The following is a 56477-nucleotide window of genomic DNA, read 5'->3' on the forward strand; positions in this document are numbered from 1 at the left end:
CTACCTGCTGATCGCCTACCTGCTGATCGCCTACCTGCTGATCGCCTACCTGCTGATCGCCTACCTGCTGATCGCCTACCTGCTGATCGCCTACCTGCTGATCGCCTACCTGCTGATCGCCTACCTGTTGATCGCCTACCTGCTGATCGCCCACCTGTTGACCGACTACTTGTTGATCAGCTACTTGTTGATTGGTCTTGATCTTCGCTTCGTTTTTTGAGCTGTCCTCGTGGCTGGAGGTCGCAAGTGTATTGTCTGCTTTCTGTGGTTTTGCCTGCTGTTTTTCCTGCTTCCCGGTCGCGGCCTGGAGATGAGAAGAAAACGATTCGGTCGTTTTACCCGATGGAGTAATCCTTGCGCCGCCTTGAGAAGGCGATGTCTGCATCAGGTTTGCTGTTACAGCAGGAGATGTGGGCATACACGTTACCGAAAGTCTAAAGTTGAAAAGGCTGTTGTTAATTTCGCCGCCTTCTGGCGGTCCATACTGGCAAGAACTTTTGCCGCGGATTTGGTTTTCATCTTGCTAAGAATTGAGATTGCCAGATCCACTTGCAGGTTGCCGATGACGACGGCCCCTTTTTCTGCTGGCATTTTCTCGTACATTTTAGCCAGTTCAATTATGCGTTTTTGCTCCGCAGCCTCTTTTTGCTTCAACAGCTTTTCGAGCTTTATGCGAAGCTCATTGAGCTGTACGATTTTCTTATCGACTTCGCTCTCCAATCTCTTTAGTTCCTTTTTCCTGCGTTCAAGCTCCTCCTGTTCGCTTTCGAGTTGGTTGGTGCCGCTTGCTTTGATAGCCTCCATGATTCGGCGCTCCTCCACAGAATCATAACTGGACTCCGAACCATTTTTTGTGGGGGCTTTTTCAGGCGTGTCAGCAGCATGGGGCGTCGTTGGTTGTGTTATAAAAAGGCAAAACAACAGGTGGAAGGCAAGGAGGAATGCCTTTGTTTTAGAGGCAGAGGGGACCGGTGCGTGGGGCCTTCGACGGCGGCGGTTGTTAGTCTGATTTTTTGTGTTCATGGGAGAGAACAGCAATCTCGTCAAGCATTCCGGCTTCCAATTTATCCAGGTGTTTTTTATAGGCTGCATTTTGTTGCTCTTCCAATTTTTCTATGATTTTTCGATTTTTACTTGCCTGTAACAGGTGCTGTCGTTTTTTTGCCACCTGTCCTCTTTGTTTTTCCAGGGCTTTTTTTCGTTTGTGGAGCTCTTCTTGTACCAGATCAATGCGCTGATCAAACATAATAAGCCGATCCACTGTGGTTCCATGTTCCTTATCCCTCTGCAACCCTGCATAAAGCTCTTCGAGTTTCCGGCTTGTTGTCTCAAGCACCTCACGAAGCTGTCGCTCTTGTTCCATTGCCCGTGCAAGTTCCTGCAAGGCACGGGTTTCAAGCTGGTTGCGGAATTTAGAGACCGCGTGCAGGGTGAAAGGCTTCATTCTTTACGCCCGTCGGCTTTGTCTGTTTTTCTCCGATCCAGACCTTTGCGACCGGCACGCCTGCGATCATTGCCTTGTCTATCGCTGACCAAGTCTCCCATGGCTGCCAGGGTTTCCTCTAAACTGGATGACTCGTTAAAACCCTGCGTAAGGAAGGTGTTGATCGCATCCATACGGGAGATGGCGTAATCGATTTTTTTATTGCTGCCGGTTGTGTAGGCCCCAATGTTGATCAAGTCTTCGGATTCACGAAAAATAGCCATGACGCTACGTACCTTTCCTGCCAGCTCCATGTGGCGCTGTGAGGTAATATCGCGCATGACACGGCTGGTGGACATCATGATGTCTATGGCCGGGTAATGATTTTTTGCAGCAATGGCGCGTGAAAGGACGATATGACCGTCAAGGATGGAGCGGACTGAGTCGGCCACAGGTTCGGTGAGATCATCACCGTCGACCAGTACGGTATACAACCCGGTTATGGAGCCTTGGTTTTCGAAATTTCCTGCTCGTTCAAGAAGTTTAGGAAGGGTAGCAAACACACTTGGGGTGTATCCTTTGGTTGTGGGAGGTTCTCCAATGGAGAGCCCGATTTCCCGCATAGCCATGGCAAAGCGGGTAACGGAGTCCATCATCAGCAGAACATTTTTTCCCTGTTGGGAAAAAAATTCGGCAATGGCTGTGGCAACAAAGGCACCACGCATGCGCAACAAGGGAGACTGGTCAGAGGTGACTGCAATAATGACGGAATGAGCCAGCCCTTCCTTCCCCAGGTCCCTCTCTATGAATTCACGAACTTCACGGCCACGCTCGCCGATAAGGGCGATTACGTTGATGTCTGCCTTGGCATATTTGGCCATCATTCCAAGCAATACAGATTTCCCCACACCCGATCCCGCCATGATTCCCATGCGTTGGCCTACGCCACAGGTTAAGAGACCGTTTATAGCGCGGATGCCCAAATCCAGAGACTGGGTAATGGCATCCCTCTGCATCGGACTGGGGGGGAGAGAATAGAGCGCCTTTTCCTGAGGCAGATGGGGAGGGGGGCCTGTATCAAGGGGTTGGCCCATGCCATCAAGAACTCGGCCCAGGAGTTCGTTCCCCACGGAGATGGTCGCCTGTTCTTTGCGAACGCAGATATGGCTTCCCGGTCCTAGGCCACGCAATTCGCCAAGGGGCATAAGCAGCGCCCGGTTGTTGGCATAACCGACGATTTCAGCAGGAACAGGGGGACCGGGCTGCAGAGGGTAGATATCGCATAATGAGCCAATGGAGGAGCGAGGGCAGCTGCCTTCCACGACAAGCCCGACAATACGGTGAACCTTGCCATAAACCCGAACCGGCGAAAATGAGGAGAGACGTGCGGCAGTGTTCATTTTTTTTTTATAAGTGGTTACTGAGCAAAGAATCCACGGATGCAGGTGAAAAATAAATTAATGGAAATGTTGTCCAATGCCCCCCTTATGGATTTAGGTCCGTATTCTGGAGTGGATCATCAAGAGCAGCCTCTGGAGTTTGCTCGGTGACGGGTGAGGTCTGTTGTTCCTCCTCCGAGCCGAGGACAAATTCCGGGTGCTCAGTGAGAAATTCACGAGTATTTTCCAGCTTGCCATCAATGGTCGCATCGACACTGCAAGTGACAGACTCTAGCAGGCAACCACCCCTACGTATTCCAGGATCAGGCTTAAAAACCAGATGCTCCAAAGCACGAATTGAGCTGACCAGCGCAGGTGCGCACTCCTCGGCTAAGGCGAGATCCTCGGGATTAAGAGAGACATGGAACTCTTCACTGGCAATGGCCTGCTCCAGAGCGTTTTCAAGAGTTGTGGCAATCTGATTACGGGGGGTGGTTAATTCCTGGCTCAATATTTTTTCTGTGAGGGCTATGATCAGGTTAACCAGATCGGCATGGGTTCCGGCGAGTCGTTCCTGATTAAGTTTGTCAATTTTTTGGCAGGCCATGGCGAAACTTTGAACTCCCTGGTCAAAGTTTGCCTGCAGCTGGGCTGCACAATCAGCCATGCCCTGATCGTATCCCTGGGCGAAGCCTTCCTGGCGAAGAGCCTCAAGATCGATTTGCGGCTCTTGAACAGCTTCCGGTTCCGGTGGTGGAGATGGAGGTTCCAGATCCTGTTCAGGCTCTGGTGGAAGAGGCGGTTGTGTGATTATTTCCTCGGGTTGTTCCTCTTCCTCAAGGACCTCCTCCTCAACCTGAGGTGCAAGATCTTCAACGGCATTGTCGGGCTCTGGATCGACAGCCGGAGGAAAATCAAGCGTCTGGCGAACAAGGGAATGGGGCGTAAAGAGGGTATCCGCTTTAAAGACCTTTGATTTGAATTCCTTAGACGAACTCATCGCCACCGCTGCCTCGACCCAGAACCAGTTTGCCTTCTTCCTCAAGTTTCATCGCTATTTTGACGATGGTCTGCTGCATTGCCTCGACTTCAGAGAGGCGAACCGGTCCCATGGCATCCAGGTCATCACGGATCATATCGGCAGCACGAGAGGACATATTGGCAAAAATCTTTTCTTTGATTTCATCAGAAGCCGTTTTCAAGGCCATGGTCAGCGAATCGTTGTTGACCTCGCGCAGGATCATCTGAATGGAGCGACCGTCCAGGGCACAGAGATCCTCGAAGGTAAACATCATCTTGCGGATGCTTTCAACCATCTCGGGATCAACCTCTTCCAGGTTCTCCAGGATTTCAGTATCAAGGTTGTCTGTCATGTTATCCAGGATTTCAACAACCTTGTTGAGGCCACCAATTTCCTTTTGCTCCTCGCCACCGACAACAATCCCGATCTCCTTACTCAGGGCCTCCTCAATCCTGTCGATAACGGCAGGCGACACCGCATCGAGCGTGGCAATGCGGTAGACGACATCGGATCGTTTTTCCTCTGGAAGCTTAGCAATGATTGCTCCGGCATGCTCTGTTGCCTGGGTGGAGAGGACCAGGGCCAGGGTCTGCGGATGTTCGCGTTCAAGCAGTCCAGCCACCATGGAAGGGTGCATCTTGGCAATGGTTTCAAGGGGCCGGGCCTCGGTACCGGAGACAAACTGTTTCATAAGCGCCGATTCGCGATCTTTGTCACCCGAAGAGCCAGCAATGAGTTTTTTGGCAAATTCCTGACCTTTGACCACAATACCGGCCTGACTTTCTGCAGCGAGTTCAAAATCTTCCAGTATTCTGAGCTTTGTCTCTTCAGGGATATGGTCAATTTCGGCCATACAGCGGGTCACGCGGAAAATCTCTTCATCCGAGAGTTCCTCAAGAAGCTTCGTCGCCAGACGTTCCCCCAATATGATCAGCAGGATGGCGGCTTTCTTCAAGCCAGTTAATTTTTCAGTGGAGGCCATGCGCTGTTCTATCCTTTAGCATGCGGTTAAATAGTACCTGAATCAATCCTCTTCATGAATCCAGCTTTTAAGAATGTGAGCACTGAAAACCGGATCAAGTTCGACAGCTTTGCTAATCTTATCAAGCGGGTCTTCAGATTCTTCAGATTCCAGAGCCTGTTTATAGCTGGCTCCACCCATGAGAGTCGGTTGCGACTCTTGCGCCTCGCCACCGGGAAATTGCCCTGGTCCCTGTTGTTGCCCTGGTGTGCCTGGGATTGGTTGACCGTTTGCGTCAAGCGCACGCTGCCCCTGCGCTCCAGCACCAGCCTGTTCTGCCTCCATTTCCTCGACAGTTTTGTAATGTTCGGTCACATCGCGGTTCAGGGTTTTCATCAGGGGGCGAACCATCAGAAAATAGAGCAGAACACCGGCCAGAAGCAGTAAACCATAACGAATGAAGGGGGTGTACTGGTACAGACGGTTTGCAGCGGCATAGGCCTCTTCCTCGGCACTTGCTTCAAGAGATTCGAGAAAGGGCATGGAGGTGACTTCAATCTTGTCGCCTCGGGTGAGATCTATTCCTAAAGCTGAGGAAACCATGGTCTCTACGGTTTTCAACTCTTCTGCTGTTCTATGTTGGGTGGTGGGGGCAGCATCAGCGGTTTCCCCTGGAACAACAGTATCTGCGACAAGTACCGAGACAGAGAGTTTGGTAATGGTGCCCACCGGGTTGATGACCTTGGAGACAACCTTACTGATCTCATAGTTCGTGGTTCGTTGAGAACGGCTGGAAGGTGGTGTGGCACCACCGGCCTGGTTGGTATTGCCTTGGAGGTTTGACTGAACCCCGGGAACACCACCAGTGACCTCAGACCCGGTTTTTTCCTCGCTGACCTGCTCACTGCGGATAACCGGCTCTTCGGGATCAAAGAGTTCTTCGGTTTTTTCAGTTTGGGTAAAATCCAGAGTGGCGCTGACTCTGACCATGGAGTTTTTTGAGCCGAGGGATTTGTCGAGCAGCGCCTGAGCACGAGTCTCCAGGCGATGTTCAACCTGAGCCTGGTAGGCGAGCAGATCTGGAGAGAGGTTGCCAATGGCACCTTTTTCGCCACTTTTGGAGAGCACGTTACCGTTTTGGTCGATTATGGTCACGTTCTCCGGCTCCAACCCCTCTATCGAGCTTGAAACCAGGTGGACGATTCCTTCTACCTGGGTATCTTTGAGCCGTTTGCGCGGGGTCAGCTTCAGGATGACAGAGGCGGTGGCGGGTTGCTGTTGCTCTTTAAAAAGACGTTTTTCAGGAAGTGCCAGGTGGACCCGCGCCGATTCAACAGGGCCGAGTGAGGTGATGGTGCGCGCAAGTTCTCCTTGCAATGCTCTGGAATAATTAACTTTCTGGACAAAATCCGTTAGCGCGAAGGACTGCTTGTCAAAAATCTCAAAGCCAACACCTCCACCCTGGGGCAGGCCTGATGCTGCAAGAGAAAGCCTTGTTTCATAGACATCTTTGACTGGAATGTGAATGTTGCGACCGTTATTCCCCAGTTTGTAGGGAATATTATTCCCCTTGAGCCACTCGACCACAGCCGAGGCATCGGTTTCAGCCAGGTTGCCGTACAACAGTTGGTAATCGGCGGTTTGTGCCTTAATGATGATAAAGGCAAAAAGCGCAAGAGTGATGGCCAAAACAGCCGCTAGTGCCGCTTTTCGTTGTACAGGCCAGCCCTTGATCGTGCCGACCAGACCCCGCCAACCGGTCTCCGGGGGAGCAGTTTTTTGAGGTTGTTGTTCCTCTTGTTGAGGCGTTACATCCTGTTGTTCAGCCATGGCCATCCCTGTCCTTCACTGTGCTGCTTACCTGCAATCCCAAATCTGTGAGCACGTCATTAACCGCCAGAGTTTTTTCACAGAGAAGAGAGCAAACTCAAAAAAAATTACACCTGCATACGCATAACTTCTTGATAGGCATCAAGTGCCTTATTGCGTACCTGGACCATGTAGCGAAGGCTGATATCTGCCTTTTCCATGGAAAGCATAGCGTCGTGCAGACTTTGCTCGCCACCTGCATGCAGTTGTTCCACGGCATTATCAGCCTGTTGTTGGGCGGTGTTTGTCGTCTGTATGAGGGAAGAGAGAACATCCCCAAAGGAGGTCTCAACCTGAGCGGCATCGGATCCTGCCTTGGGAACCTCGGTCAGACTGGCGCTCAGAGCCTGTTGGATTATCATATATTACCTCCCTATCTCCAGTGCTTTTATCAACATGCGTTTAGCCGACTTGATTGTAGTGGTGTTTGCCTCATACGAACGGGTGGCTGACATCATGTCGACCATTTCTTTCATAACATTGACATTGGGCATTTCAACGTAGCCGTCTTCCTTGGCATCGGGATGAGTGGGGTCATACACCCGCTGCGGATCACTATCGTCTTCGATTATCTTCACCACCTGCACACCCTGAGCCTGGCCCTGCTCGTTCAGTGATTTCTGCAAGTGCTTGTTAAAAGGCATATCCTGAGATTGAAAGACCACAGATTTCTTTTTGTACGGCCCTCCCTCCGGGGTGGAGGTGGTTTCGGCATTGGCCAGGTTGGAGCTGATAGTGTTGAGTCTGGTCGTCTGCGCTTTAAGCCCCGAGGCGGCAATATCAAAGGTGGTAAACAGGTCCATAAGGTTCTCCCAAAAGTATTTGCAGAAATCTATGCAAATTAAGCGCCACCATTGATGGCATATTTGACTGCGGAGAGTTTTTTATTGAGCATGGTGATTGCTGCTTCATACATAATCTCGTTTTGCGAGAGCTTGACCATCTCCTGGTCGACGCTGACCGAGTTCTCATCACCAATGCCGGTCGTGTCTTCTCTGCTTGTGACAGTGCCTGTTACGTGTTCCAGTTCTGTTGGGCCAAGGGGAATATGGCCCGGCTGGGTGCGGGTTGGTTGCAGTTCATTGGTAAACAGTGCCCCTTTGAGCTGCTCTTCAAAGCTGAAGGATTTCGCAGCATAGCCCGGTGTCTCGGCATTGGCGATGTTGGAGCCTATAATTTCCTGATTTTTTTCACGTAAATCAAGCACACGCTGCAAAAGGCGCATGGTGGTGTCAAATTGCTGAATGCCTGGCATGGGAACCTCCAAAAGCTTTGGGCAGGGCCTCTTTCATAGTTGCATCTCAAGAATAGCAGCCTCTTCACGGGCCATCCGTTTCCAGAGAGGGTCTTTGCCTTCTTCGGCGAGACTTTGAAACATTTTTAGGGCTGATTCGCTTTTACCCGTACGGCTTTCAATTTGGGCAAGGCGGAATCTGGCCTGTTCCGATTGGTTATCAAGAGTCAACAGGCGTTGGTACTGTTGTTTAGCCGCTTCCAAATTCTGGAGCTGATAATAGGACTCGGCCAGAGGCAGGAGCAAACGTTCAGGTCCCAGGCGCCCTTGCAGTTGCGGGGTATCCAGGGTGTCGATGACTTTTTGCCACTCTTTGTTTGCATAGTAGACCCGAGCTTTCAGAAGTTCTAAAGCGGGCATTTGGGGAGCATTGGACTCCATGATAAGTTCTAAGGCTTTCTCCGTATGACCGCTTCTGTACAGGGCCTGGGCTTTAAAGAGAAAGATGGCCTTTTGGTAGGCACCATTGGGGTAGCGCAATTGGTAGCGGTCGGCATACTCTTCAACTTGCAGGTAGCGACCATCACTGAAAAGTGCTTCGATCAAAGGGAGATAAATTTTTTCTTTATCGGCGTTGTCGGCTACTTCAAATAGGTACTGGTAGGTCTGGGCAGCCTGGTCAGCAAGGCCAAGTCGGCTATATGCCTTGCCCAGGTCATAGAGTAGATCAGCGCTCAGCCAGCCGCGAACAAAATATTTTCTATTTTGCTTGGCAAGCACCAACCCCTTGACGTACTCTTGGTCATCGACAAGTTGTCGTACAACTCCGGGGAGTTGCTGGATGATCAGCGCCATGGCCTCTGTTCGTAACTTGCCACCTTGAAATTCGCGTAAAAGCTTCATGCATTTTTCCACGCTGCTTTCCTGCTCTCCTGAAAGATGGTCGACCAGAGCCTCTTTGAACAGACAGGTTTCACGCTGGAAAAGAGTGTGGGCATAGGCGGTGCACCTCTGGTAGACCGCATTGGCCGCAAAGGGGTCGAGTCTTCGTTCTTTATACGCCAGGTCGGTCTTCTTGAGCAATGCTCGAAACCCGCCTTCAGATCGAGGAAAGGCGTCAATAAGCTGTTCCAGGTTAAGTAGGGCTTTTTGTCGGGTCAGCTTCATATGCAGCTGACACATGGCTTGACGAAAGAGAGCCAGGTCCTGTTGAGGCTCATTGTTGAGCAAATCGCCAAGTTTCATATACCACTGTGCACCTTCTTGGTATCGTTGAGCCGCATAAAGACAATCGCAGAATGCCGCCAGCGACATGGCATCGCTGGCAAGCAGTGGTGAAGATTGGGCAAGAGGGGCATAGCGTGTCAAAGCTTTGTCTTTTTCGCCTTGAGCATAGGCGAGATCAGCAAGTCGGAGCAACCGCAATTCCTTAAGCCGTTTGTTCTGGCTGAGAATAGGATCAGCGAGCAGTTTTTCCGCGGTTTCATTTTGATGGGTCAGAAGAGCAAGCTCTGCCTGGAGCATATGAATATCGTCTGCAAAGGGAGTTTGACGAGTAAACTTTTCGGCAAAGGGGAGCAACTCGTAATAGGTGTCAATGTGATCGCCACGGGTTGCCCGCTGATAGAGTAAGAGAAATTGAGCGATCTTAGCCATTATCCCATCGGGATATTGTATGGCGATTCGCTGGAGAAGAAAATAAGGTGAACGGTATTCCCCCATACGCAGCAATCCCTCGGCATATGCGAGCACGAGCCGCTCTTTGAGCGATTCTTTGGGCTGTTGTTTGACCTCCTCGCGAAGCAGCAGGCAGACCTGATTCCATTTTTTTTCAGCCGCACGCTTTTGAATTTCTGGGGGGAGCCAACTGTCAAGGGGATCATCTGGCGCAATGGCGCGCGCCAGAGGAAAGGGGGGGAGGTGAAAAACAGGCTGCGGGGTGATGGAGACGGGTAACTCGTAGTTGGTGAAGAAAGAAAGCCAATCCTGGGCATATGGCGTGAGATTCAGCGGGTTGAGGGAGTCAATGTTTGAGCGGCGCACAATCTCGACCCCATGGAGCCTGGTGGTGAGTTCCGGATAGCTCGTGGAAAGTTGATTGCCCAGGAGAACATCCACAAGGATCACGCCGGTTGCTGCCAATCGCTGCGTTTCCACCTTTTGGGGGGGGTAGCGAAAGTATATGGAATAAATAGTTTTTGCAGGTAGCTCTTTCGGAACGATCCGGATCATTCGACCGTCTGTTTGGGGCAGCTTGAGCGAACGCACCGGATTGGTCTGGTTTAGTTCGAGATCTACTCTGCGGCCTTTGGTTCGCAGTTTGAATTCAGGCAAAGTATCAAAATGAAAAAAAAGCTGCAGGCTGGTTGTCTCATCGCTGCGATTGATCGAAGTGAGAATAGAGGCTGCTTCTGCCATGGAATGGCAAAACAGGTTGACAGTCAAAGCCAGCAGCAGGTGAATGAATAAGCGAGAGCGCATAACTCAGTTGAAGGAAGAGGTGGCAAATTCGAGAGCCCTTGTTTACCCCATAGTAAGCAATATATGTTCCACCTTTTTGGGCTTTGCTGGAGACGGGGAGCCTCCTATTTATTGCAATTCAAGCGAAGGACCAGGTAGAATGGAAAAAATTGAGTCAGAGATTTGACTTGCTCGCGACACCATGGCAGGATGAGTGTACACAGATTCCCGGTGTCACTGGAGTGGCCTCATAAGGCGAGAGACTCACCTGTCACGGATTCAGGTCTGTAATACCTCTGCACATTCAAAGGGGTTTTGAATACGAAGTTTTTTCAAGACGCCCTCAAGTTTGAGAGCTGTTTGAGCACGTCCCCGTTCATTTGTGGCTGAAGTCCTGGATGTCGGCTGCAGTAAAGAATATTGTATCGCATGATTATTCCCTTATGCAGATAGAAGAATTTATAACCAAGGGGCGGACGCTGGTAGAAAATATTCTCCCCACCCTTCGTCTTCTTCTCGCTCAACCGGAGCGTGATGACCTTTTGCTTGCAGCCACCGGTCAAGGGCGAAAACTGTTTTCCCTGCTCAATCAACATGGCCATAAACTTGGGCTTGAACATTTAGTCGCTCCCTCTGAGGCTATGGGAGCTTTGTTGGAAAGTGCTCGGTTTAATCATCTGCAACTCTCAGGTTCCCACATTTCGCTTTTTGTCGAGGTTTGTTCCTTTCTTGATCAGGCATATACGCTTATTGCCCAGGATGGGAATGACGACCGACTTGCCGCTTCTGCAGCAGCTTTAGAAGCAGCTGTCCTTGATTTGCTTCATACCTCAACCGCACCGGCAACAGATGCTCTAGCCTTTGTAGGGGTGTCCAATGAGCTGCGTGATGCTTTTACTCAGGAGACTGAGCAGTTGCTTGTCACTGCAGAGCAGGAATTTGTTTTGTGGGATTTCATAGCCATCGACCATGATCGTGTCTCCGGTTTGTGTCAAATCCTACATCGCCTCAAAGAGAATTTTTCAATTTATGACTGCAGGGACTTTGAGCGCTTATGTATGGCTCTGGAATCTGCTTTGAATCGCTATCTGCAGGGAGAGTTTTTTCAGACAGAATATCCAGAGCGTACCTTTCTGCGCTGCATAGATGTGATGCGGGAGTCGTTAAACCGATTTGCCATGACTGAAATGCTTGATATCCCAAAGTTCAATGAGTTGCTTCAGTCGGTGCAGGGGCTGATCCGGCAGCCTTTGGGAGAGTTGTTGATCGAGGCGGGATTGGTAAACCCCAAAACGGTCGATGATGCGCTCTCACTTCAACGCACTACTCCAACGAAACAGCCCAGGCGCCTTGGTGAGGTTTTGGTCGGCATGGGGGAAGTAACCCAGGAAGAGGTGGAAAGTGTCCTCGATCACCAGCGGTTTCTTCAGCAACAAGGAGAAAAGGCCAACGAGATCAGCAAAGGGGAGGGGAAGGACCCCTTGGTGCCGTTATTTCCTACCGATGTCTCTGTTGATGGCCAGAGGCTTGCCCGCATTGTTTCCATCGTGAAGCAACTTGCTGCTCTGGATGTTCCGGAAGCCCTTACACCTTTTATTCAGGAACTTGATCAACTGACAAAAAATTTGAATCAGGGGACAGGAAGCAGGAGTACACATTACTTTCAGCGCCTGGTTCGCGACTTTGCTATTCAGTATAATAAGCGAGTGCATTTCCGTTTGGAAGGGGCGGAGGTTATGCAGGAAGAGCTGGATATGCTCGACTTCGCTGAAATACTGATTCCGCTTTTGCGCAATAGTGTTCAGCATGGGATTGAATCTCCCGATGTGCGCCACAAGGAGCAGAAGAAAAGAAATGGCCGCATTACGCTTTCAGTTCTGCGCCAGTCTGAGGAATTGTGGGTGAGCGTGGAAGACGACGGTGCGGGATTTGATCTGAAAAAAATAGCCAAACTTTGCCTGCTGCAAGGACTGGTGCAGCAGGATGAGCTGGCACAAACCACCGGAGCGGAACTGCTGCAGATTTTTCTCAATAATCAAGACTGTGGTCATGAAACCGCGATTCTCAATGCGCCCCAGTGTACCGGGCTTGCTGTGGCCAAGCAGCTGTTACAAGAATTTAACGCGAAGATGGATATTTGGTCTCGGCCGGGTAAAGGGGCACGCGTGACCTTGCGTATTCCTCGGGCCTCCCGAAATCTTTGAAGAAAAGAGACATTGCATGAAATAAAAAATTTGATTTCCGCCTTTTCAAATTGATAGAATAGCTTCAGCGAAAACATCCTTGATTCTCCCCGATGGGGATGAGAGGCCGTTCCCCCGCCAAGAGACACTTGCTTTCGTCTGTTCAACCGTGCTGGCAAAGAAGTTGTTCTCAAAAGCGAAAAACCATGTAGGTGCAAACTCAACACGTTTTATACAAATTCTCACAATTATTTGGAGAGCTCTGAGATAAAGGAGGAAAGAATGGCAAAAAATGTATTGCTCGTTGATGATTCCAGCACTATGCGGAAAATCATCAGTCGTTCCCTGCGCCAAGCCGGATTGGATTTTGGTGAAATTTTTGAAGCCGGAGATGGGCAGGAAGCACTCGATGTTTTGGAAAAAGAGAGTGTTGATATCGTCCTTTCTGATATCAATATGCCCAACATGAACGGTATTGAATTCCTGCGGGAAAAAGCCAGTCGAGACGGAATAAAAGATATTCCCGTATTCATGATTTCCACCGAAACCGGTGATGATATCATTGGAGAGGCAAAAAGTCTCGGAGCGGTCGGCGCTCTAAAAAAACCTTTTACTCCTGACAAGGTGAATGAGGTACTGGGCCCCCTGATGTAGTTGTTTATGTCATTTTGCTCGACCCATCTAGGTCATTTCCGGATAATCAATTGTGATTATCCGGAACAATATGAGGGAGAAATTTGTGAATAGTTTTGATGAAATCAGTGACAAGCTCATCGAGTCAACCATCGAGATATTCGTTGGCATGGTTATGATGGATATTTCGGTTGCAGGGGATCCCCTCACAAAACTTGGCCCAATGAAACAATCGATCACTGGCATGGTTGGGCTTGCTGGTACGCATAAAGGAGTCTTGGCCGTTCATTTTCCGAAACCGCTCGCATTGGCTGTGACCAGTAGTTTTCTGGGGATGGATGTTGAAGAGATCAACGAAGATGTCCAGGACGCAATCGGTGAGATCGCCAATATGTTGGGCGGTAATCTAAAGACTATTCTTTCTGATAAGGGGAAGGATATCCAGCTTTCTTTGCCTTCAACTATTTCCGGTGACGAATACAACTTCAGCTCACAGGCAGAAGCGGAGCAACTCATCATCCCGTTTAAGGCACCGGATGGTGAATTTTTTGTTGAAGTCGAATTAGAACATGCCTAACCCTTAGACCAGATACTGGAGACTTCGCTTGGAACTGGAAAAATCTCTCGTTGACGCCACCCTGGAGGTCTTTGCCTCCATGATCTTCATTGATATTGAGCCGCAGGCGGCCAGCAATGAACCTGTGACTGAATTTGCTCCGAACATCTCAAGCCTTATCGGCCTTGCAGGTGACATGAAAGGTATTCTGGCGATTCACTGCCCGGAAAAGGTAGCCTTGGAAATCACCTCGTCAATGCTCGGGATGGAGGTCGATGAACTCGGTGAGGACACCAAGGATGCTATTGGCGAGATTGCCAACATGGTTGCAGGTGGCTTAAAAGTTTCTCTTGCTGAAGAAGAGAAAAATATTGAAATAGCCATACCAACGACGGTTATAGGAAAATCAATTCGCACCGCCGGTCTTTCCGGAGCATCCCGGGTGATGATTCCTTTTGTAAGTCCGACCGGTCGTTTTGGTATTGAACTGCGCTACCTGCTGGAAACTTAGATGCCGCTCCATCTGTGCTCTGCTGAGCTTATATTTGCTTTCTTGATCGCCTTCCTTTTTTCAGTATTGTTGCATACCTCTTCCTGCCAGCAGAAAAAAGTAAATTCCTCAGATTTTTCTTCCGAAAAGAATCATAGGTAGTGTACGAAAAAGAAAAGTCTTTCTCATTTGTCTCTTTTCCGGGGAAAGGCTTTTTGGGGGCTGGTACAAAACACGTAACCTAGGATTCTCACACCTCTTTGCATGAAAGCCCAGGAACGCTTTAATAAAATACTTCTCGCCGGTGTCGAGCGCATTCAGGATGAAGTTGCAGCGCTTATCGGTAAGCCATTTAAGTTAGGCAGCCCTGAAATCGGAGCTGTTGACAAGGAAACTCTGTTTGAAGGTCTAAGCGGCAAACAGGTTCTGGCCCATGTCCGCGTAGAGGGGGATGTCCAGGGGAATGGCTGCATGATTGTTGGCGTGAAAGACGCCATTTTCATTGGCGGCAACCTGATCATGCTTCCGGACAACGAGCTTGATGCGGTGGTGGCTGAGCAGGAGTATTCAGAGGAACTTCAAGATTCATACGGCGAAGTTGCCAATATCATCTGTGGCGCTTTAACCGTTACCTTTGAAGAGCAGTATCCAAAAACCGTTCGTCTGATTCGAACCGAGCAAGACGTTATCTTGCCGGCAAAGATTGATCCTGAATCTGATGAACCCATTGTTAATGAGCCCTTTTACCAGTTTGCCGTTCCAATGACAATGGATGGCAAAGAATTGGGCTCTTTGCGCCTCATCCTCCCGGCTGTGCCCTTTGGCCTGGCAAAGGAACCGTCTGAAGAGGCGACTTCTTCCAAAGAGAAGGAAGAAAAACAGCAGAAAGCAGAGAAAGAAGCTGTCCAGGATGAGGATGCAGAGGTTCTCGAGCGCCCTGAAACTGAAACGGCCACCGAAGAAGATGCCGCTACCTTGGAGCGACAGGAAAGTGGTACCACCTCAGAGGCAGACGGCAGCAAAAAAAATAAGAAAAAGGATATTAAAAAGCAGAAAAAGCTCATTGACGGCTTAATTAAAGGCAGTTGGGAGAAAATTGCTGATGAAACAACAGCCCTGCTTGGCGGCACCCTAAAAATTACACCGGTAAGTAACCAGGCCCTCCATAAAGAGGATTTTCTAGATCAGGCCGGGGGAAAACAGATCATTGCTCGGATGGATCTTCGGGGCGTCAAAGAGGGAGAGGCCTTTCTTTTTGTAGACTTGAAATCGGCGGTTTACCTTGGTGGTTGCTTGATCATGCTGCCAGAGGCTGAGCTGGAGGAAACGGTTCGTGGTGGTGAATTTGGTGAAGATGCCAGGGATGCTTACGGTGAGGTTACCAATATCATTGCCGGCGTTTTGACCACGGTTTTTGAGGAGCAGTACCGGGGCAAGATCGGATTTGTCAAAACTGCTATCGATCCTGTTGTTCCTGCTAAAATAGATCCGGATACAGACGATGTCTTTCCTCATCAGGGGTACTATCTTGCCGTTGGCGAGATGCAATATAACGATCGGGAACTGGGGAAAATTCAGCTCCTGGTACCAATCAATGTGTTTGACCTGGAAGCACTTCTGGAAGTGGAGGAGGCAGAAGAGGCTGGCAGTACCGGTACTTCCAAAGAGGGAGCCTCCGCAACAACCGCTGGAAGAAGTAGTGAGGACGGTAAACTTCGGGGAGAGGGGCAGGCCAGCTTTGATATGCTCATCATCACAGATGATGATGCGGAGGCTGGTCAAGTCGCTTCCCTGCTGGAAGAAAAAGGGTATGGAGTACGGGTGCTCCACTTCAAAGATCCAGTCAATTCTGTACTGAGCTCTCGAACCCAGATGGTCTTTTTAATTATGCGGGAGGTCAGTGAGCAGGGATTTGGGGTGGCGATTAAGGTCTCCAGCAGTGGCTTCTCGGTCCCCCTGGTGGCGGCGGGGCCAGCCTGGACTCGAACCGGGGTACTCAAAGCAGTGAAGTACGGCGCCTGTGATATCCTGATAACTCCTTCCTCTTCCGAAGATGTAGACGAAAAACTCGCCAATAACCTGGTGCAAAAAGCAGCCTGAGTCAGGTCTGTCTTCTCTTACATCTCAGAATTGCAGTGGCTTCTCTTCCTGTCCCCCATGGGGATTACTGTCCCTCTCCACTCTCGCTCCAGGTATCAACCAATTCTTTTTTCTTAATTTTCTCCAAAAGAGTTGTCCGCTTAAGATTAAGTAGCCGGGCAGCCTCTTTCTTGTTTCCCTGGGTCATTTTCAGTGCTTGAATGATCAATTGTGTCTCAAAATCATTAACCAGAGAGTTGAAGTCAATGCCGGTTTCCTGCCAGAGATCCTCGGTGATCGAGGTGGAGGAGAAAAGCATCTGCTGTTCACTGCGACGAAGATCTTCATCGTTGATGTTTTCCTGGACCGGAGGAGTCGGAGGTGTGGGCAGGGTGCCGTTGCGATACTTGTCGGGCAGATCATGAAACCCTACCTGGGAGCCACCAAAGAGGATAGTCATATGGTGGATCAAGTTTTCAAGCTCACGAACATTCCCTTTCCAGGGAAACTGGTTTAAAGCAGCCAGGGCAACCGCATCAAAGCCAAGCAAAGGAGATTTCTTGGTTTCGCCGATTCGCTCAATAAAATGCTCAATCAACAGGGGAATATCTTCTGATCGTTCTCGCAGAGGTGGAATAACTACGGGGATAACGTTGAGCCGATAATAAAGATCTTCACGAAATCTCCCTTCGGCCACCATCTGCTCCAAATTACAGTGCGTTGCCGCTATAATGCGTACATCAACTGGAACGGGTTTCAACCCGCCTACGGGTTCGAACTCTCGTTCCTGGAGTACGCGTAAGAGTTTCGCCTGGAGAACCGGCTTCATGTCGCCAATTTCGTCCAGAAAAAGCGAGCCTCCGTTGGCATATTCAATGCGGCCGATCTTGGAGCCCGTAGCCCCGGTAAAGGCGCCTTTGGCATAACCAAAGAGTTCACTTTCCAAAAGATCGTCAGGAATGGCTGCACAGTTGACAGGCACAAAGTTATTTTCTGCACGCGGACTGTTGGCATGAATGGCCTTGGCCACCAATTCTTTCCCCGTGCCGGATTCTCCTTGGATAAGGACTGTGCCCAGATCGTCCTCGGCCAGTTTTCCAATGAGCCTGAACAGGTGCTGCATGGACTCACTTTGTCCTATAATTCCCGAAAATCCTAATGAAAGAGTACTCATTGCTGATGTAGGTGATCGGCGAGCTTGCTGGTCGTCAAACGCATGTTGAGACTGAGCAGCCGCATGATTTTTTTGAGTAAAGTAACTGTTATCGCAGGGTATGTATCACTTAGGCGGTCAAACCCTTTTTTAGTCAAAAGAATGACCACTGAAGGTTGCCGGGCAATGACTGAAGCTGAACGTGGTGCTTTGTCAATGATAGACATTTCACCAATTGTGTTTCCCTTGCCGAGTCTTGTGATAACGCGGTAGTCGCCAACGCTGGTTTTTTTCAGAACATCCAGCAGCCCGCGAACAACAAAGCACATATAGTCCCCTTTTTCGCCTTCCGTGAACAGATGTTCTCCACGGTTGATCTCCATAAAGTTCAAGTGACGTGCAAGTATATCGAGTTCATCGGTCTTGAAGGCGTCGAAAAGGGGCAGGGTCAGAAGGAGATCCCTTGTTTTTTCTTCCGTATCAGTGAGTTCCAATTTGGGAACAACCATTTTTTTTGTACCGGATGGGAAAGACGTGACTCGGCGGCGTAATTTTTGTACAGCCCTGCATTTCAATAATTCTAAGCCTACCACATGTAAAATGTAGAATACAAGGGACATTACGAAAAAGTGTCACTTTTTTGACGTTGTTAAAAAGGTGTGCAACTCCTTATGTTAACGATAAAAGTAAAAATTTGAACCAAGGGTACAAAAAATGATACGTAATTTCAGGATGATCCCCTTTTTGTTCCTGCTCAGCCTATTTTTTTCAGGGGGGCAGCTATATGCATACGAGGCAGTTGTGACCCATGTTCTTGATGGTGATTCATTTCGTGTCCGCCAGGGGAGACAGATCCAGACTATCCGGCTTTACGGTATTGACTGCCCCGAATACCGCCAACATGGATGGCGTCAGGCCAAGCAATTCACAAAGCGGGTGCTTGCTCGGCAGCGGTTGATTATTCAACCTATGGATGTTGACCGTTACGGCCGAACCGTCGCTTTGGTGTATGTTGATGGGCGTTTGCTCAATGCGGATCTTGTGAGCGATGGCTGGGCCTGGCTTTATAGAAGATACTGCCATGCGCAACCGCTCTGCAGAGAACTCAATCAGCTTGAACAGAACGCGCGGGCAGGCAAAAAAGGTATCTGGCAAAAAAAGAAGCCCATGCCTCCTTGGGTATGGAAGAGAAAAAAATATAAGTAATCGAGATACCTCAACGCTCTCCTATCAATTCGTGCCAGCGGGGAGAATCCCTTGCGCTGGAATAAATCTCAAATCGGCTTGTATTTGACAAACCCCAGGTGATAGAATTTTTCTGATTGCAACGGGAAGGTGATCGGTTATTTCCATAGATGACCAACCTTCCCCGCATAATGAGACTTCATGAAGGAGGTAAAGTCGTATGAGTGTTCCCCCGAAAAATAACCCGATATGGGCCGACATTGTCACAGGTCGGAAAACGTTTACCCTCAAGTTTCTGGCAGCAAAGATTCTTCTAGGGCGAGTTGTTCGAACGGTTTCCGCTTCTCCCACTGCTGCAAATGTGAACGATGCCGTGGCTCAACTGCATGCTGTTTATGAAAAAAACGCAGGCAGCCCCTCGGTAAAAGAAGATCTTAAAGTTATTTTTGGATAGGAGAAGCCATGCAACAAAATACTTTCAGCATTGCCGAGGTGGAGAAAGCCATTAAAGACGGTCGTACCCTGTTGATTGCAGGGGAGGAAGCTCTTTTGCAAGCGTTGCCACAAGGGAAATGGGTGGGAGGCACCATTCCCTACTTTGTCTCTCCGGATAAGGGCGGCGAGGTGAATAAAGAGCAGGTGTTTGTCACTGATATCAGTGAGGTGGCTGCAAGCATCACCGTGGGCGTGTACACTCAGGATACACTGGGAAAGGTTTATACCGATGAGGATGGCTGTGGTTTCAGTTTTATCATTGTCCCCGCCGCCAGTGAGGTGCATGCGAGTTTTGCGGTCAATGGTCCGAATTATAAAGATTTTGGCTCCCGCCCATTGATTGGCTGGGTGTCAGGCGTACACTTAGATGATCTGGGCAAAGTGACACCAAAGGTCTTTGATGGCATCACCGGTAAATCCTTCGAGCAGGAAGCTGTGGTCATGCACGTGATGCTCCCGGCCGGAAAGAGCGTTGATGTGGGCATCATCAACCTTTTTGAGCAGGGGGAAGGCGATGTGCTCACCTTTGCGACAGATGGCTTTGCTGCAACTGAGGTCATGGTGAACGGAGTCAAAGAAAATTTTGCAGATTATATAACCAAAAATAATCTGGATACGAAACTGCCCCTTGTAGCCGACTATTACGGTGCTATGGTGAACATTAGCTTTCAGAGCGTTGAACCGGGTGGTGAGGTCAAACTGTACGCGCCGGTCTTTTCTGGCATTCGCTATAAACATGCTCAGGCTGTCAGTAACTATGGCGAGGCCTTTAGCGACCAACTCAAGAAAAACAGTCCGGATGCCAACAGTGTGGCCTTTTCCTGTAACTGTATTCTCAACTATCTCTATTCAGGCCTTGAGGGCAACAAAACCGATCCCTTTGTGGGGCCGGTTACCTTTGGCGAGATTGCCTATCAGTTATTGAATCAGACCTTGGTCTATCTGGAAGTACACGATAACTGATCTTCGATATTTTTTATTTGGAGATAATGGCCCGGTTTATCCGGGCCTTATTTGTTTTTCACTATAGGGTGTCTTGAATAATTAGATTTTTCAATCAAGGCCAGATAAGCGTAGACTTCGAGGATTGAGCAAAATTTTACCGCAGGCATATACATGATATCGGAGTCTTCGCTTACCTCCGAGGATAAAATTTTAAGAATGACGAGGTAAGCGCCAGACTCCGCGGGATTGGCAGAAAAAGCAATTATTCAAGATTCCCTATACTCCTTCTTCTCTTCTTTATGATTATCAGTGCCAGCCGTCGGACTGACATCCCGGCTTTTTACTCTACCTGGCTGCGCAATCGGCTGCTTGCCAGGCGGGTGCTTGTACGTAATCCCTTCAATCGGCGTCAGGTTGCAGATATCTCTCTTGATCCATCTGTTACAGATGCTCTGGTCCTTTGGACTAAAAATCCCGCCCCCCTGGTCCCCTATGTAGCTGAAATTGAAGCGATGGGATTTCCACTGTTCATTCAGTACACCATTACCGGTTGTTCGCAGCAACTGGAACCCTATCTGCCTGAACGTGCACAACGTATAGAAAGCTTCAGGCAATGCGCCGAGATGCTCGGCCCCGGAAGAGTCCATTGGCGTTTTGATCCCATTGTGTTCACTCAAACACTCACTCCTGCCCACTATCTGCAGCAATTTGGCCAACTGGTCCAGCTGCTTCAGGGCTACACAACCCAGTGCACAACGAGTTTTGTCAGCCTCTACACAAAGTGCAGGCGTAATCTACGCGACATAGCTCTTGTTGATCCAGGAGAGTCTGCAAAACAAGAGCTTATTGCGAAGATGAATGCCATCTCCAGCCGCTCTGGCATCAGGTTGCAAGGATGTTGTGATCCCTTTCTTACCGCACATTGCGGGGTTGACCAGGCGCACTGCATAGATGCCCGCGAAATTGGTCAGAGTTTGGGGAAAAATTTTCAGGTTAAAAAAGACGCTGGCCAGCGTTCTGGTTGTGGTTGCAGCCAAAGCATTGATATTGGAGCATACGATTCCTGTACCCACGGCTGTCTCTACTGTTACGCCAACACCAGCCATACGAGGGCAACTGCCAATCTGGCACAGCATGACCCGCACTCCCCACTCCTGCTTGGTACCCTTCGTGGAGACGAGACTCTCCACAAGCGTCAGGTGCATTCATTGCAAATAAGGCAGGGAGCACTTTTTGATATTGACCCCCAAAAATAATCAGCAAAGCTCGTCTTCGGTAAACAATCCTTTTCAAGCCCTTGACAGCAGAGGACTTGCCATGTATTGCTTTCCCTCCGTATCAGGTGCTTGGGGGAAACAGACGCCTGAAAAATTCCTGAATTCGAGATAGCGGCCGCAGAAGACCCACCGCTTCAGGAAATTGTTTGATAACTTTGTAGCCGTGACCAATACGTAACCGATCACGTTGAAAGCACAGGAGAATTCGCCCCAAATCATGGAATATGAAGTTGGGGGAAATCAAGGGGCATGAAGTATGTATAAAATTGCGCACGATCAGGAAGAAATTCTTATTCGTTTTGAGAAAGATCTCGTTGACAGTGGGATTTTGTCAAAATTTTTAAGCCATATCAATTTGCAGTCCATGCTGAAGAAGAGCGGCAAAGGGGATGCCGGTACCCGCCTGCGCGAACAGAATCGGCTGGCTGCTTTACCCTCAGGTATTGATCTGTTGCGCGATCCCAACCTGAATAAAGGCTCGGCCTTTACCCTGCAAGAACGTGAAACACTCGGTCTTACCGGGTTATTACCCCCTCGGGTTCATTCCTTAGATGAGCAGGTACAGCGTATTCTTGAAAACTTGCGTAAACAGTCCACAGACATTGAGCGATATGTCTATCTCATCGCGTTACAGGATCGGAATAAAACGCTGTTTTACAGGGTGTTGCTTGATAATATCGAAGAGTTGATGCCCATTGTCTACACCCCAACCGTGGGCCAGGCCTGTCTGGAGTTTGGGCATATTTTTCGCCGACCACGTGGCGTCTATATTACAGCCCGTGATAAGGGAAGAGTAGCAGAGTTACTGGGTAACTGGCCCTTTCGGGATGTTCGGGTTATCGTTGTTACCGATGGAGAACGTATTCTCGGTCTGGGGGATCTGGGAGCAGATGGTATGGGCATTCCGGTGGGTAAGTTATCGCTCTACTCGGTCTGCGCTGGGATTCATCCATCACAGAGCCTCCCGATTACCCTTGACCTGGGAACTGATAATGCCAGTCTGCTCAATGATCCACTATATATTGGCTTACAGCAGCCACGCATCCGTGGAGAACTGTACGACGAACTGGTTGAGGAGTTTATCCTTGCCGTGCAGCAGGTCTTCCCTGGATGCATGATTCAGTTTGAGGATTTTGCCAACCGCAACGCTTTTCGCCTTCTCCAGCAGTATCGTGATCAGATCTGCTGCTTTAACGATGACATACAAGGGACCGCAGCAGTCACCGTGGCGGGCATCTTGTCGGCCCTGCGCTGTACCGGCGGTGAGCTGAAAGACCAGCGATTTCTTTTTCTTGGGGCAGGGGAGGCCGGGCTTGGAACCGGTGGCCTTCTGGTGCAGGCTCTGGTTGAGCAGGGGCTCTCCGAAGAGGAGGCCAGACGTTGTTGCTGGTACGTGGATTCCAAAGGACTCATCGTCAAAAGCAGGACTGATCTGAGCGAACATAAGCAGCAATTTGCCCATGATCATCCCGAGATTGCCGATTTTAAGGAGGCTGTCGAAACGTTACGTCCTAATGCAATTATTGGTGTCTCCGGGCAGCCTAAACGGTTTACTCCGGAGATCCTGGAATTTATGGCCCAGATTAATGAGCGGCCTATTATCTTCTCTCTGTCCAATCCCACCTCCAAATCTGAGTGTACCGCTGAAGAGGCTTATACCTGGACTGAGGGACGGGCTATCTTTGCCTCGGGGAGTCCTTTCCCACCGGTACGGATGAATGGCCGTAACCTGTATCCGGCCCAGGGCAACAATGTCTATATCTTTCCAGGTGTGGGTATGGGGGTTGTTGCCAGTGGGGCTAGCCGGGTTACCGATGAGATGTTTCTTGTGGCTGCACAGACAGTTGCACAAGAGGTCTCAGAAACAGATCTGAGCTACGGACGAGTATACCCACCGCTGCCGCGTATTCGCGAGGTTTCCCTGGCTGTGGCTATTGCCGTTGCCGAGGTCGCCTATAAAGATGGGCTGGCCGTAACTCCACGACCTGCTGATCTGAAGGAATATATTCAGGGACTAATGTTTGAGCCGGAATATTCAAGCTACATCTGAACGATTTTGTAACAAAAAACGCCGATCCCTTGGCAATGGGATCGGCGTTGAAAAAGGCGCGTCTTCAAAAAAGAGTGTCTATGCTTACCCATGTCTTCGAAACGGTTTACGAACAAAGTCCGTAAATTTGGGCTGTACCACACAAAAGCCAGTCATGCAGTCGCCGATGGAGTTGATTTCGGCCTCTTCAAGATCAATCAAAGCGGCAATGACATCCTGTTCATTTGCTCCCGCAAACTCCCCTTCCTTGGTGTACCAACCCGCTTCTTGACGAAAATCAAAATGATCATGGACATGGGCCACCTGTGCCTGCTGAGGTAAATCGATAAATTTCGTCTCCGTTGCTTCTGCCATGTCATACCTCCTTTCGATACTGTGCAGGGGAAAAGTAGGGTGCCGCCTACCAGAGACTGGAATCGGCTTTGCCGAGAAAGACTTTGGTGCAGATGAGAATGTTCCGGGCGTTGTCACCTGCCTGAATACGAAGCAATCCTTCACGGAGGATAATTTTCTTGAGCAGCTCCCGGCCGTTTGATTCGTTGTAGTAGATATCGGAGTCAAGAATATCCTGCACATTCTCCGGTTCGGTTTTATCGACAATGAGCTGGACACCGAGCTTGAGAAAGGGATCTTGAATCTGCATCAGTTCACCTTCAAGCGCAAGCAGACCACGTTTAAAGGCAACCTCACCCAAATCGCGTAGTTTTTTCACCATCGGGACCAGGCTCTCCTGATCTTCTTTGCTGCAGGCTGCCTTGGCGGCAAGGGATAAATCTCGTAACATAATGGTTCCTTTGTACTGGAAAACAATTTTTCGTTCTGCATGATGAGGAAACAAAAATCTGATCCATGCCCTCAACAAACAGAATACCATCAGGGAATGGTTGTATTGTGCAGAGGGATGCGCCAAAAGTGAAGGGAAAAAGGAATTGTCCGACGAGATGCTGCCGTTGAGGTTCTTTTTTAGGGTGTCTTGAATAATTTGATTTTTCAATCAAGGTCAAGGCATGCTTAAAATTTTACCGCAGGCATATACATGATATTCCGAGGATAAAATTTTAAGCATAACGCCGAGATTGGAAGAAAAAGCAATTATTCAGGATTCCCTTTATTCTGAGCGCAGAGCCTCAAGGGGGCTTAAAAGCGCAGCCTGGCGTGCCGGTAAAAGCGAGGCCACGACACCGATCCCCATGGAAAGCAATTCGGAGAGGACAACAAAACTCCAGGGTGTGTGCACCGGAAGCAGCGGAACCAGCAAGTGAATCAGATTGGCACAGAGAAAACCGGCCACCAGCCCGGCAAAACCACCGAGCGCAGCCAAAAGTGTCCCTTCCAGCAGGAAAAAAAGCAGCACCTGTCCCTTGGTCGACCCCAGCGCCCGCAAGAGGCCAATTTCGCCGGTTCGTTCCCGCACGCTGATGGTCATTACTGTAAAAATCCCTACACTTCCCACCAAGAGCGAGATACCTCCCAGTGCCCCAACAGCCACCGTCAGCATACCAAGCACCGAGCCTAGCACATCAAGCATCTGTTGCTGGGTGGTGATGGTGAAATCTTCCTGACCATGACGGGCAAGCAGGAGCCTCTTGATGGCTGCCACCATTTCCTCGGGATCGTTACCTCGACGGTAGAGAATATCGATCTCCATCAATCCTTCCCGATTAAAGAGATCAAGGGCTCTGCTGGCAGGCATATAAACGGTATCATCCATGTCAAAGCCAAGGATCTGTCCCTTGGACTCCATCACCCCGATAACCCGAGCCGGTTGATTGCCGATCTGGATGCGCTCCCCCAGTGGATTGCGCCCGACAAAGAGTTCCTGGTTGACTTTATGCCCCAGCACCACAAAGGCGCGTGCAGCCCTGGCATCGTCGGCAGGGAGAAAGCGCCCTCGTTGAACCCGCATTTGAAAGGCGGTATCCATGTCCGACCCAACCCCATAGACGGTGATGCGCCGGGTCCGGTTTTTGGCCTTCACCTCAGCATTGCCCTGGACCATGGGAACCGCGGCTTCTATCCCGGGTAAACGGCGCAACGCATCGGCATCTTCCAAGGTCAACAACCGCTCGGAGCCGATAACCCCCAGAGAGGTGCCCATGGTTTTGACCTTGCCGGGATTGATCGCGATCAGGTTGGTGCCAAACTGGGTAAACTCTGCCAGAACAAAACGCTGCAACCCCTCACCCATGGAGGTGAGCAGGATAACAGCGGCAATACCCACGGCAATCCCAAGGCCAGTGAGAAAGGAGTGGAGTCGTTTGGCCCGAATGGAGGTGGTGACAAAACGGATTTGATCGACAATATCCATAGCGCCTCAATGACGGGCCAGAGCCTGAATGGGATCAAGATTGGCAGCCCGTCGTGCCGGAAGGAGCGAAAAGATACATCCTGTGCCCATGGCTGTGCCCATGGCCGCGGCAATAGCCCAGACCGGAGGCGTTGTCTGCAGGGTTGGGTAGAACTGGATTGCCAGCCAGGCCCCCGAAAATCCGATTCCCAGTCCGAGAATACCGCCAAGGGTGGAGAGCAGCAGGGCCTCGCTGACGATCATAACCATAATCTGCATCTTGCCCGCACCCAACGCCTTGCATAAGCCAATTTCCGCCGTACGTTGGGCAACAGCCATGAGCATGACATTCATGATGAGAATACCGGCAACCACCAGGCTGATACCGGCTATACCGGCAACGGTCAGGGTAAGAACCGCAAGGATCTTGTCAAAGGTGGCCAGAACCGAATCCTGGGTGATGATGGTGACATCGTCCTCTCCATAGTGCCTTTTGGCAATGGTGGTGGTGATGTGTTTTTTGAGCCGTTCGATGCTCTCCATGTCTTTGGCTTCAATGAGCACCCGAAATAATCCCTCGGTGTTCAACAGCATCTGGGCAAAGGCCACCGGGACGATGACCAGCTCTTCGGTATCCAGGCCGAGCGAGCGTCCCTCGGAACCGAGGATGCCAATGACCCGGCAACGAAATCCACTGATACGCACCAGCTCTCCCAGGGCATTGCGTTGACCAAAGAGTTCACGGTAAACCTTGGCACCGATAATACAGACCGGCCGGGCAATCTCCATATCTTCCTGGGGAAGAAACGAACCACGTTCGAGCTGCAGATGATGAATATCCAGGATGGGAGAGGTAGAACCGATCAGGGGAATGTCCCGTTCCCGGCCACGGTAAGCTATGCTTAACTCCCCGATGACGATCGGAGTGAGTCGTCCGACCGCATCACCGCGCATAAGTGCACGCGCATCACCTAGAGTGAGATCTCGAGGTGTCTCCCCCACCAGAGTTGCCGGCGTATTGGAGGCGGTATCCGCCCGACCGGGAATGACGATGACCAGATTGGTGCCCAATGAGGCAAATTGATCCACAATATAAAGCCTGGCCCCATTTCCAATACCGGTTAAGAGCACCACCGCGGCCACCCCTATGGACATGGCCAGGAGCATCAAAAAGGTGCGTACCCGATTGGAGCCAAGGGAGGAGAGGGCAAAGAGGATGGTGTCAGAGGGCCGCATTATTCACCTGGGAGTATTTTCAGCATCACCCACCATCACGGCTTCAAATCGCTGTCAATGGTCCCATCAACCACACGAATACGCCTTCGTGCCCGGTTGCCCACCTCAGGATCATGGGTGACGATCACCAGGGTAAGGCCATCCTGATTGAGTTGTTCCAGCAGGTTGATGATATCGCCGCTTGAATGGCGATCAAGGTTGCCTGTGGGTTCATCCGCCAGGAGGACGGTCGGCTGATGAATCACCGCTCGCGCAATGGCCACGCGCTGGCGTTGGCCACCAGAGAGTTCGTCTGGCCTGTGATGACGTCTTGTCTCCAGGCCAAAGGCGGTCAGTAGTGGCAGGCTTCGCGTTGCCCGTTCTTTGCGGCCAACGCCGGCAAGCATCAGTGGCAATTCGATGTTCTGCTGGGCACTGAGACGGGGAACCAGATGAAAAAATTGGAAAATAAAGCCAATCTTCTGGCTGCGAACCTGGGCCAGTTGAGCATCAGAGAGACTGGTCACATCCTGACCTTCCAGCAGGTAATGGCCGCTGTCTGGTGTATCAAGCAGGCCTAGAGTATTGAGCAGGGTTGATTTACCTGATCCCGAGGGCCCCATAATGGAGACATATTCCCCCGGGGTGATAGTCAGGGAGATGTTATCCATGGCGCGGACTTCCTGGCCGCCCACATGAAAGATGCGGCTGACATGCTGCAGCTCGATCATGGCGAGACATTCTCCTTCGGCTCAGGTGCCACCAGAACTCCATCCGCCAATCCTTTACGATCGATGGAGGTAATGACGCGTTGTCCGGGAGTGAGCCCCTTAAGGATCTGTGTGTGCTTCCAGTTAGAGAGTCCCGGTTGCACTTCAATTTTTTGAACACGAGAGCTGGGAGCATCAAACAGATAGACCGTGTTGTCAACCATGAGTGCCTCAGAGGGAATACGTACACTGTCTCCCTGTGCGGCTATGATGATTTCCACATCCGCGCTATAACCTGCAAGCAGGTTGGGCGGAGCCTTTTGAGGTGCAAAATCAGCCTCTATTTCTACGGTCCGAGCCTGTTTGGCCACTTCAAGCACATAGGGAGAAATGGAATGAACCCGACCAGGAAAGAATTGTTTGGGAAAGGCATCCAGGCTGATGCGTACCTCCATGCCGGTCCGTATCTGAGCCGCATCGATTTCATCAATAGGAGCTGCCACATAAAGCGTGTCCATATTAATAAGATCAATGGCGGGCAGGGTGGCAATGCCTGGAGGGGAGGGGGTAAGGTATTCACCAATTTCACCGTTGACCTCGGCAACAATGCCATCAAAGGGGGCGGTCAAAATCGTCCGTTCAATGGTTGCTTTGGCTGCTTCAACTCGAGCCTGACTCACAGAGAGCTTGGCTTTGGCTGCAACACAGGCTGCACGTTGTGCTCGGGCGGCAGAGAGAGCCTCGTCGTAGTTGGAGGCCGAGGTGGCCCGTGTTTTCATCAGGTCCTTTTGGCGCCTGGCCTGGCGCTCGGCAAGATCGGCCAGTAGACATCGCTCTTTCAGGGTTGCCTCAGCCGCTGCTACCTCACTCTCGGCCAATTGTTTTTCTGCAACCAGGTCTTTGTTCCAGAGGGTCAGGAGCACTTGTCCGGACTTGACCTTGTCAGCCTTGCGAACATTGAGGGTGGCTATCTGGCCGCCGATGGGTGGGGTGAGATCGGCACGATTGCGGGCCTTGACTGTGCCTGCACGTGTATTGGAAACCGTGGACTCGACCAGACCCTTCTCAACTGATTTTACCGTTACCTGTATCGGTTGTTCTCGGGTGAAGTATTGGTAGCCAAGAACAACGAGCAGCACCATGATGGCACCAGTGATGAGAAGGGCTTTTTTCACACAAGGCTCCGTTACTGTTGAAGTAATCGATTTGGGTAAAAACAGTAGGTATTCTAAAAAGATTGTCCAGGATGAGGGGGGCTTTTGGCAAGTGATTTCCGGTAAAGGGGGCTTGAGAAATGCCTCTACAAGGCGTGGAACGGGGCAAACCGATGCTCCACTTTTTGATAGATCTGATCCAGTTTTTTCTGTTGTTTGGGGGTGAGTTCTTTGCGAATGCCAGCAAATGCCTGACGGATGATGGTGTTTGCCTCAGGTTGATAACGCTTTCGCAGGGCGAGGATACGGTGTTGGGTAAGGCGCACATGCTGTTCAACCATTCGCTGCTGCTCTTGATTCAAATCAAGTTGCCGGGTTAAGCGTTGACTGACAATCCGGCCTATGGCAGTGGGCCCCTCCTCAAAGAGTGCTGCGACCCGGTGATGCATGATCAATTTAGTTGAGAGAGCACCAACACAGAGACCTGCTCCAAAAATGAGGAGAAGACCAAGGCCGATTTTCCATTTGTAAGCTGTGGATTTTCCTGAAGAGTGCAGGCTCATAGGGGGCCTCCGGATGTCAGTGCTAACAGTTGTAACGATTGCGACAAGAACGGATCTCCGAAGAGGAGTTCCAGGCTCATTTGTTCCGTGCTGAGGGGATACCCTAAGAAGTAGATTACAAGCACTAAAGCCAGGCTGCAACTCAGAGCAGCAAAGCGCCAAACGATGGGATTGGCTAGCGTAACCAGGTCTGGTGGCTGGAGGGGGAGTGCACGGATTTTCCGCATCACACTTTGGTTCCACTGCAAATCCGGAGTAGCCAAGGGCTTATTGCGATGCACCTGCAAAAGAGCCTGTTCCATTTTACTGCTATCATTTTTTTGGTTCATTGCCTGTTCTCCTGGTCAAGAAACTCCTGTATCAGTGTGCGCATCTGCTTGCGAGCACGATATGCGCGTACTTTAACATTGATCTGGCTCCAGTTGAGCATCTGTGCCACCTCCTTGACCGAAAATCCTTCAAAATAAATGAGAATGAGCAGGAGTCGGTTTTTTTCTGAAAGTTGGGCGAGTCCTATTTCAAGAATTTCCTGTGCTTCTCGTTGTTGAACAAGGCTGCCGAAATTCGTTTGCCCATCAGTGGCACAGACCCGCTCAACCCATTTTTGGTGCTCCTGGCTCAGTCCACTTACGGGGATTTCCTTACGGCGATACTCGCGTCGCCAATGATCCCGGCATCGATGCAGGGCAATCCCGGCCAGCCAGTTCTTCAGAGGTTTACGTTGATCGTAACCGTCCAGATGGCGGTAAGCCTCGACAAATATTTCCTGGGTTATATCCGGAACCACCTCCAGCGGAAGTAAACGCGAGGAGATGGCCCAGATATAGTTGCGGTAACGGTTGAGCAGAATCTCAAAATCGTTTTTCTTTCCTTGAAGAATGCTCTTGATGAGCTGTGCATCCGTGCGGGAGTTCTTCCCGTCGTTGCTCTCCGGGAACGACCATTGCGAGAGTTTGCTTTCGGCGGGGATTTTCATGCCGGATTTAACAACCGTTTATCGGGAAAGATTGCCGCCTCGCAGCGATTGCAATCGTGTGCGGGCGTTGGCCCGCATTTTTTCCATTTCCTGACGGGTGAGGTTGCCATCTCTGTTTTGATCCAGTTGTTCAAAACGTCGTTGCATAGCTTGATGGTACTCTTGCACGCTGATGAGGTTATCTCGATTTGTGTCTGCCGCATTAAACACCAGATCAAGGGCACGACCTGGTGCTGCCCCGGCGCAGGAGGTGGTACCCAAGACAACGAACAAAATACACGATGCGCTGGACAAAATCAGGGAAAAGCCAGTGTGTTTCGTTTTCATGCTCAGTTTCCTCGCTGGGTGGTTACGCTCTTTGTCCAGGTTTGGGTTGTCGGATCCCATTGACCACTGGCCGAACGAGTGGCTGTATTTCCCTGTGGACCGGTGAGAGTGCTCTGACGGGTGTATCCATTTGCAGAGCGGGAAGCCGTCACTTCTTTGCTCCTGCTTGCCCCCTGTGGGCCTGTCACCGTCCGCGTTCTGGTCCAGCTTTGTGTCTGGGGATCCCAAGACCCCTGACCGGTTCGCGTGATGCTCCGGCCTTGCGGACCTTGTACCGTGCTGCTGCGGGTGTAGCCATCCCCAGTTCTGGCAGTATTAATGGAGCGGGAAACCGTATTGCCTTGGGGACCGCTACGGGAAATGTTTCGTTGCCAGGCAAATGCCTCGCCAGCAATCAAAGAGATGCCGAGAATAATGCAGAGAACCGTGCCACATTTTTTTGTGCTGAGTCTATTGACAGAAAAACGCATACCATATCTCCAAAGTAGGAGTGAACAATTACGATCGACAAAAACGGACGATCGCCTTTGTTGCAATAGTCGTTTGCTGAAAAGAAAAGGTTACAAGAAAAAGTGAGGGGAGGGGGATTTTCTGCGAGGTGAGGTGCCTGCTTCTGTCAGAGGGGCAAAGAAAACCATCACGGAAGAATACTTTCTTAACTTTGTCATGAATCCGTGAGCATTCATCAGTGCGTCAGTTTCGTTATGTGCGGTTTGCCCGAGTTGAGCGGAACTCGCTCAACTCGGGACGTTAAGGCTCAAAATTGATCGTAGTGGCCACCGATTGCGAAAATGAAAATATAATTGTCGTCGAATTTGTAAATGACGCGATCTTTTTGGCTTAACCTGCGTGACCAGAAGCCGGAAAGGTTGTGGCTCAGTGCTTCGGGCTTTCCCGTGCCATTTGTTGGGTCTCCCCGAAGCATTTCTTTTAGAATTGAACAAAGAGCTTTATGTAAACCTTTGTCTTTGGTCCTGAGTTCTTCATAGGTAGTCCACGTTCTCCCTTCAAACACCAAGGATCTCATTCATTTCCCCATCCGTTGGTGTGTAACCGGAACGTTCAGCGTGTGTGTGAGCAGATTCAGAAATTTGCTTCATCAGGCTGGAATTTTGGAGAACATAAAGTGTCTCCTGGTCACGTTCCCAATCTTCCGCACTCATAACGACAAAAGCGCCACCGCTACGGCGGGTTACTTTAAGTGGAACATGCTCACTGGCTGCTTGTTCGACAAAGTTTTTCATGTTTGAACGAAACTGATTAACGCTAACAGTTTCCATCGGGCACCTCCTTTTATGTACTGTCTTCCGGTACATATTAACATCCCCTGGCAAACAAATCAACCAGCCGGAATGGGCCGCTACGCTAGACGTAAAAAAAACACGACCAAATGCGGTTGTGTTCAAGCTGCCCTCTGCCATCAGTGGTTATAGACAGTCTCCAAGGAGGGGAGGCATTGATTTAGGATAGTAAAGAAAACGAACCTTTTGTGCCTCAGACTGCTCTGAGTTAGTCAGTAATAACCTTAAGCCTTAGCCTCGCAGAATAGCTTGAGGCTGCCAGCACTAAGCTGTTCTCCCCCCCGACTCTGTACAAAAATCGGAGTCACTCTTCTCTCTCCGATCGTGGCAGTCAATAGAATTCAGCCAAGTAGCAAGGCCTGTTTGTGACACACTCGTTTACTCCCTGGGGGCGCTCCATGCTAGACGGCAGGTGAGCGGGGCTTGGCTGAACTTAGCACCCAAAAAAACAATATTTTCCCAATATCAGTTCGTTTTGCACTGCAGCTACTCCCAAGGGCGAAGGGTAATTCCTTCGCCTTTTTCTTGTCTATCTATAGAGACTCTCAGTCCACATTAGGCTTTTTGTAAATTCATTTTTTGAAAGAGCATTGGGGGGTCGGAAAGTGCGCATGCTGCAAAAGGATGTTGCTGCTCATTGTACCCCGGTGAAGGCAGTTGGCATGCGGCTTATGTGCCACTCCGTGGTTGTGGTTATTTTTTAGACACATTACAGTGTCTGTCTGATTAAAAAATAGACGTCTTCCTGTGCCCTCAGAGGAAAATAGTTTTATTCATAGAATAAAAATTGAATTAACTTAGTTAGTTAATGGGATTTTATCTATTTGGCACGGCATCTGCTATGGATGGGGCAACCAAAACATTTCAATGAATAAATGGAGGTACCAAATATGAAAAAAATGAAAATGCTGGTCGGGATGCTCCTTGCCGTAGCTGTTCTCTCGACAGGGGCTTATGCAGCTTCCTCAACCACAGCCAATCAGCGGTTCGACAGATGCAGTGTAACATCGATGGGGCATAGGGGGATGCAGTCAGAAGAACATGAAACTCCGCATGGGACCAATATGGGGAATGCAGGTAGCCATCATTTCATGTATGGCGGAGGATTTCACCGCAGCTGAACTGGAGCAACGTAGTCTAACTGGTCCAACTAAAACCAATTGTAATCAGCAAACAATTCATTTTGCCTGCTGTTGAGATTGAGGGTGGCTAATTACCCTGCCTACACAAAAAAATAGGGTGATAGGAATCAATGGAGTTCCTCGCCGCTGGCATAACCTGGCCCGCATATGCAGGTCAGTGTGTAGAGCAGAGCATTGTTTTCCTCTCCCTCAAATATTTAATACGTCACCGCACTCGACGGTGGCTGCACCAACCATTTTTGATGAGGTAATATCATGAAAAAATATAATCTTTTAGGAACAACTTTTTTGATTCTCAGTGCGGTCTTTGTTTTTTCCAACGCCAATGCAGCGACTTCTGATTATGGAAAATGGGAGAAAGACCCGGCTGTAAAAGAACAGCTTGAAACAGGGAAGTTGCTCCCTAATCATACCTATTATTATACGGGTTCTATCAACGGCCCGGACTGTTTCATCGCGCTGGACAACAATTATACTTTGCGTGATTCCAATATCTGGGCAAAAGCAGATGAAATGTCAGATAAAGTTATGAAGAGTTGGCTTCAGTCTTTGACTCAAGAGAGAGGGGATAGATCTTTACATGTCCAAGGTGGAGACATTCTAACTCCTGATGGGGAAAAGGCAGGAGTTTGGTATTCACATTATTCAGTCAATGTAATTGAAATGCCAAATCCTGGTGAACTCGTCATCTTTCAGCCGCACCCAGTTGGTGGCAAAATTCCCGGTCAGGATTGATCCTGTCCCTGTAGGAAAAAATTTCCCTCACCGGCTTTAAGGTCGGTGGGGAGGAATTTCTCTATGTACATCACACTGAAGCAAGTGGCTCAAGGGCTGCGATAGCGGTCTTTCCTGCATGCTGCATGTTCATCTATGGTAGAATTATTCCTGCCGCAACTTCGAAATTTTGAACAAATCTAACTATTCAGGTTATCGATAAAGATTGTACAAATTTTCAATCCTTTCACGCCCTTTTTTCTCGCCATTTGGTGATATAATGTTTACGTGGTGTTAATGTTGCGAACCACTATGTGGTATATGTAGCAAGCGTCTTTGGTGCCTGAAACGGCCTGAAAACAGGAAGAGGTTTAGATGAAGCAAATTGTTCGGTGCAATGTATTCATGCTCATGACCATTCTGACTTGGGTTGCTTGGCCTTCAGCTGCATTGTCGAAGGCGGCTATCCCGGAGGTCGAGGGGCTGGTCACTGAAGCACTGGAGCATAATCCGGATCTTAAGGCAAGCGAGGAACAGTGGCAGATCATGCTTGCTCGAGCGGAGCAGGCCGGTGCTCTGGATGATCCCATTATGATGGTCGGCATCCAAAACGGACTGCTTAAAGATCCCCTCTCTTTTGACCAGAGCACTATGACCGCCAAAGTAATCGGTATCAGCCAAAAAATTCCTTTTTATGGCAAGCGGGATTTAATGAAGATGGCGGCAAGGCAAGGCGCAGAGGCCGAGCATTGGCTGGTCGCCGAACGAAGGCTGACACTGCAACGACTCATCAAGGCAAACTGGGCTCGCCTTTACCGGGCTGATCGCTCTCTGGAAACGGTCCAAAAGACGCTTCTCGTGCTGGAGGATCTCATTGGTCTGGCAGAGTCGATGTACAGTGTCGGCACGAGTCCTCAGCAGGACGTCTTTCAAGTTCAGCTGCAGCGGTCAAAGATGGAGGAGATGCGTATCCTGCTTGTTGAGCAGCGTAAGTCTTTATCGACCTTGCTCAACAGTCTTGCTGCTCGCTCTCAGACAACTCTCTACCCGACTCTGCCAAGGCTCAAGCCCAAAAACTACGTCTTTGCTCCTGACCAGCTTGAACAGTTGGCCTTAAACAATCGGCCGATCCTTAAGGCGCTGCATGCACGTATTGAGAAGAGTGATACGGGTATCCGGCTGGCACAGCGGGATTTTTATCCTGACTTCACTGTCAGTTTAGAATACATGCAGCGGGAACCGACTATGAGTAGCGCGGGTGATGATATGTACGGCGCCAAACTTTCCTTCAATCTTCCCATCCAACGGGATCGGCGCTCTGCCAAGGTGACTGAAATGGAGGCGGAACGACGCAAAGGGGTGTGGGATAGGGAGGAGAGAAAAAATCAAATTCGTCAGGCACTCAGCGAGGCCTTAGCCCGTCTTGAGCGAAGCCAAAAGCTGATTCGACTCTACAGACAGGGCATTTTGGCCCAGGCTGAAGGGGCGGCTGAATCCGCCCTGGCCGGATATAGGAGTGGGGAATCCGAATTCTCCAAAGTCCTGGCTGCCCGCATGCTGCAGTTTGACAATGAACGTGCTTATCATAGTGCCGTTGCCGACCAGCAGATGCAGTTGGCCATTCTGGAAGAAATAGTGGGTGGTGAGCTGCCTAAGCAGCTGGGTCGCACTAAGGTGCAGATTAAACGGAAAATGGGAAACTGATGAAAACTGGTTTGCAACGGATTCTCTTCGTCCTGGTGAGTATCCTGGCCTTGGGCGGCGGTTATGTACTTGGTCTGCGCCAGCATGATCACGACCACGGGGCAGAAACGACAACCGGCACTCAGGAGCACAAGGTCCAGTACACCTGCTCCATGCATCCCTTTATTATCCGAGACGAGCCGGGCTCCTGCCCAATCTGCGGCATGGCCCTGACACCGCTCAAAAGCGGCGAAACAGGCGGCGCGAAAGAGGCCGGTATTACAATTGACCCAACCACCCGCCAGAACATGGGGGTACGGACCGAGCCAGTCGTCAAGCGTTCCCTGCAACATACCATCCGTACAGTTGGGCTGGTTGCACTTGCCGATGATCGTGTACGGGCAGTCAACACCAAAATAGATGGTTGGGTTGAGCAGTTATATGTCGATCAGTTAGGCCAGCAGGTCGTCAAAGGGCAACCCCTGCTCTCAATCTACAGTCCTGCATTAGTGGCGGCACAACAGGAGTACCTCCTGGCCCTGCGTAATCAAAAACGACTGGCCTCCAGTCCCTATGCTGATATAACCCGAGGGGCCACCCGGCTGTTGGATGCGGCCCGTACTCGGCTGAGTTACTGGGATATCAGTCCTGAGCAGGTTAAAAAACTGATGCTGACAGGTACGCCGAGTAAAACAGTTACCCTCTACAGCGAGCAGGGCGGCATTGTGACCAGCAAAAAGGTCCTCCAGGGGGGACAGATCAAGGCGGGGCAGGAGTTGCTGCAGATTGCCGATCTCTCCACTCTCTGGGTAAATGCCGATATCTATGAGTATGAACTTGAGTGGATCAAGAAGGGCCAACAGGCTGAGGTTGAGTTGCCGATGTTGGATACAACCCTCAGCGGACGTATCGATTACATCTATCCCTATCTGGAAAATGCCACCCGTACGGTCAAGGCCAGGATTGTTGTCGTGAATCCTGATCTTGCGCTCAAACCGGGTATGTTTGCCAATGTCCGCATCGCGGCCAAGACTGTTGCTCAGGTTCTTGCTATCCCGGAAAGCGCACTGCTCAACTCTGGTAAGAAACAAACAGTTTTCGTCGATCAAGGCGAAGGGCGTTTTCTCCCCAGACAGATCACCACCGGCATGCATGCAGATTCCTTTGTCGAGATCCGCTCTGGGCTGAAAGAAGGCGAATCGGTCGTGGTTTCTGCTCAGTTCTTACTCGACTCGGAAAGCCGTTTACGCGAGGCGCTCAATAAAATGACTGCCCCCAAAGAAGAGCCCGCTGCGACACCATCAAATGAATCCAAAGAGGATCTGAACGACCTCTTCAATTGAGGAATTTAGAGAGGTTGACGGGATTACGCCATGCTTGAAGCGCTCATCTCTTGGTCTATCCGTAATAAATTTTTGGTCGTCCTCGCGACCCTGTTCGTGATTCTCTCCGGCCTCTATTCCCTGAAAAACACGCCGGTGGATGCTATTCCAGATTTATCGGATGTACAGGTCATCGTGTTCACCAAGTATCCCGGGCAGGCGCCGCAGGTTGTTGAAGATCAGGTGACCTACCCTCTGGCCACGCGCATGCTTTCTGTCCCCGGGGCAAAGGTCGTTCGCGGCTACTCCTTTTTCGGTTCTTCCTTTGTTTATATTATTTTTGAAGACGGTACTGATATCTATTGGGCCCGTTCACGGGTACTGGAATATCTTAGTGCTAGTTCCTCGCTTTTGCCCAGCGGGGTGAATCCGACTCTAGGGCCCGATGCCACCGGTGTCGGCTGGATCTTTCAGTATACCTTGGAAAGCCAAAATCATTCCCTTCAGGAGTTGCGCTCGCTGCAGGACTGGTACCTCCGTTATGAGTTAACCGCGGTCGAAGGGGTCTCCGAGGTGGCGAGTATCGGGGGCTTTGTCAAACAGTATCAGGTTGCGGTGGATCCCAACAGGTTGGCAGCTTACTCCATTCCCATTACCGAACTCATGGAAGCGATCAAGCGGGCCAACCTTGATGTTGGTGGTGGCGCCATCGAGAGTGGTGAAACAGAGTTCATGGTCAGAAGCCGAGGGTATGTGCAATCCCTCAAGGATTTGGCGGATATTGTAGTTCGCGCCAGTTCCGACGGTACCCCGGTGCTTGTAAAGGATCTGGCCGAGGTACGTCTTGGTCCAGAGATGCGGCGGGGAATAGCCGAGTGGGACGGGCAGGGCGAGACCGTTGGTGGCATCGTGGTCATGCGTTTTGGCGAAAATGCTCTGGAGACGATCAAGCGGGTCAAAGCGAAACTTGAAAGCCTTAAAGCCGGATTGCCTGAGGGGGTAACGATCAAAACCGCCTACGACCGTTCAGATCTGATCGAACGCGCGGTGGTGACCTTAAAAGAAAAACTGCTGGAAGAGTCGGTGGTGGTGGCGGTGGTGACCTTGATCTTTCTTGGTCATCTACCCAGTGCTTTGGTTGCCATCTGTACCCTTCCGGTTGCTATTTTGCTTGCCTTTGTGATCATGCATGTCCAGGGAATCAACGCCAATATCATGAGCCTGGGGGGGATTGCCATTGCCATCGGGGCAATGATTGACGCGGCTATCATCATGATTGAGAACGCGCATAAGCATCTGGAGCGGGATCGTGGTCACAAACCCCATTGGCAGATTATCCTCAATGCGGCAAGCGAAGTCGGACCGACGCTGTTTTTCTCCCTACTGGTGATCACCATCTCCTTTGCACCGGTCTTCACCCTGACGGAACAATCGGGCCGCATGTTCAAGCCCCTGGCTTTCACCAAGACCTATGCTATGGGGGCGGCAGCCCTGCTGTCGGTGACCCTAGTTCCGGTTTTGATGGGGTGGTTTATTCGCGGCAAGATCAAAGATGAGCAGGCTAATCCCATTAACCGAATTCTGATCCGCCTCTATCATCCGGTGGTCGACTGGGTCTTGCAGTGGCGTAAACTCACCCTGCTGCTCACCCTTGTTGCTCTCCTCTCCATGCTTTGGCCGATATCACGCATCGGTTCCGAATTTATGCCGCCCCTCTATGAGGGGGACCTGCTCTATATGCCGACAACCTTGCCGGGGATCTCTGTGACCAAGGCCAAGGAGGTCTTGCAGCAGACTGATCGTATCATTCGTCAGTTTCCGGAAGTCGCCCATGTCTTTGGCAAAGTGGGGCGCGCTGAAACTGCCACTGACCCTGCCCCCATGATGATGCTTGAAACGACGATCATGCTCAAGCCCGAGAGTAAGTGGCGCAAGGTGGAGACGACCCGTTTTTACTCAGGCTGGCCAGAGGTGCTCGCCCCTGTGAAAAGTCTCCTGCGTTACCTGTTGCCTGAAGAATCTCCTATGAGTGTGGAGCAGTTGATCGAACGGCTTAATAACGCCATTCAATTTCCAGGACTGACCAATGCCTGGACCATGCCGATCAAAACCAGAATCGACATGCTCTCCACCGGTATTAAAACCCCGGTTGGCATCAAAGTTATGGGCAATGATCTTGCGGTTCTCAGCAAAATTGGGGAGGAACTCGAGGCGGTGGTGAGCACGGTGCCGGGTACTCTGAGTGCCATTGCCGAGCGTCCTCTGGGCGGTAATTATCTCAATATTGAAATCGATCGTCAGCGGGCAGCTCGTTATGGCATCAATGTCGGGGTGATTCAGGCGGTCATCCAGGCGGCCGTTGGCGGAATGCCGGTTGCAGAGACCGTGGAAGGGCTTGAACGCTACACCATCAACGTCCGGTATGACCGTGATTTCAGAAGCGATATCGATTCGCTTAAGCGTGTGCTTGTTCCCGGCCCCGGCAACCGCCAGATTCCTCTGGCGCAGCTGGCTGATCTCAGCATCAGCCATGGACCGGATTCGATCAAGAGTGAGAATGGTCGGCGGACGGTTTGGGTCTACGTCGATATTCAAGGCGTGGATATTGGCACCTTTGTCGCCGATGCCCGCAAGGCTGTTGATGCCCACCTGCAACTGCCCGCAGGCTATAACCTGGTCTGGTCCGGGCAGTTTGAATACATGGAAAAGGCCCGTGCTCGCTTACTGGTTATTATCCCCCTGACCGTGCTCATTATTTTCGTCATTATCTACATGAGCACAAAAAGTCTGCTCAAGACGGCCATCGTTTTTCTCGCCGTGCCTTTTTCCCTGGTTGGGGCTTTCTGGCTGCTCTATTTCCTTGGTTATCACTCCTCGATAGCCGTCTGGGTGGGGATTATCGCTCTGGCTGGGCTGGATGCCGAGACCGGGGTGGTCATGCTGCTCTATCTCGATCTGGCCTACCAGCGTTGGTTTCATCAGGGCAGAATGCGAAATCATGCAGATTTGGTGGAGGCGATCCATTTTGGCGCGGTGAAACGGATTCGTCCCAAGGTGATGACCATTGCAGTCATTATTGCCGGCTTGTTACCGATTATGTGGAGCCATGGGGCAGGAGCCGATGTGATGAAACGGATCGCCGCCCCCATGGTCGGTGGAGTGGTCACCTCGGGGATTATGGAACTCTTGGTTTATCCCGTTATTTTTTATATCTGGCGGAGCCATAGCCTGAGACAGGCAAAAACCGCCGGAGCAAACGAGCCTCTGTTGGAGGAAACCTGAAACTGTAAACGCTCCGATTGCGGAGCCCATTTTTAAGGAGAATACTATGAAACGGACATTAATAACCCTGATGAGTTGTGCTGCACTCAGCCTTCCCCTGAGCCTCTCTGCCGCTGAGCATGGAGAGCATCAAATGGCCATGGAGGGTAACGCTAACGCTTCCATGGAGATGATGGAACATGATTCCATCATGCTTGGGCAACAGACTGTGGAAGGTGTCAATGGTATGGCACATCTCAACGATGTCGGCGCTGTTATGGCGAAGATGGGAAAAGAGGAAAACTATCATTTCATGATGATGTTTAGTGATGCCAAGACAGGCGAGGCGCTGCATGAGGGCACGGTGGCAGTAAAAATCACCGGTCCGGGTGATACCCAGGCAGGAGCCGCAATCCCCTTGATGGGTATGGGAGGTCATTTTGGTGCTGATGTCGCCCTGCTGAAAAAGGGGGAATATCATTTCATGGTAGGAACCAAGCTGAGCGATGGCCAAAAGCGCCCCTTTGAGTTCAGCTATACCGTTCAATGATGTATTGATTAAATCCAGGCTAATCTCCCAGCTATGCTGGGAAGAATGAGAAAAGCTATGCTGTAGTATTTAAAAAAAATGCTCCTTCCAGGTAATCGGCACGATGCAGATATCGTGACCGGCCCAAGAAGGAGCACGCGATGAAAAAGACGTTAGCCCAGACAGCTTGGGAATGCAAATATAATGTGATGTGGATACTTAACCAAGCCACCAGGAACGCCAGCACGCTTGCTTCGCTTCCGACTCTCTGTCCATTCTTTTGGAAGATAGAGCCAGGCATCAACAAGCGCTGAGGATGATCCGTGAATCAACGATGCAAAGACACCAACCTGGCCAGTCGTCAACTTTTCCAAGGCGCCCGCACCATTGTCGTGCAACGCCAACAGACAGTTTGCCCTTCTTGGGGATGCTTGTTTCGTCAATGATCAACCCGCTATCCGGAGTGCCGCCGAGATGATTATCGCAGTCCAAAGCCACTTGATCCATGACTGGACGGTGATCCCAGGGAGATGTTGAAACGAAGTGCGGCAATGCCTGATATTCAGTGTTTGGAACAACCTCAATCATTCGTTCGATATTTTTAGAAACGGCTTACATGAGGTCGCTCAAATAGTTCAATGACTGCGCGACAACTGAACGAGTTCGAGTGACAAAGCAGAACTAGTGCAGTGTTCCAATTGACCCCAAACATTGATTTAGTCAAATCGGGTGTCTGAGTCTTGATGAAGAAATGTAGATATATATTTAATCTTGCCCAGGGTGAAGTTATTCGTAAGGCTCGAAAGTTTCTTATTTATGAGGCGAATTATGGTGTGAGGCCGTGTGAAAAGATGTAGTCTTTATTTACATCTTTTCACTTAAAAAAATCAGCCTTTGTCCTCACCAGGGTAAAGCCTATGTTGGGGGAACAATGGCGCTCATCAATCAACAAGCTTTCGCCGCCCGTGTCCGGGATTATATCTTCAATCCTTCCTGCTTTGAGCAAAAATTTTTCGATTCGTCACTGCATACCGTCACAGTGAGAGCTCCAGCTAAGTTCCATCAGGGGAAGAGCGTGCGGTTGTTAGACCTTCAGGGGCTCTGCTTTGAAGAGTACATTGAGCTTGTCATGATTCTTCTTGAACATGGCTATTACGCATTGCAGAAACCAGCCAGTCTTTCCGTGTACTGTGCAGCAATGGCGCAGGCTGTCCAAAAATTTGCCCAGCCTTTGGCTATCAACGATCCGGCCAGTTACATGGAGCCCCATTTTTTATTTCATGGCTTGGAGAAGGCAACCATCGCTGAAAGCGTAGCCCAGTGTGAGGAGAATGGTCGCATTATACATGAAACTTTGAAAATTCGGGCCAGCTATATGGCTCAATATGGAAAGAAAACCATACTCGGCAATGGGTTGATTCTGATGATGGAGAATGGGTTTGCCGAAGATAACTTGGGGATTTGCTGTTTTATCACAAAAGAAGATGAACCCAATCCTCATGGAGCTGGAAATAGCTATGCCGCTAAAGTCTCTTTTTTCCTTGATACTTCACGGATGGAGATCACGATTATCACCATACAAGGGCAGCATGTCATTAAAACGATGAAAAAACGAAGCCGGGACTATGCCCGCCTTGGGGCTCGGTTAAAAAGTGATCCGCGAAGCTATTTGCTTAAAAAAGTATGTGATATAGCAAAGTTGGCCGGGTATAAACGAGTAAGAGTCATCAGGCCGGAGGCGCACCCCATGACCATCGATCAACATGGTGGCTTTGTGGCCCGCTATGATAATCTGATTCGTGAACGGGGTATTGATCAAGAGAATGGGTGTTACCTGGAAGCCAATTTGTAGCTATTGGAAGACTGCTCCTTGCCCATTCTTGTCTAGGCCTGTGGCTCGGGTGTCAATAATCTGAGAATCCACAAATCTCCATTTAACCATTCATCATACTCCCATCGCAAAGGTGCAGATTCGTAGGACAGTATATCCCAACCGGTTTCTGAAGCAGCCTGTCGAATGTATCCTGTCGAGTAGGCAAAACGACCGCTTGGTTGCAAGCTGTACAACGTTCCATTCAAATGTTCAGTTGAAAAACAGAATAAGGCATGATCTGTGGCAACTGCCCGGGCGAGAGTAAAAATCGGTACGAGATCCCCAGCATAAATGAAAACATCTGTAGCAAGAAAGAAATCGTAGGTCTCGTCAGTTGTTGTTAGATGCTGAACAATAGAATTATGATGGATTTGAGTGTAGCATCCTTTCCCAAACGCTTGATCGATCATGTTCTCTGAGAGATCTACCCCGTCAAGAGTCTCGACCATTTTTTGGAAAACAAGACCCCCCAAGCCTGTACCGCAGCCAAGATCTAATCCATGGAGACAACGTTCCTTGCTTGCATTGCTCCGAATGAAACAGTCATACAGTTGTTGCGGGTTATTATATCCCAATTCAACGACGAGGTTGTGTTCGAAATCATTGGCATAACTATTGAAAACGTCGTGGATATACGAGTCAGGGGCGTGATCAAGTGGAACTCCCTGCAACGCTGCTAAGATATAACCAATGGACTCGTCTTGGGGCTGTTTTTGCAGAACTTGCTTGTAATACCCAATGGCCAGATCATAGTCTCCTCCTCTGTGGTGCACGGCGGCCAGATTGGCTATTGCGGGCATAAAGGCAGGCTGCAGTGTAAGAGTACGCAGGTAGCAGGCGATGGCTTGTTCGTCTTCATACTGATCTCGATAGCAATTTCCAAGGCTGAAGAGGCTGTCAAAATGATTTGGCTCCTGGTTCAATATTCGCACATGGGTATCGATCGCCGCCGTATAATCTCCAATTTTTTTTTGACAAAGAGCGAGGTTATAGAGGGTATCGATGTCTTCTGGTTCATATATCGCCGCTATAGAAAATTCGTTCAGGGCCTGAACGAATTCAGCCTGTTGGAAATAGACCAGACCAAGGTTATAACGTAATGGTGGATAGTTTGGGTGAAGATTGATGAGGTGCTGATACTGGGAACGGGCTTCCTTTAAAAGCCCGTTATCATAGGCCATACAGGCAAGATCAAAAGATCCTTGAGATAATTCATCCATGTGGGGGAGACAGTGCCATTGAAGGGGGGAGGGGGAAACAATGAATTTTTAGTGAAGAACAGATTGTTGCTACTCAGGGGGGGGGGCCATATGGGGGGGCGTAAGTCGAGTAACTGTCCTTTTGGGGAAGTGAATGCATATCATTTGCCTGACTCGAAGCAAAGGCAACGTGCGTTCACTTTTGAGCAACTTTTTCTCTTTCGCGTTTTATCGTTTTGGCATACGCAAACAACAAACCCCACGTGGTGTAGGGTTTGTTGGCTATGGCGATGTCTTAACGATCAGATCTTCACGACATTTTGAGCCGACGGACCCTTGGGGCCATCTGTCACCTCGAAGCTCACGCGCGCACCTTCTTCAAGAGATTTGAACCCGCTCCCCTGAATGGCAGTATGGTGTACAAACACATCTTTGCCACCGTCTTGCTCGATAAAACCAAATCCTTTTGAATCGTTAAACCATTTTACAGTTCCTTCCGCCATTATAACTACTCCTTGTCATTGTGTGCATAGAGCGCACAGTTTTGTGGCTGACCCTTGTGGGAGGCCAGCCGTGATGCACCGCATTATCAAAAAGTTTGCGGCAATATAAGTATCTTTCAAGCTCATCTCATTCCCTGGCTTGTCCTGGGAAAACAAAGACGTTGGTAGGTTGGTATAAACGTGTTCATCAGGTGACTAACTGACATGCACGTAAGCAGATTGAGATGTTGTAAAAATTATCTACGTCGTTGGTCTTTATTTTAACGGGGGTTTAGCCTCATTGCAGACAAGCTTGCGGTATTTGTATTCCTTGCCGTTTAAACCATCCATGGCTTTGTGACCTTCAGAGCGAGAGGACATCTCGACAAAACCAAATCCCTTGGATTCACCGGAAAAGGGATCTGTAATAAGTTTGACACTAACGACACTGCCAACGTGGCCAAATAACTCAGATAGTTCCGATTCAACAATATTATAGGGAAGGCTACCAATAAAAAGTTTCATGCTCTTTCTCCCGAGGTGATAAGCAAAAAACTTATTGGGTATCTAAGGATATGAAATTATATAGGAAGATATCAAAAAATGAGGATGCTGTTTTTTGAAAGGTAAAATAAAATACAATATTAATTTTAATATTACAAGTTGATAATTTTTACTCCTTAGGTGCTGGGTAAGTGCAGTCTAGGCGTGTTATTTGCTGACGGCAAATATTGAGAAGCGATGGACCAGAATAATTTCGGAGAATAGCGTGGATGATGCGTTGTGTGATCTATAAAGTTGAGCATTGAGAATTATTAGCTTGTGGTATTAAAATTTATGGTGTAGTGTTCAATTTATCAACTCAAATAGCATCCTTTTCTTTTTTGATATCTTACGTTATAATTCCATATCCTTAGATGCCTTAAAAGTTTTTTGCTTATCACCTCTGCAGGATCAAGAGCATTAACTTTTTACTGGCACTCTTCCATATACTATTTTCGAATCCAAATATTTCTCACTTTGTAAACATCGAAATCTTGTCTGTAATGAGCAAGGTAGCTGGTCAAGTGAAACCTGCTGTACAGATATCTTTTTGTTCTCTCCCTTTTTACCAATATTTTAATCTGAGTACGTGCCTATCAGACATTGAACTGATAAACACGCAGACATCGGCCTTTCATTGATCGATTTTTGCGCGCACGATTTTACTGCTGCACCAGCAGCAGGTCATATATATATTTTTTCAGCGATTAACAGCAATTTTTTCCAGAGATCCTGCGTTGCAACAATGTGCAGTGAACTGATCATGGACGTAAACGATGTTGATTGCAGGAGTAGTAATGAGTTTTAACGATTTTAATTTTACCCCCCATATTTCCCGAGCAATCCAAACATGCGGCTTCGTCACCCCCACCCCCATTCAAAAGCAGGCAATTGGTTCCATTCTTGAGCGGCGAGATCTTTTGGGGCTGGCCCAGACCGGGACCGGAAAGACTGCGGCATTTATTTTGCCGACCGTGCAACATCTCATGGCAACCTCTGGAAAACACGTCAAAACATTGATTATCGCTCCGACTAGAGAGTTGGCCGAACAGATCAATGATTTTACCCGTAGCATTATCAAGGGCACCCGATTGAGAAGCATGGCTATCTACGGAGGCGTCAGCAAGCAGGGGCAGATGAAGAGGCTTCGCCAGGGAGTCGATATTGTTGTTGCCTGCCCGGGACGTCTTTTGGATATCCTCAACAGCAAGGCGATCGACCTGAGCCAGGTTGAGACCTTGATCCTTGATGAGGCTGACCACATGTTCGATAAGGGATTCCTCCCCGATATTCGCAGAATATTGCGACAGCTCCCCAAGGAGAGGCAAACGCTGGTATTTTCAGCAACAATGCCAAAAGAAATCAGGCATCTTGCCGAAGATATCCTCAATGATCCGGTGACGGTACAGATCAACCCTAGTCGATCGGCCAAAAGTGTTTCCCACAGACTTTATACCATCGGACAGGAGCAAAAAACCGCATTGCTTCTTCATCTGCTCGACCGTGAACAGATGGAAACCATCCTGGTTTTCACCCGAACCAAACACAAGGCAAAGAGCCTGGCTCTTAAACTGGAGAAATCGGGTTTCAAAGCCACCTCGTTGCAGGGGAACCTTTCTCAGGGGCAACGAAAGCAGGCGCTGGATGGCTTTAAAAAGGGAAGATTTAACATCCTCGTCGCCACGGATATTGCCGCACGGGGCATTGATGTCACCGGTATCTCCCATGTTATCAACTATGATATGCCGGATACTGCCGAGGCGTATATCCATCGTTCCGGTCGTACCGGCCGGGCTGCCTGCACCGGTGAGGCTCTTAATTTTGTCACCAAAGAGGATGCCCGGATAATTCGCACCATTGAGCGATCCCTTGAAGGAAAAATGCGGCGTCAACCCGTTGATCCGGATGTCCAGGCTTCTCGTCCCGCTCAATCGGAGTGCCGCTCTGACAATTCAAAGCATCGGTCGACCGGTACAAAAACAAAAACAGCATCAAGTTCGCGGCGTTCGCGAAGTCGCCGCCCTCAGAGATCCGATATTTTCGGTTTTTCTGGCCAGGCCAGGTGATGAACGAAGCCGCAATATAAACATCTCACCGCATAATCCTTTTGATTATGCGGTGTGTTACCACAGGTCCAAATTGGGCCAGCACAGAATTGTGTGCCGAGTGCGCACAACGAACAAGGAGTAGTTATTATGTCTGAAGGAACTGTAAAATGGTTTAACGATTCAAAAGGATTTGGTTTTATCGAGCAAGACGGTGGCAAGGATGTGTTTGTGCATCATACTGCCATTCAGGGGCACGGGTTCAAATCCCTTGAAGAGGGAGCACGCGTAAGCTTCGAAGTGACCGATGGCCCCAAAGGTTCGTCGGCACAAAATGTCTTGAAGTGCTGATCGTTCAGTCCTCGCCGTATATCCCCCCCATCAAGGGGGGGCTCATTCTACCGTTGGTACGCCAACTGGTCATCTTACTGTATTCTCTTTTGCATCAGGAAGAAGGCAAATTATTGCGCACGAACCTACGGCTCTTTATTAAAGGGCCGGGTGAATTGGCTACGGCGTGGTGAGTCGAGCAAACATTCGACCAATTCTCTGTCCCTTCTTCTCCCCCCTTCAAATAGAGAGACCACATCCCCTTAGGGGCACGTTTGACTGGAACGAAGTGCTTTAGCGCTCCCCAACTTTGATCCATTTTGAAAACATTCTGAATTTGTTCAGTGAGTTCTGTTTACGTGAGGACTCCTCCATATCGTTGATCAGGCTTTTTAACGTTTACGATAAAACAACGGACATGGCCGCTCTGATTTGGGTCGTCTTTCGAGGTACGATCTGGGCTTTACGCAACATGTTCAGCATACGGAGCGAGGAGCTCGCCGGATTTTCTTTACTCGCCTATCTGGATAGCCTCATCCAAGGCAACCATACTGCCCCTGCTCCAAGTTCGGGCTTCATTGCCGAAATGCTGCATCTGATGAAAGGAATCAGGGGGCTGGCCGACCTCAATACCGAAAAAGCACCTGAATTCCGCAACCATGGTGGCAGGATTGCGGTTACAATGCGTTCTTCCGATTTTTCAAGCATGGCCCGCAAGGCGCAGGAATGTATCAACATGGATGATGAACTCATCCGGTAGCGTAGCGCAAACAAGCAGCGGCTTTCTCAATACTTTCAGATTAGCGATCTGGAATGGTACGACTGGAGCTGGCATATCCGGTATATCATCCGCAGCCCCGAGGTGCTTGGCGAGCTGATCGTCCTTTCCGAACAGGAACGGACCGCCATTACCATGGCTCGAGCACAGGTGATTCCGTCAATGCACTACGTGAGTCGAGTGCGTGAACTGCGGTAGGAGGAGCCGGGCTGCAGCCACGATTTCATGGGTGAGGGGGATAATCCCCATTGACGGCATCACTCGTCGTTATCCCGGCATCGTTATTCTCAAGCCGGTACTGACCTGACCCCAGATCTGCGTCTATTGCCAACGGAACTGGCAGACCCAGGATGTGCTTTTACCGGATGCAGCCCAGGGAAAAGAAAAACTCGATCAAGCCCTGCAGTGGATCGAGAAGATCAAGGAGATTTTGGTCACCGGTGGCGACCCGTTGATTTTTTCCGACGAACGGCTGGAGATGATCCTCAGCCGTCTGGCGCAATTGGTGTGTGTGCTCTGGCTCCGCATTGGTACCCGCACCCCGGTGACCTTGCCGTAGCGGATTACCGAGTCCTTAGGAATCTTGAATAATTGCTTTTTCTGCCAATTCCGCGGAGTCTGGCGCTTACCTCGTCATGCTTAAAATTTTATCCTCGGAGGTAAGCGAATACTCCGATATCACGTATATGCCTGCGATAAAATTTTGCGCAATCCTCGGCCTTGATTGAAAAATCTAATTATCTTTCACGAATCCGGACGACGGGAGATGATAATTATCACCCACTTTGAGCATCCGACCGAGATAACGTGCGGGGCAATGCAGGCGGCGCAACGTTTCCGCCTTTTCGGTATCAGCGTCTATAACCAGATGGTGTTTACCTACTACAACTCTCGTAAATTCAAGGCGGCAACTCTGCGGCAAAAGCTGCGTTTGATAGGCGTGATCCCCAATTACACCTTCAACACCAGGGGCAAAGAAGAGACTGACGATTACCGGGTACCGATTGTCCGTCTGCTGCAGGAGCAGCAGGAAGAGGCCAAGGATCTTGCCCGGAATCGTGCGCACTGACGTGACCGTATTTAATGTGCCACGCTTAGGTAAAAATTATCTCCTTGCCAGCCAGAACCGGGATCTGATCACGATTTTGCCAGATGGACGCCGGGGCTACGAGTTTCACCCCTGGAAGAAAAAGATGGCTCTCATGGACACCTACATCTACACCGATGTTTCTATTCACGACTACCTCAAGCGTCTCCAGCGGGACGGAGAGAAAATCGCTGATTATAACTCAATCTGGGACTATTATTCGTGTTCCTTGCGCTAGAAGATTTACCCACGTCAAAGTATCAGCAGCTAAGATCTTCCGGAAAATCTCACTGGTGTCTCCGCTTGTCCTCAGACGATGGGCAGGTTGAATACCTCCACAGGTAGACTGGCCAGAAAACCCCTATATACATTGCAATCATAAGGAAAACATGCAAAAAAATAATGAATTGACTCAATGCGAACAAGAAATATTACATCGGCTGGGATTTTATGAGGATAGAGCTTTGCACCAACTCATGATCGAACTTCGCCATAAGATTGGTATCAAGCCGAGCGAAGTTTTTGGCGCTATGGATTTTGCCAACAACAACGGGCTTGATGTCAAGTCGTTCCTTAGTTCGCTTCGAGAGCGTGCATAAACTGTTGCCTCGCCTCAAAGAACTGACCTGGTACTGAAAAAATGGACACAAAAGAGCTGCTCAGAAAAAAATTTGCAATCCCGAAAGCAGGTGATTTTTCCTACCCTACGGGTAAGGTGGGGCTGCAGCTGGGGCTGAACAACGGATCCTTCTCGGCATCAGAAAACTCATGGAGCAATTTTCGATAGACCTCCAGGATTGATGAAAAGGCAGATCAGCTTCGTACCAAAGGCCAAACCTCAGTTTGTTGCCAAAGAGCTTGGTATTGGCCATGTCATTCTTAGATATTGCTTGAGTTTGGCGGAAGGCGAAGGCGAACCCAGCCACCCTTCAAGGTGGCTGGCTCCTGTATGGGAACTTCAACGAAAGAAAGCTCAACCTCGCGCCAGGATTTTGCGAAGGCGCTGATACTCTTCCTCGCTGATTTCACCACGAGCCAGCCTTGCATCAAGAATCCTGAGAGAATCCTCGGTATCACGATCTTTCGGTGTAGAGGATTTGTTGGCAAAGAAAATTTTGTAAATAATTGTAATAAATAAAAAAAGTAAAAATATATTCAAGAGTCCACCAAACAGACCGCCTCCCATAAAATGTCCCATGAACGTGCCTCCCATTAAGTGATCTTCCCACCCTGTCAAACAGGTCCTCACGTGTTCGAACATAGTTTCTCCTCAATGTCCGCAAAATGGGGTTGCGGAAAACACTCTTTACGCAACCCCATGTACGCTTTCATTACATGTGGTGATTTGAGCCGCCGTTCATATGCTGGTTGCTTCCAGTTCCCTGCATGTGATGACCGCCATATCCTTGCATATGATTATACCCACCTTCACCATGCATCATTGAGTCGTGCATGGCCCTGTGCCCTCCATAGCCCATCATGCTGCTGCTATAGTCGCAATACTGGCTGCCCATTGCCCAACCGTGGCCCATGGGGGCAATCTTGTATTCCAGGGCTTTTTGGCGCAGCGTATCCCGTTCTTTGCTAATTTTTTCACTCAGAGTGCGAATGCGGCTGGTATCCGGGGTGTTTGCATGCATGAGTGCTCGCAGTTCAGCGTGATCTGCGGCCAGCGTGGAGCGCAGGGTTGAGGTCTGCTCCAAGAATGCCTGCTGATCGGCTGAAGTGGTGGCTGTTGTGTTGGTTGATGCAGCATAGGCTCCAGTGCTGACAACAGCGGCGGCAAAGAGCATTCCAGTAATCATATTCATTTTTTTCATGATGTTTTCCTCCGTGGATTGAAAGAGATGTGTTGGATGTCCTTGTTACAGCATGTGTCGTGCCAAAAAAAATATATATGTAATATATGGCTGAATTTACATTTAAAATTACAGTATTTTTCTCTGTAGCTTGAAAGTAGGATTGCGAAAATTGGGCTGAGTGTCTAATTTTTAGTCGTCTTGAAGCTGGACGACGTCTAAATATTAACCGTTATGACTTGGCACCTCATCGCAACCACCAACGAGGTACGATCGATTTATGAATAGAAGAAAGTTATATGCACCCTCTTGGATGATTATCGGCATGAGCCTGGTGCTGATGGTGGTCGTGCTACTGATGGGAGGGATGAGTTATCAACGCGAGAGACAATCCCTGACAGTCCTGCTCAAAGAAAAAGGTGCTGCTGTAATTCAGGTTTTCGAAGCCGGAGCGAGAACCGGGATGATGGGCCTTTTAGGAAATCAGGCACATCTCCAGACCCTGCTGGAAGAAACAGCTCTGCGATCAGATACACTCTATATAACCCTGGCTGACAAAGAAGGGCGAATTTTGGCTAAGAGTGATCAGGAGCAGGTTGGAAAAACGATGACCGATTATGGCGTCCGTGCAGATTTTCAGCCCGGGGAAGTGGTGCAGTGGCGTATTCGTACAGATGCGATTCGAGGGGAAGTCTTTGAGGTGTATAAGCGATTTCTCCCAACAAGGGATCATGGAGGCGGCTTACACCATCGTTGGCATCTGCATGGTTCGATCTCACCTGAAAAAATGGAGTGTTCACCAACCTGGATGGGGGGGGCTACACAAGAAAAGCTGTACAATGTCGAACAGCCACCAACCATTATCATTGGCATGGATATCAAGCCCTATCAAAGAGCCATAAATGATGAGATCCGGCACAATTACATCATGGCAGGTATCATTTTTCTTGTTGCCCTGGCGGGTGTTGTTTCGCTCTTCTGGACCCAGAGCTACTTGAAAAACAGACGTATGCTGGATGATACCCGTGCCTTTGCTGCTGAAATAGTGCGGAGTCTACCCGTGGGGATGGTGGTGGTGGGGAAAACCAAGAGAGTGCTCTATATCAATGAGGTCGCCTGCTCTCTGCTCTCCGTGACACGGTCCTTGGCTGAAAAAAAGTCATTGGACCAACTACTTCCTGCGCAGCTCGTGCCTCTTCTGAGCGAAGAACGCCCAGCCACTGCAAGGGATGGACTTGAGATCACTTTGAACCGGGAGCAGCAGGAGCCGGCAGTGGTCCAGGTCCGTACCTCCACCGTACACAGTGAAGAGGGGCACTCTCTAGGATTCATGTGTATTCTTCAAGACGTCACCCAACTCCGAGCCCTGGAACGCGGTCTGCGCCAAAAGGAAAAACTGGCCGCCATTGGTGACCTGGCTGCAGGCATTGCCCATGAAATACGAAATCCCCTCAGTTCGATTAAGGGCTATGTGACGTATTTTGGGAGTCTTTTTGACAAAGGCAGTGAAAACAGGGAGGCCGCCGCCATTATGGCCGGTGAGGTGGACCGGGTCAATCGGGTCATTTCTGAACTGCTGGAGTTTGCCCGTCCTTCAGATCTCAAGATCAAACCCACCAATTTGCAAACCCTTATTGACCATGCCCTGCGCATTACAAGTCATGATTTGCAGGGAGCCGGGGTGGAGGTCAATTTGCAGTATCCGACCGAGCCTCCCATTCTCGATCTTGATCCCGATCGTATGACGCAGGTGCTCCTGAATCTCATCATCAATGCCGCACAGGCTATGCCTGATGGCGGCAGACTCTCCATATCCGTGCAGCAGGAAAACAGTGGACTGAAACTGATGGTAGCCGACACTGGAAAGGGGATCTGCGCAGAGGAAAAAAATAATATATTTAATCCCTACTTCACCACCAAGAAAAACGGTACAGGGTTGGGGCTGGCTATCGTCTATAAGATCGTCGAGGATCATGGAGGGCGTATTGCAGTGCAGAGTACCCCAGGAGAGGGAACAACCATCTCCCTTCATCTTCCCGCGCAAAAGAGAGATGCAGCATGAAGAAAAAAGGAATGATTTTAGTTGTTGATGATGATGCGGCGCACCTCCAAATGCTGAAAACCGTGCTGGGTAGTCTTGGCCACAAGGTTGCCACAGCCACCGACGGCAGTGAAGCCATCGACTATGTTCAGGAACAATCTTGTGACCTCATTCTCATGGATGTACGCATGACCAATGTGGACGGCATTGAGGCGCTGGCCCAGATAAAGGAACGCAACCCTTCCATTCCGGTCATCATCATGACCGCCTACTCCTCGGTGGATACGGCGGTGGAGGCCATGAAACTCGGAGCCTATGATTATCTGACAAAACCGCTTAATTTTGAGGAGATGCAACTCATTATCAGCCGTGCTATGGAGCATCTTCAGCTCGCCCAGGAGAATCATTCGCTTAAGCAGCAGATGGGGCTAACGCAGGGATTTACAGAGATAATCGGTTCCAGCGCGGCCATGGGTAAGGTTATCGAAATGGCACGTATTGTCGCTCCCACCGAGGCAACCGTCCTGATCACCGGGGAAAGCGGCACGGGAAAGGAACTCTTTGCCAAGGCAATTCACACCAACAGTGAACGCAAAAAACAGTCACTGGTCACCGTCAACTGTGCTGCCCTGACCGAAACCTTGCTTGAATCGGAACTCTTTGGTCATGAGAAAGGGACCTTTACCGGTGCGGATCGACAACGTAACGGACGTTTTGTCCAGGCCAATAAGGGAACCATCTTTCTTGATGAAGTGGGGGAAATACCGCTGGCCATGCAGGCAAAAATACTGCGAGCCATCCAGGAACGGGAGATTCAACGGCTTGGCAGCGATGAGGTTCAGCATGTGGATGTGCGCATTATTGCCGCGACCAATCGTGATCTACAGGAAGAGGTCCACAAGGGAACTTTTCGTGAGGATCTCTATTACCGGCTCAATGTGATGAATCTCCACATTCCTCCCTTACGGGAGCGTATCACGGATATTCCTCTGCTGGCCCAGCATTTTCTGAAGAAATATGTAGAGAAAAACAGAAAAGATATCAAGGGATTCAGCCCGGAAGCCATGGCTATCCTCACCCACGCTCCCTGGCCCGGTAATGTTCGGGAGTTGGAAAATGTGATCGAGCGTGCCGTGATTTTGGCTATGAATCCCTACGTGGAAGAGAATGATTTGCCGCATACTTTAACCTCAACGATCACTTCTGGGGCAGACGATACCGAAGGAGTAGGGGGGCTTGGGGGAAAATCTCTGGAAGAGATTGAGAGCCTGGCTATTCAACAAACCCTGGAGAAGACTGGGGGCAATAAGACTGAAGCAGCAAAACTCCTCAATATCACCAGGACAACGCTGAATAATAAATTAAAAAAATATAATATTTTTAACGAGTGAAGCAGGGCTTTTTTCGCGAAAAGCGATTCCTGGATGATTGGTGTCTGCAGGGCTTTAATCTGTTTCACTCAATCGCGAAAACTGACGTATTTTTTCTCCTATTCGAGGATAAGGACGCATGCTGACAATGCCAACGAATGTTCACATCGAGCATGTACTTCCAGAGTGTCACAAAAAAAAATTGCAAGTAGCTGTATTGCGACACCTTGCAGGTTACAACTGTGGGGTAGTATCCCGACCAGAATGTTGAGAGTATGTCCAGGCGTAACTACCTGCACAGCATTATAAAAATCAGCAGATCAATGGTGGAGATAATTATGACCTGATCGTACTTGACCTTATGCGGCCTTCTTTCAGTGGGATCGAGAACTTAAGAGAAATGCGCCCGGCAGGGATAACACCCCCTATCCTGATTCTGACGGCAAAGGGTGATGTTGAGGATGAGGTAGCTGGCATGGATATTGGATTGGATGATCTTCTAGTTAAACTCTTTCCTTTGGCAGAAATCCTGGTGCGGATAGGTGCATTACCGAGGGGAGTTGCTGCTGGCTTGGTGAGGCGCGGTTTTGCTCAAGCCCAATCAACCTGCAGCAAGATCGAAGAACCTGTTCAAAAGTTCCGCAAAGCGAAAAACGTGTAAATGATGCAACGATCCGAGCAAACTCCCTTATTTTTCTCTCGAAAGGTAATCGGCTATCTAGGACTGGCGGGGCTTTTTTTCACCTTGTCGTTTTCTACGCTGTATTTTGTTCACCACTATTTTGCCGCAGGGGAACTCCACATACCTTCCAGTTTCCTTGAACCCGGTGTCGTCGGCTTGCTGGGCATGCTTCTGGTTTCCTATTTCCTGGCAGACGGCTTGCGGCTGTATTGTGTGATTCGGGGGATGGGATTTCGCATCCCCTTTGCCCATGTCGTCAAACTTGTCTTCGTCAATATTTTTGTTTCCAACGTCACCCCCTTTGCAACCGGGGGAGGTGTCGTCCAGGTCTATTTCATGAAGCAGAAAGGTATGCCGGTTGGGGAGGCGACGGCAGCCACAACGATTCGTACCATTCTGGCGGCCCTCATCCTGTTCACACTCGCACCCATCATCATTTGGGCCGAACCGAATCAATTTCGCCTGCTTGTTCACCACAACATTCTCTACGGTATTACAGGGGTTTCCTGTGGTTATCTGATTTTTTTCTGGATTATTCTCAACAGGCATCGGCTTATCAAACGCTGGGTCTTCCGATGTCTGTATCTTCTTCATAGGAAAAAAATTCTGTCGAGAGATCGGTTCAGGGGGTGGTTTTTAATGGGGTCCCGAGAGTTGAACCTGTTTTCCAACGGTTTTAAACGCTTTTTCAGAACCAGTCCTGGCTGGGCGAGCCTTTCGGCAATCTTTACAGCGCTTTTCCTGCTGCTCCTCTTTTCATTTTCCGTGGTGCTGGTGCGGGCATTGGGATACAAGACTCCCGTTTTGACTCTACTGGCCATCCAGTTGGTGGTGACCTTTTTCATGTATTTTGCCCCCACACCGGGGGCGGCAGGTGTAGCCGAGGGTGGGTATGGGTTACTGTTCGCGCAACTGGTGCAAAACAAGGATCTCGCGTTACTGACTCTGTCCTGGCGATTTTTCACCATTTATGTAGGTGTCGTGATCGGCATTATAGTGATCTTCACCGAAATTTTTCAGCGCACAAAGGCAGAGTGACAATGAAGCGTAGAAATAAACTGACGCTCTACCTTATTGCAACCTTGTTCCTCATGGCAGTTTTGATCGGCTACCGAGTCTCTCTCTTTATTCATGAGAAGGATTACCAGGCCCTCAATGCGGAAAATATCGAACGAATCGAGACTCGTCTCCAAGGCAGAAGCAGTTACCGATTTGCTGTTGTCGGCAATATCAGAAATTCCATGCGGATTTTTGAGCGACGCATCTCTCCTCTCATACAAAGCAGCGGCGCGGATTTTTTGATATCTCTGGGGAACGCGGTGTACGACGGTGCCGAGGGGAAATATCGTTTGTTATACCGTGGTCTCAGGAAAATGGACATTCCCTACGTGCTGGCCGCCGGGCATAATGAGGTCGAAGATTTTGGAACTGAAAAATTTTATCATCATTTCGGCCCCTACTTTTTTTCTTTTCATCTGGGGAAAAGCTCTTTCATTTTTCTCGATTCCACCGGACAAACATCGTGGAAATGGCAGATGCGCTGGCTCAGGCAGGAATTGACACTGGCGCAACAATACACAAATTGCTTTGTGTTTTTGAATCATGCACTTTTTCCCTTGCCAGGCTTCGACCCGGACGAGACACATTATGTTCTTGATGCGGCATTGAGCC

The 56477-nt window shown here is 49.7% G+C and carries 61 protein-coding genes (1 of these 61 running past the window's edge); 30 read left to right on the forward strand and 31 right to left on the reverse strand.

Going from position 1 to position 56477, the window contains the following annotated elements:
* A partial coding sequence (locus tag JWJ90_RS12775) for a hypothetical protein (protein ID WP_205227617.1) occupies positions 1-220 on the forward strand: 220 nt, incomplete at its 5' end.
* Between the two features lie 203 nt (positions 221-423).
* Here the strand turns inward: JWJ90_RS12775 and JWJ90_RS12780 are convergent.
* From JWJ90_RS12780 to JWJ90_RS12825, 10 genes are all read right to left on the reverse strand, one after another.
* Entirely contained in the window at positions 424-1023 is a 600-nt protein-coding gene (locus JWJ90_RS12780) for a MotE family protein (protein ID WP_205227618.1), read from the reverse strand.
* Positions 1001-1444 (reverse strand): flagellar export protein FliJ, encoded by a 444-nt coding sequence (gene fliJ, locus JWJ90_RS12785; protein WP_205227619.1) that lies wholly within the window; start codon positions 1442-1444, stop codon positions 1001-1003. The genes JWJ90_RS12780 and fliJ overlap by 23 nt, the downstream gene beginning before the upstream one ends.
* Positions 1441-2823, reverse strand: coding sequence for a FliI/YscN family ATPase (locus JWJ90_RS12790; RefSeq protein ID WP_205227620.1), 1383 nt, complete (start codon positions 2821-2823; stop codon positions 1441-1443). Before JWJ90_RS12790 ends, fliJ begins: the two co-directional genes overlap by 4 nt.
* 85 nt (positions 2824-2908) lie before the next feature.
* On the reverse strand, positions 2909-3802 hold the full coding sequence (locus tag JWJ90_RS12795) for a FliH/SctL family protein (RefSeq protein WP_205227621.1): 894 nt from the start codon (positions 3800-3802) through the stop codon (positions 2909-2911).
* Complete coding sequence (gene fliG / locus JWJ90_RS12800; RefSeq protein WP_205227622.1) at positions 3789-4805, reverse strand: flagellar motor switch protein FliG; 1017 nt, start codon at positions 4803-4805, stop codon at positions 3789-3791. Before fliG ends, JWJ90_RS12795 begins: the two co-directional genes overlap by 14 nt.
* Positions 4806-4847: 42 nt before the next feature.
* Positions 4848-6614 (reverse strand): flagellar basal-body MS-ring/collar protein FliF, encoded by a 1767-nt coding sequence (gene fliF, locus JWJ90_RS12805; RefSeq protein WP_205227623.1) that lies wholly within the window; start codon positions 6612-6614, stop codon positions 4848-4850.
* A gap of 107 nt (positions 6615-6721) precedes the next feature.
* Positions 6722-7015 (reverse strand): flagellar hook-basal body complex protein FliE, encoded by a 294-nt coding sequence (fliE, locus tag JWJ90_RS12810; RefSeq protein WP_205227624.1) that lies wholly within the window; start codon positions 7013-7015, stop codon positions 6722-6724.
* A gap of 3 nt (positions 7016-7018) precedes the next feature.
* Complete coding sequence (flgC, locus tag JWJ90_RS12815; RefSeq protein ID WP_205227625.1) at positions 7019-7456, reverse strand: flagellar basal body rod protein FlgC; 438 nt, start codon at positions 7454-7456, stop codon at positions 7019-7021.
* Between the two features lie 38 nt (positions 7457-7494).
* Complete coding sequence (gene flgB / locus JWJ90_RS12820; RefSeq protein WP_205227626.1) at positions 7495-7908, reverse strand: flagellar basal body rod protein FlgB; 414 nt, start codon at positions 7906-7908, stop codon at positions 7495-7497.
* Positions 7909-7941: 33 nt separating this feature from the next.
* Positions 7942-10368, reverse strand: a complete 2427-nt coding sequence (locus tag JWJ90_RS12825; protein ID WP_205227627.1) for a tetratricopeptide repeat protein — start codon at positions 10366-10368, stop codon at positions 7942-7944.
* Positions 10369-10790: 422 nt separating this feature from the next.
* Between JWJ90_RS12825 and JWJ90_RS12830 the strand changes: the two genes are divergently transcribed.
* The 5 genes from JWJ90_RS12830 (at position 10791) to JWJ90_RS12850 (ending at position 16309) form a co-directional block, all read left to right on the forward strand.
* A complete protein-coding gene (locus JWJ90_RS12830) occupies positions 10791-12551 on the forward strand; it encodes a cyclic di-GMP-binding domain-containing protein, MshE-related (protein ID WP_205227628.1) in 1761 nt (586 codons plus the stop codon).
* Positions 12552-12812: 261 nt separating this feature from the next.
* Positions 12813-13184, forward strand: coding sequence for a response regulator (locus JWJ90_RS12835; protein WP_205227629.1), 372 nt, complete (start codon positions 12813-12815; stop codon positions 13182-13184).
* 85 nt (positions 13185-13269) lie between these two features.
* Positions 13270-13740, forward strand: a complete 471-nt coding sequence (locus JWJ90_RS12840; protein ID WP_205227630.1) for a chemotaxis protein CheX — start codon at positions 13270-13272, stop codon at positions 13738-13740.
* Between the two features lie 28 nt (positions 13741-13768).
* The gene (locus JWJ90_RS12845; protein WP_205227631.1) at positions 13769-14230 is read left to right on the forward strand and encodes a chemotaxis protein CheX; all 462 of its coding nucleotides are present in this window, start codon (positions 13769-13771) and stop codon (positions 14228-14230) included.
* 243 nt (positions 14231-14473) lie between these two features.
* Entirely contained in the window at positions 14474-16309 is a 1836-nt protein-coding gene (locus tag JWJ90_RS12850) for a hypothetical protein (RefSeq protein WP_205227632.1), read from the forward strand.
* A gap of 64 nt (positions 16310-16373) precedes the next feature.
* Here the strand turns inward: JWJ90_RS12850 and JWJ90_RS12855 are convergent, their stop codons facing one another.
* Together JWJ90_RS12855 and JWJ90_RS12860 are read right to left on the reverse strand one after the other, a co-directional pair.
* Positions 16374-17411, reverse strand: a complete 1038-nt coding sequence (locus JWJ90_RS12855) for a sigma-54 interaction domain-containing protein (protein ID WP_240194916.1) — start codon at positions 17409-17411, stop codon at positions 16374-16376.
* A 47-nt stretch (positions 17412-17458) separates the two neighbouring features.
* On the reverse strand, positions 17459-17935 hold the full coding sequence (locus tag JWJ90_RS12860; protein ID WP_240194917.1) for a cyclic nucleotide-binding domain-containing protein: 477 nt from the start codon (positions 17933-17935) through the stop codon (positions 17459-17461).
* Between the two features lie 307 nt (positions 17936-18242).
* Here JWJ90_RS12860 and JWJ90_RS12865 point away from each other — a divergent pair, with 307 nt between their 5' ends.
* The 5 genes from JWJ90_RS12865 (at position 18243) to JWJ90_RS12885 (ending at position 23393) form a co-directional block, all read left to right on the forward strand.
* Positions 18243-18647 carry a thermonuclease family protein gene (locus JWJ90_RS12865; protein ID WP_205227634.1) on the forward strand — a complete coding sequence of 135 codons (405 nt, stop codon included), beginning with the start codon at positions 18243-18245 and terminating at the stop codon, positions 18645-18647.
* Positions 18648-18846: 199 nt separating this feature from the next.
* A complete protein-coding gene (locus JWJ90_RS12870) occupies positions 18847-19080 on the forward strand; it encodes a hypothetical protein (RefSeq protein WP_205227635.1) in 234 nt (77 codons plus the stop codon).
* An 8-nt stretch (positions 19081-19088) separates the two neighbouring features.
* The gene (locus JWJ90_RS12875) at positions 19089-20084 is read left to right on the forward strand and encodes a DUF6976 family protein (RefSeq protein WP_205227636.1); all 996 of its coding nucleotides are present in this window, start codon (positions 19089-19091) and stop codon (positions 20082-20084) included.
* Between the two features lie 281 nt (positions 20085-20365).
* Entirely contained in the window at positions 20366-21322 is a 957-nt protein-coding gene (locus JWJ90_RS12880; RefSeq protein ID WP_205227637.1) for a DUF1848 domain-containing protein, read from the forward strand.
* 277 nt (positions 21323-21599) lie between these two features.
* Complete coding sequence (locus JWJ90_RS12885) at positions 21600-23393, forward strand: NAD-dependent malic enzyme (protein ID WP_205227638.1); 1794 nt, start codon at positions 21600-21602, stop codon at positions 23391-23393.
* Positions 23394-23477: 84 nt separating this feature from the next.
* Here the strand turns inward: JWJ90_RS12885 and JWJ90_RS12890 are convergent, their stop codons facing one another.
* The 13 genes from JWJ90_RS12890 to JWJ90_RS12950 all read right to left on the reverse strand — a co-directional run bounded on the left by JWJ90_RS12890 (position 23478) and on the right by JWJ90_RS12950 (position 31905).
* Entirely contained in the window at positions 23478-23747 is a 270-nt protein-coding gene (locus JWJ90_RS12890; RefSeq protein WP_205227639.1) for a hypothetical protein, read from the reverse strand.
* A gap of 46 nt (positions 23748-23793) precedes the next feature.
* On the reverse strand, positions 23794-24177 hold the full coding sequence (locus tag JWJ90_RS12895) for a MotA/TolQ/ExbB proton channel family protein (RefSeq protein ID WP_205227640.1): 384 nt from the start codon (positions 24175-24177) through the stop codon (positions 23794-23796).
* A gap of 324 nt (positions 24178-24501) precedes the next feature.
* Positions 24502-25701: an ABC transporter permease gene (locus JWJ90_RS12900; RefSeq protein ID WP_205227641.1), complete on the reverse strand. Its 1200-nt coding sequence runs from the start codon at positions 25699-25701 to the stop codon at positions 24502-24504.
* Between the two features lie 6 nt (positions 25702-25707).
* Positions 25708-26916 (reverse strand): ABC transporter permease, encoded by a 1209-nt coding sequence (locus JWJ90_RS12905; RefSeq protein WP_205227642.1) that lies wholly within the window; start codon positions 26914-26916, stop codon positions 25708-25710.
* 35 nt (positions 26917-26951) lie between these two features.
* The gene (locus JWJ90_RS12910; protein ID WP_205227643.1) at positions 26952-27626 is read right to left on the reverse strand and encodes an ABC transporter ATP-binding protein; all 675 of its coding nucleotides are present in this window, start codon (positions 27624-27626) and stop codon (positions 26952-26954) included.
* Positions 27623-28780 carry an efflux RND transporter periplasmic adaptor subunit gene (locus JWJ90_RS12915; protein ID WP_338032329.1) on the reverse strand — a complete coding sequence of 386 codons (1158 nt, stop codon included), beginning with the start codon at positions 28778-28780 and terminating at the stop codon, positions 27623-27625. Before JWJ90_RS12915 ends, JWJ90_RS12910 begins: the two co-directional genes overlap by 4 nt.
* Positions 28781-28905: 125 nt before the next feature.
* Positions 28906-29322: a hypothetical protein gene (locus JWJ90_RS12920; protein WP_205227644.1), complete on the reverse strand. Its 417-nt coding sequence runs from the start codon at positions 29320-29322 to the stop codon at positions 28906-28908.
* Positions 29319-29651: a hypothetical protein gene (locus JWJ90_RS12925; protein WP_205227645.1), complete on the reverse strand. Its 333-nt coding sequence runs from the start codon at positions 29649-29651 to the stop codon at positions 29319-29321. Before JWJ90_RS12925 ends, JWJ90_RS12920 begins: the two co-directional genes overlap by 4 nt.
* Positions 29648-30298 carry an RNA polymerase sigma factor gene (locus JWJ90_RS12930; protein ID WP_205227646.1) on the reverse strand — a complete coding sequence of 217 codons (651 nt, stop codon included), beginning with the start codon at positions 30296-30298 and terminating at the stop codon, positions 29648-29650. The genes JWJ90_RS12925 and JWJ90_RS12930 overlap by 4 nt, the downstream gene beginning before the upstream one ends.
* Before the next feature lie 18 nt (positions 30299-30316).
* Positions 30317-30625 carry an EF-hand domain-containing protein gene (locus JWJ90_RS12935; RefSeq protein ID WP_205227647.1) on the reverse strand — a complete coding sequence of 103 codons (309 nt, stop codon included), beginning with the start codon at positions 30623-30625 and terminating at the stop codon, positions 30317-30319.
* A gap of 2 nt (positions 30626-30627) precedes the next feature.
* Positions 30628-31095 (reverse strand): hypothetical protein, encoded by a 468-nt coding sequence (locus tag JWJ90_RS12940; RefSeq protein WP_205227648.1) that lies wholly within the window; start codon positions 31093-31095, stop codon positions 30628-30630.
* A 287-nt stretch (positions 31096-31382) separates the two neighbouring features.
* A complete protein-coding gene (locus tag JWJ90_RS12945; protein WP_205227649.1) occupies positions 31383-31652 on the reverse strand; it encodes a Txe/YoeB family addiction module toxin in 270 nt (89 codons plus the stop codon).
* The gene (locus tag JWJ90_RS12950) at positions 31633-31905 is read right to left on the reverse strand and encodes a type II toxin-antitoxin system Phd/YefM family antitoxin (RefSeq protein ID WP_205227650.1); all 273 of its coding nucleotides are present in this window, start codon (positions 31903-31905) and stop codon (positions 31633-31635) included. Before JWJ90_RS12950 ends, JWJ90_RS12945 begins: the two co-directional genes overlap by 20 nt.
* A gap of 911 nt (positions 31906-32816) precedes the next feature.
* Here JWJ90_RS12950 and JWJ90_RS12955 point away from each other — a divergent pair.
* The 6 genes from JWJ90_RS12955 to JWJ90_RS12980 all read left to right on the forward strand — a co-directional run bounded on the left by JWJ90_RS12955 (position 32817) and on the right by JWJ90_RS12980 (position 40598).
* Positions 32817-33047, forward strand: a complete 231-nt coding sequence (locus tag JWJ90_RS12955) for a hypothetical protein (RefSeq protein ID WP_205227651.1) — start codon at positions 32817-32819, stop codon at positions 33045-33047.
* Between the two features lie 276 nt (positions 33048-33323).
* Positions 33324-33803, forward strand: a complete 480-nt coding sequence (locus JWJ90_RS12960) for a hypothetical protein (RefSeq protein ID WP_205227652.1) — start codon at positions 33324-33326, stop codon at positions 33801-33803.
* Between the two features lie 354 nt (positions 33804-34157).
* Positions 34158-35486 (forward strand): TolC family protein, encoded by a 1329-nt coding sequence (locus JWJ90_RS12965; protein WP_205227653.1) that lies wholly within the window; start codon positions 34158-34160, stop codon positions 35484-35486.
* Positions 35486-36808 (forward strand): efflux RND transporter periplasmic adaptor subunit, encoded by a 1323-nt coding sequence (locus JWJ90_RS12970; RefSeq protein WP_205227654.1) that lies wholly within the window; start codon positions 35486-35488, stop codon positions 36806-36808. Before JWJ90_RS12965 ends, JWJ90_RS12970 begins: the two co-directional genes overlap by 1 nt.
* A 30-nt stretch (positions 36809-36838) precedes the next feature.
* The gene (locus JWJ90_RS12975) at positions 36839-40069 is read left to right on the forward strand and encodes an efflux RND transporter permease subunit (RefSeq protein WP_205227655.1); all 3231 of its coding nucleotides are present in this window, start codon (positions 36839-36841) and stop codon (positions 40067-40069) included.
* 46 nt (positions 40070-40115) lie between these two features.
* On the forward strand, positions 40116-40598 hold the full coding sequence (locus JWJ90_RS12980) for a hypothetical protein (RefSeq protein WP_205227656.1): 483 nt from the start codon (positions 40116-40118) through the stop codon (positions 40596-40598).
* 279 nt (positions 40599-40877) lie between these two features.
* Here the strand turns inward: JWJ90_RS12980 and JWJ90_RS12985 are convergent, their stop codons facing one another.
* Positions 40878-41174 (reverse strand): transposase, encoded by a 297-nt coding sequence (locus JWJ90_RS12985; protein ID WP_420828915.1) that lies wholly within the window; start codon positions 41172-41174, stop codon positions 40878-40880.
* Between the two features lie 478 nt (positions 41175-41652).
* On the opposite strand from JWJ90_RS12985, the gene JWJ90_RS12990 reads away from it, so the two are divergent.
* Complete coding sequence (locus JWJ90_RS12990; RefSeq protein ID WP_205227658.1) at positions 41653-42429, forward strand: hypothetical protein; 777 nt, start codon at positions 41653-41655, stop codon at positions 42427-42429.
* A gap of 32 nt (positions 42430-42461) precedes the next feature.
* Here JWJ90_RS12990 and JWJ90_RS12995 read toward each other — a convergent pair whose 3' ends face one another.
* The 3 genes from JWJ90_RS12995 to JWJ90_RS13005 form a co-directional block, all read right to left on the reverse strand.
* Positions 42462-43670, reverse strand: coding sequence for a tetratricopeptide repeat protein (locus JWJ90_RS12995; protein WP_205227659.1), 1209 nt, complete (start codon positions 43668-43670; stop codon positions 42462-42464).
* A 281-nt stretch (positions 43671-43951) separates the two neighbouring features.
* Entirely contained in the window at positions 43952-44152 is a 201-nt protein-coding gene (locus JWJ90_RS13000; RefSeq protein WP_205227660.1) for a cold-shock protein, read from the reverse strand.
* Positions 44153-44407: 255 nt separating this feature from the next.
* A complete protein-coding gene (locus tag JWJ90_RS13005) occupies positions 44408-44656 on the reverse strand; it encodes an RNA recognition motif domain-containing protein (RefSeq protein ID WP_205227661.1) in 249 nt (82 codons plus the stop codon).
* 815 nt (positions 44657-45471) lie between these two features.
* Between JWJ90_RS13005 and JWJ90_RS13010 the strand changes: the two genes are divergently transcribed.
* The 7 genes from JWJ90_RS13010 (at position 45472) to JWJ90_RS13040 (ending at position 49513) form a co-directional block, all read left to right on the forward strand.
* Positions 45472-46740 (forward strand): DEAD/DEAH box helicase, encoded by a 1269-nt coding sequence (locus JWJ90_RS13010; RefSeq protein ID WP_205227662.1) that lies wholly within the window; start codon positions 45472-45474, stop codon positions 46738-46740.
* Positions 46741-46869: 129 nt separating this feature from the next.
* Positions 46870-47070: a cold-shock protein gene (locus tag JWJ90_RS13015; protein ID WP_205227663.1), complete on the forward strand. Its 201-nt coding sequence runs from the start codon at positions 46870-46872 to the stop codon at positions 47068-47070.
* Between the two features lie 397 nt (positions 47071-47467).
* The gene (locus tag JWJ90_RS13020) at positions 47468-47809 is read left to right on the forward strand and encodes a hypothetical protein (RefSeq protein WP_205227664.1); all 342 of its coding nucleotides are present in this window, start codon (positions 47468-47470) and stop codon (positions 47807-47809) included.
* Between the two features lie 370 nt (positions 47810-48179).
* Complete coding sequence (locus JWJ90_RS13025; RefSeq protein ID WP_205227665.1) at positions 48180-48386, forward strand: hypothetical protein; 207 nt, start codon at positions 48180-48182, stop codon at positions 48384-48386.
* A gap of 207 nt (positions 48387-48593) precedes the next feature.
* On the forward strand, positions 48594-48896 hold the full coding sequence (locus JWJ90_RS13030) for a hypothetical protein (RefSeq protein WP_205227666.1): 303 nt from the start codon (positions 48594-48596) through the stop codon (positions 48894-48896).
* Positions 48886-49152, forward strand: coding sequence for a hypothetical protein (locus JWJ90_RS13035; protein WP_205227667.1), 267 nt, complete (start codon positions 48886-48888; stop codon positions 49150-49152). The genes JWJ90_RS13030 and JWJ90_RS13035 overlap by 11 nt, the downstream gene beginning before the upstream one ends.
* Before the next feature lie 151 nt (positions 49153-49303).
* Positions 49304-49513 carry a hypothetical protein gene (locus JWJ90_RS13040; RefSeq protein ID WP_205227668.1) on the forward strand — a complete coding sequence of 70 codons (210 nt, stop codon included), beginning with the start codon at positions 49304-49306 and terminating at the stop codon, positions 49511-49513.
* A 374-nt stretch (positions 49514-49887) separates the two neighbouring features.
* Here JWJ90_RS13040 and JWJ90_RS13045 read toward each other — a convergent pair whose 3' ends face one another.
* A complete protein-coding gene (locus JWJ90_RS13045; RefSeq protein WP_205227669.1) occupies positions 49888-50112 on the reverse strand; it encodes an SHOCT domain-containing protein in 225 nt (74 codons plus the stop codon).
* A 133-nt stretch (positions 50113-50245) separates the two neighbouring features.
* A complete protein-coding gene (locus JWJ90_RS13050; RefSeq protein ID WP_205227670.1) occupies positions 50246-50734 on the reverse strand; it encodes a hypothetical protein in 489 nt (162 codons plus the stop codon).
* Between the two features lie 304 nt (positions 50735-51038).
* On the opposite strand from JWJ90_RS13050, the gene JWJ90_RS13055 reads away from it, so the two are divergent.
* The 5 genes from JWJ90_RS13055 to JWJ90_RS13075 form a co-directional block, all read left to right on the forward strand.
* The gene (locus JWJ90_RS13055) at positions 51039-52775 is read left to right on the forward strand and encodes a PAS domain-containing sensor histidine kinase (RefSeq protein WP_205227671.1); all 1737 of its coding nucleotides are present in this window, start codon (positions 51039-51041) and stop codon (positions 52773-52775) included.
* Positions 52772-54145, forward strand: a complete 1374-nt coding sequence (locus JWJ90_RS13060; RefSeq protein WP_205227672.1) for a sigma-54-dependent transcriptional regulator — start codon at positions 52772-52774, stop codon at positions 54143-54145. Before JWJ90_RS13055 ends, JWJ90_RS13060 begins: the two co-directional genes overlap by 4 nt.
* Before the next feature lie 322 nt (positions 54146-54467).
* Positions 54468-54785, forward strand: coding sequence for a response regulator (locus tag JWJ90_RS13065; RefSeq protein WP_275889110.1), 318 nt, complete (start codon positions 54468-54470; stop codon positions 54783-54785).
* Positions 54786-55844 carry a lysylphosphatidylglycerol synthase transmembrane domain-containing protein gene (locus JWJ90_RS13070; protein ID WP_205227674.1) on the forward strand — a complete coding sequence of 353 codons (1059 nt, stop codon included), beginning with the start codon at positions 54786-54788 and terminating at the stop codon, positions 55842-55844.
* Between the two features lie 2 nt (positions 55845-55846).
* Positions 55847-56477 carry the 5' end (the start) of a glycosyltransferase gene (locus tag JWJ90_RS13075; RefSeq protein ID WP_205227675.1) on the forward strand. 1589 nt of this gene lie beyond the right edge of the window, so 631 of the gene's 2220 nt are visible here — the first part of the coding sequence; the start codon lies at positions 55847-55849; its stop codon lies off the right edge, out of view.

Source organism: Desulfobulbus rhabdoformis (genome assembly GCF_016919065.1).
Taxonomy (GTDB): Bacteria; Desulfobacterota; Desulfobulbia; order Desulfobulbales; family Desulfobulbaceae; genus Desulfobulbus; species Desulfobulbus rhabdoformis.

What these genes read in the sequence shown, in the direction of transcription:
- JWJ90_RS12780 (WP_205227618.1), bottom strand. Translation starts at nt 1,023, where the DNA reads ATGAACACAAAAAATCAGACTAACAACCGCCGCCGTCGAAGGCCCCAC.
- fliJ (WP_205227619.1), bottom strand. Translation starts at nt 1,444, where the DNA reads ATGAAGCCTTTCACCCTGCACGCGGTCTCTAAATTCCGCAACCAGCTT.
- JWJ90_RS12790 (WP_205227620.1), bottom strand. Translation starts at nt 2,823, where the DNA reads ATGAACACTGCCGCACGTCTCTCCTCATTTTCGCCGGTTCGGGTTTAT.
- JWJ90_RS12795 (WP_205227621.1), bottom strand. Translation starts at nt 3,802, where the DNA reads ATGAGTTCGTCTAAGGAATTCAAATCAAAGGTCTTTAAAGCGGATACC.
- fliG (WP_205227622.1), bottom strand. Translation starts at nt 4,805, where the DNA reads ATGGCCTCCACTGAAAAATTAACTGGCTTGAAGAAAGCCGCCATCCTG.
- fliF (WP_205227623.1), bottom strand. Translation starts at nt 6,614, where the DNA reads ATGGCTGAACAACAGGATGTAACGCCTCAACAAGAGGAACAACAACCT.
- fliE (WP_205227624.1), bottom strand. Translation starts at nt 7,015, where the DNA reads ATGATAATCCAACAGGCTCTGAGCGCCAGTCTGACCGAGGTTCCCAAG.
- flgC (WP_205227625.1), bottom strand. Translation starts at nt 7,456, where the DNA reads ATGGACCTGTTTACCACCTTTGATATTGCCGCCTCGGGGCTTAAAGCG.
- flgB (WP_205227626.1), bottom strand. Translation starts at nt 7,908, where the DNA reads ATGCCAGGCATTCAGCAATTTGACACCACCATGCGCCTTTTGCAGCGT.
- JWJ90_RS12825 (WP_205227627.1), bottom strand. Translation starts at nt 10,368, where the DNA reads ATGCGCTCTCGCTTATTCATTCACCTGCTGCTGGCTTTGACTGTCAAC.
- JWJ90_RS12830 (WP_205227628.1), top strand. Translation starts at nt 10,791, where the DNA reads ATGCAGATAGAAGAATTTATAACCAAGGGGCGGACGCTGGTAGAAAAT.
- JWJ90_RS12835 (WP_205227629.1), top strand. Translation starts at nt 12,813, where the DNA reads ATGGCAAAAAATGTATTGCTCGTTGATGATTCCAGCACTATGCGGAAA.
- JWJ90_RS12850 (WP_205227632.1), top strand. Translation starts at nt 14,474, where the DNA reads ATGAAAGCCCAGGAACGCTTTAATAAAATACTTCTCGCCGGTGTCGAG.
- JWJ90_RS12855 (WP_240194916.1), bottom strand. Translation starts at nt 17,411, where the DNA reads ATGCAGCACCTGTTCAGGCTCATTGGAAAACTGGCCGAGGACGATCTG.
- JWJ90_RS12870 (WP_205227635.1), top strand. Translation starts at nt 18,847, where the DNA reads ATGAGTGTTCCCCCGAAAAATAACCCGATATGGGCCGACATTGTCACA.
- JWJ90_RS12875 (WP_205227636.1), top strand. Translation starts at nt 19,089, where the DNA reads ATGCAACAAAATACTTTCAGCATTGCCGAGGTGGAGAAAGCCATTAAA.
- JWJ90_RS12880 (WP_205227637.1), top strand. Translation starts at nt 20,366, where the DNA reads ATGATTATCAGTGCCAGCCGTCGGACTGACATCCCGGCTTTTTACTCT.
- JWJ90_RS12885 (WP_205227638.1), top strand. Translation starts at nt 21,600, where the DNA reads ATGTATAAAATTGCGCACGATCAGGAAGAAATTCTTATTCGTTTTGAG.
- JWJ90_RS12890 (WP_205227639.1), bottom strand. Translation starts at nt 23,747, where the DNA reads ATGGCAGAAGCAACGGAGACGAAATTTATCGATTTACCTCAGCAGGCA.
- JWJ90_RS12895 (WP_205227640.1), bottom strand. Translation starts at nt 24,177, where the DNA reads ATGTTACGAGATTTATCCCTTGCCGCCAAGGCAGCCTGCAGCAAAGAA.
- JWJ90_RS12900 (WP_205227641.1), bottom strand. Translation starts at nt 25,701, where the DNA reads ATGGATATTGTCGATCAAATCCGTTTTGTCACCACCTCCATTCGGGCC.
- JWJ90_RS12905 (WP_205227642.1), bottom strand. Translation starts at nt 26,916, where the DNA reads ATGCGGCCCTCTGACACCATCCTCTTTGCCCTCTCCTCCCTTGGCTCC.
- JWJ90_RS12910 (WP_205227643.1), bottom strand. Translation starts at nt 27,626, where the DNA reads ATGATCGAGCTGCAGCATGTCAGCCGCATCTTTCATGTGGGCGGCCAG.
- JWJ90_RS12920 (WP_205227644.1), bottom strand. Translation starts at nt 29,322, where the DNA reads ATGAGCCTGCACTCTTCAGGAAAATCCACAGCTTACAAATGGAAAATC.
- JWJ90_RS12925 (WP_205227645.1), bottom strand. Translation starts at nt 29,651, where the DNA reads ATGAACCAAAAAAATGATAGCAGTAAAATGGAACAGGCTCTTTTGCAG.
- JWJ90_RS12930 (WP_205227646.1), bottom strand. Translation starts at nt 30,298, where the DNA reads ATGAAAATCCCCGCCGAAAGCAAACTCTCGCAATGGTCGTTCCCGGAG.
- JWJ90_RS12935 (WP_205227647.1), bottom strand. Translation starts at nt 30,625, where the DNA reads ATGAAAACGAAACACACTGGCTTTTCCCTGATTTTGTCCAGCGCATCG.
- JWJ90_RS12940 (WP_205227648.1), bottom strand. Translation starts at nt 31,095, where the DNA reads ATGCGTTTTTCTGTCAATAGACTCAGCACAAAAAAATGTGGCACGGTT.
- JWJ90_RS12945 (WP_205227649.1), bottom strand. Translation starts at nt 31,652, where the DNA reads ATGAGATCCTTGGTGTTTGAAGGGAGAACGTGGACTACCTATGAAGAA.
- JWJ90_RS12950 (WP_205227650.1), bottom strand. Translation starts at nt 31,905, where the DNA reads ATGGAAACTGTTAGCGTTAATCAGTTTCGTTCAAACATGAAAAACTTT.
- JWJ90_RS12955 (WP_205227651.1), top strand. Translation starts at nt 32,817, where the DNA reads ATGAAAAAAATGAAAATGCTGGTCGGGATGCTCCTTGCCGTAGCTGTT.
- JWJ90_RS12960 (WP_205227652.1), top strand. Translation starts at nt 33,324, where the DNA reads ATGAAAAAATATAATCTTTTAGGAACAACTTTTTTGATTCTCAGTGCG.
- JWJ90_RS12965 (WP_205227653.1), top strand. Translation starts at nt 34,158, where the DNA reads ATGAAGCAAATTGTTCGGTGCAATGTATTCATGCTCATGACCATTCTG.
- JWJ90_RS12970 (WP_205227654.1), top strand. Translation starts at nt 35,486, where the DNA reads ATGAAAACTGGTTTGCAACGGATTCTCTTCGTCCTGGTGAGTATCCTG.
- JWJ90_RS12975 (WP_205227655.1), top strand. Translation starts at nt 36,839, where the DNA reads ATGCTTGAAGCGCTCATCTCTTGGTCTATCCGTAATAAATTTTTGGTC.
- JWJ90_RS12980 (WP_205227656.1), top strand. Translation starts at nt 40,116, where the DNA reads ATGAAACGGACATTAATAACCCTGATGAGTTGTGCTGCACTCAGCCTT.
- JWJ90_RS12995 (WP_205227659.1), bottom strand. Translation starts at nt 43,670, where the DNA reads ATGGATGAATTATCTCAAGGATCTTTTGATCTTGCCTGTATGGCCTAT.
- JWJ90_RS13000 (WP_205227660.1), bottom strand. Translation starts at nt 44,152, where the DNA reads ATGGCGGAAGGAACTGTAAAATGGTTTAACGATTCAAAAGGATTTGGT.
- JWJ90_RS13005 (WP_205227661.1), bottom strand. Translation starts at nt 44,656, where the DNA reads ATGAAACTTTTTATTGGTAGCCTTCCCTATAATATTGTTGAATCGGAA.
- JWJ90_RS13010 (WP_205227662.1), top strand. Translation starts at nt 45,472, where the DNA reads ATGAGTTTTAACGATTTTAATTTTACCCCCCATATTTCCCGAGCAATC.
- JWJ90_RS13015 (WP_205227663.1), top strand. Translation starts at nt 46,870, where the DNA reads ATGTCTGAAGGAACTGTAAAATGGTTTAACGATTCAAAAGGATTTGGT.
- JWJ90_RS13020 (WP_205227664.1), top strand. Translation starts at nt 47,468, where the DNA reads ATGGCCGCTCTGATTTGGGTCGTCTTTCGAGGTACGATCTGGGCTTTA.
- JWJ90_RS13030 (WP_205227666.1), top strand. Translation starts at nt 48,594, where the DNA reads ATGATAATTATCACCCACTTTGAGCATCCGACCGAGATAACGTGCGGG.
- JWJ90_RS13040 (WP_205227668.1), top strand. Translation starts at nt 49,304, where the DNA reads ATGCAAAAAAATAATGAATTGACTCAATGCGAACAAGAAATATTACAT.
- JWJ90_RS13045 (WP_205227669.1), bottom strand. Translation starts at nt 50,112, where the DNA reads ATGGGACATTTTATGGGAGGCGGTCTGTTTGGTGGACTCTTGAATATA.
- JWJ90_RS13050 (WP_205227670.1), bottom strand. Translation starts at nt 50,734, where the DNA reads ATGAAAAAAATGAATATGATTACTGGAATGCTCTTTGCCGCCGCTGTT.
- JWJ90_RS13055 (WP_205227671.1), top strand. Translation starts at nt 51,039, where the DNA reads ATGAGCCTGGTGCTGATGGTGGTCGTGCTACTGATGGGAGGGATGAGT.
- JWJ90_RS13060 (WP_205227672.1), top strand. Translation starts at nt 52,772, where the DNA reads ATGAAGAAAAAAGGAATGATTTTAGTTGTTGATGATGATGCGGCGCAC.
- JWJ90_RS13070 (WP_205227674.1), top strand. Translation starts at nt 54,786, where the DNA reads ATGATGCAACGATCCGAGCAAACTCCCTTATTTTTCTCTCGAAAGGTA.